Raw genomic sequence first — 57,671 nt, 5'->3', positions numbered from 1 at the left:
TATAGCTTCCAGCGGCAAGGCGCCGGCGCTGAAACGCAACCGATCGCCGTCACGGCCGACAAAGCGCGACTGCAGCAGGTTCATAGTGCCGATGAAACTGGCGACGAATTTGGTGGCGGGCCGGTCGTAGAGCGTGGCCGGCGGCGCAATCTGCTCGATGCGGCCCTTGTTCATGACGACGATACGATCGGAGATCGACAGCGCCTCGGTCTGGTCGTGGGTGACCAGGACGAAGGTGGTGCCGAGCCGCGACTGCAGCCGCTTCAATTCGACCTGCATCTGTTCGCGCAGATGAGCGTCGAGCGCCGACAGCGGCTCGTCCAGCAACAGCACACGCGGTTCGCAGACGATCGCACGGGCAAGCGCGACGCGCTGGCGCTGGCCTCCCGACAATTCGGACACGCGGGCGCCGAGCTTCTCGGCAAGGCCGACCATGTCGAGCGCTTCGCCGACACGCTTTGCCTGTTGGGTGCCCGAAAGCTTGCGCAGCGACAGACCGAAGCCGACATTTTCGGCAACGTTCATGTGCGGAAACAGCGCATAGTCCTGGAACACGGTGTTGACCGGCCGGTCGAAGGGCCGCAGCGAAGTGATGTCTCGGCCTTCGAGCAGCACCCGCCCGCTCGACGGGCTTTCGAAACCGGCGATCACCCGCAGGCTGGTGGTCTTGCCGCAACCCGAGGGCCCAAGCAGGGTCAGAAACTCACCGCGGGCGATGTCGAGGTCGACGGCGTCGAGCCCAACGATGCCGCCCGGAAACACCTTTGACACCGCATCCAGCCGAACGAGCGGATCAGGCGCCATCGCGAACCTCGGACGGCTTGGTCGTATTGACCCAGAGGATCTGGCAGCGCTCGGCGCCCGGATTGCGAAAGGCGTGCAGCAAGGTGCTCTTGAAGGCGAAGCTGTCGCCGGTCTTCAGCCCATAGGTGGTTGAATCGATCACAAGTTCGACTTCGCCCGACAGGACGAAACCGAATTCGTGGCCAGGATGGGCGTAGGCTTCGACGGTGCCGCCGCCGGCTTCCACCGTCACCAGCATGCCGGTGAGCGTGGCGGCCGGCGGCGACAGCAGCGCCTTGGCGATGCCTTCCGACTTCACCGGGATCTGCCGCCGGCTGTTGGCGCGCACGCAATAGAGATCGCTGCCAGCTTCGTTGCCGTCGGCGATCAGCGCCGACGGCTCGATATCGAGCGCGGCGGCGAGCGGCCAGATCACTTTGACCCGAAGCGAGGACAGGCCGCGCTCGATCTGGCTGAGCGCCCCGATCGAAACGCCGGCCTTGGTGGCAAGCTCGGCCAGCGAAAGATTGCGTTCCAGCCTGAGCGCCCGCACACGCCGGCCGACCCGCACGTCAGCGTCGTCCTTCGGCTTTTCAGCCGCTTGGTCCAGTATATCCATCTGTTTCCCGACCTCGTTTTCGGTATCCTAGAGCGGCGCCGCGCAGTCGAAACCGCGCGGCACCTCGGAAGCTCAGCCGCCCGCCTTGACCTTCTCGAACATCTTGGCGAGTTCGTCATTCTGTTTCATCGGCCCGGTGAAGACGGTGGTCTTCAGCATCACTTCCGGATCGGACGGCAGCTGCAGCTTCTCCAGTTCCTCCTTCGGCACCGCGGCGAAGGCCGAGCTGTTCGAGCTGCCGTAACCGTAGGCCTGGATCAGGTATTTTCCCGAATCCGTTTCCAATCGGCTGTTGATGAAGTCATATGCGAGGTCGACATTCTTGGCGTCCTTGAGCAAGACGAAGCCGCATGCCCAGGTCAGCATGCCTTCCCTGGGCTTCATGAACTCGACAGGCACGCCCTGCTTCTTCAGCGAGGTGGCCGACGCGTTCCAGGTCATGGCGGCGACTAGCTGGCCGCTGGCCAGCGCCTGTTCGACCGAGGTCATGTCAGTGGTGTAGTTCGAGAGCAGCGGTCGCTGCTCGCGCAGTTTTTCAGCCACCTTTTCCATCTGTTCCGGCGTCATGTCGAACGGATTGACGCCGGCGAGAAGCGCCGCCACCACCGGCGTGTCGTGGACGGCGTCGATTGTCGCCATGCGCCCGGCATATTGCTTGTCCCAGAGCAGGTTCCAGCTCGGTTCCGGGTTCTTCACCAGATCGGTGCGGTAGAGGATCGAAGTGTTGCCCCAGTCCCACGGCACCATCCAGACCTTGCCGTCGCCGGCCTGCAGGTCGGGCAGGTTCTTGAAGACTGGGAAGATCGAATCCCAGTTCTTGATGCGCTTGGTGTCGATCGGCTGCAGCAGGCCTTCCTTGTTCCAGCGCGCCACTTTGTCATAGCAGGGATGCGCGACATCCGGGCGGAAACCGGCCTTGACCTTGGTGAAGGCGTCATCGTCGTCGCCGAACATCGAGGCCTCGACGCCATCGGGATGTGCGGCGAGGAAGCTCTTGTTGAAGTCGGGAAGTTCGTAGCCCGACCAGGTGAAATACTGCAGCTTGTCGGCCGCAAGCGCGACGGTCGACGAAAGCGCCAGCGCGAAGGCTGCCAATCCGGCTTGGACTGTCTTGCGATTTATCGATTTCAGGTCGAATGCCATTGCAGTTCTCCTCTTTCGGTTTCTTCTGGTTTGGACAGGTCGGCGGGCACCGGCCGCTGAGCGGCGGCGAGCCCGCGATGGCGCAGGATTTCGGCAATTGCCGCGATGACGAAGGACACGGCGAGGATGGCCGTGCCCAGCGCCATGACGGTCGGCAGCGATTTCGGGAAACGCAGCTGGCTCCAGATGTAAAGCGGCAAGGTCGGCTCGGTGCCGGCGAGGAAAAAAGCGACGATGAACTCGTCGAAGGAGGTCAGGAAGGCCAGCATGAAGGCTGACACAATGGCGGGCAGGCTGAGCGGCAGCATGACCCGCCTGAACGTCGTCCAGTCGGACGCGCCGAGATCGAGTGCCGCCTCGTGGATGGTCTTGGGGATAGCGGCGAAGCGGCTTTTCATGATCACCACCGTCGTCGGCAGCGCCACCAATATGTGGCCGAGCACGATGGCCGTGCGTGACGGCCCGAAGCCAATGAGGTTGACCAGGATCAGCAGCGAGATGCCGACGATGACACCAGGGATCAGGATCGGCAGCCGCGCGATGGCGCTGATCGTGACGGCAAGCGGCGAGCGGCCGAAGAGGTCCATATAGGACACGGTGATGCCGCAGAGCGTCGCACCCGTGGCGGCAATTGCACCGATGACGAGGCTGTTGGCAAGCGCGCCGGACAGCGCCGAATTGCCGAACAGCGTCGCGTACCACTCAAACGTGAAGCCTTGCAGCGGAAACGCCGCCTGGATCGAATTGTTGAAGGAAAACAGCGGAATCAGCAGTATCGGCAAGTACAAGAACACCAGATAGGCAAGGACATAGGCGCTGAGCCAACCGCCGCCCTGTTTTGCATCGATACGCGCCGTGTTCATGTGCGGCTGCCGTATCTGCGGTCGGCGAAGCGCACCACCAACACCACGGCAAGAATGACCAGCATGACGGCGACGGCGAGTGCTGCGCCGAACGGCCAGTCATTGGCCTTGCCGAACTGGGCCTGGATCAGCGTGCCGATCATGGTGCTGGCAGGGCCGCCGACCAGCGCCGGGGTCACGTAGTCGCCGACCGTCGGCACGAAGACGACGAGAGCCGCCGCCAATACACCCGGCATCGAGTTCGGCAGCACGACGCGGCGGAAGCTGGTGAACGGCCTGGCTCCGAGATCGGAGGCAGCTTCGAGCAGCGATTTCGGGATGGTGTCCAGCGCCACATAGATGGGCAGGATGGCGAACGGCGCATAGGCGTGAGCCAGCGTTACGACGACGGCCGCCGGCGTGTTGAGAAACGCCAATGTCGGCTCGGACCAGATGCCGCTTTCGATCAGCGCCGAGTTCAGCACGCCATTATAGGCGAGCACGATCTTCCAGGCGAAGACGCGCAAAAGATAGCTGGTCCAGAACGGCAGCGTCACCAGAAACAGCAGCAGCCCGCGCCGCCGCCCTGCATGGAAGGCAAGGTAGTAGGCAACGGGATAGGCGGTGACGACCGTCGCCAGCGTCACCAGGCCGGCAATGGCCAGCGAGCGCAGCGTTACCGTCCAGTACAGCGGGTCGGATGCCACAGTGATGAAATTCGCAAAAGTGAAACCGGCACCCAGCAGCGAACCGTCATTGCCGCGAAGGGCGAGGAAAAGCACGAGGCCGAGGGCAAACAGGATCAGGAAGAAGGTGATCAGCCCGCCCGGCAGCAGCATGGCCAACCGGAAACCCGTCGAGGACCGGGACTCCGGCAGCGGCTGCCTTGCAACGATGGTCGACATCGGGGTTGCCCATCGATTTGAAATCGCCTGAGAATTTTTCATAATCATGAAACTGTCAAGCTGATTCCTGCATCGGCGAAAATTCAGCGCTCGAATGCATCCAGCATACGATACCAGGCGATCGTCGCGGCGACGCCGACCCGCCGAAAGGCATGCAACGGGACCGGCCGGATCGGAGAGACCGGGAACGGCAAGTGCCTGGCATCGCCGCTCGCCAGATAGCCCGCAATGCGCTCGCCAAGCGCGGTCATCAGGCCGACGCCACGGCCTTGGCAGCCGACCACGGCCATCAGGCCCTGCTCGGGCTCGTGGATATGCGGGAGGTGATCCGGCGTCATCGCCACTCGGCCAAACCAGCGCTTTTCGATAGCGACGCCGGATAGAGCCGGATAGAGCCGGAGCAGCGCGCGCTCGAGATGCGCCCAATCACCTTCGCTGGTCGGCAGCGCCATCCGGCCGCGCCCGCCGAGCACCAGCCGGCCGTCGGCGCTCTTGCGGTAATAAACGAGGATGCGGCGTGAGTCCGATACTGCTTGCCCCTGCGGTAGAATCCCGGCCGCCAGATCGGGTGGCAGCGCTGCTGTCGCGATCTGGAAGGAGTGCAGCGGAACGATCGTCTCGGCGAGACCGGGGAGCAGGTCGCTGGTATAGGCGTTCGTCGCCAGAATGACCGCCTTCGCCTGCAATTCGGCGCCGTCCTCCGTCGAGATGCGCCAAAGGCCGGCGTTCTTATCAAGGCGCACCACCTTCTGGTGTTCGGCGATCTTCACACCCGCGGCCGAGGCGATCCGTGCCAGTTCCGACGTGTAGGCAAGCGGATCAATCACGCCGGCGCGGCGGTCGAGCCAGCCGCCGAGATAGCCCTGCGCGCCAGTCAACGCGGCGATCTCGGCCTGGCTCAGAAGCCGGACATCGGCGCCACGGTTCCGCCACTGCCGGTCCCTGTTCGCCGCCGCCTTCAGCGCCGTCTCCGTGCGCGCTGCCTGGATCCAGCCGTTGCGGACGAACGGCACAGCCAGCTTCTCGTCGCGGATCAATTCGAAGACGGGGTCCGCCGTCGAGGCGGCAAAGTTGACGAGGATCTCGCCGCGTTCGGGGCCAAAATGCTCCAGCAGCCATTCCGGATCATATTTCAGGCCGGGGATGACCTGACCGCCATTCAGGCCCGATGCGCCTTGGCCGATCTCGCCGGCTTCCAGCACCTGCACAGCTAGGCCGAACCGGGCTGCATGCAAGGCGGTCGACAGACCGAGAATACCGCCACCCACAATGACGACATCGGCACGCTGGCCGCCGGGAAAAAGCGACCGGAACGCAGGGGCCGCCGGCGGCTTCCGCCAGATCGGATCGGAAAAGGGTGCGGTCAAGGATCACCTGGAATGCAGTTCGTCGGTGAAAATCCTAGTCACGATTTCATGATTTTGAAAGATTGTTTCCGCTTCGCAATTGGGACACGCCAAGCTCAATCACCGTCCAGCGGCGCGGAGATCGCCCGGACAGATTGACAAAACTTGCCTTGAGGGCGGGATAGACCTTTGGCGGGAATTTGTTGAAAGTGCCGCCGCCGGCCAGGCTCGCAGCAGAACAAGACAGGCAGAGGACCGCAGCCATGACGAACACCACTCTCCTGCCCAACGAGGGCCTCTTCATCGGCCGCGCCCGGACAAGCGAAACGTCGCATCCGCTGGTGGTCACGGTGCGCGACGGAGCGGTGTTCGACATCACGTCGAGCATGGCACCAACCGTGCGCGACGTCTGCGAGATGCCGGACCCAGCAGGGTACGTCCAGGTGGCCAGGGGCGAACCGATCGGATCGCTTGATGCGATCGCCGCCAACAGTTTCCAGGCCGCGCGCGATTCGCAAAAACCGTACCTGCTTTCTCCGGTCGACCTGCAGGCGGTCAAGGCGTCGGGCGTCACCTTCGTCGTCAGCCTGCTCGAACGGGTCATCGAGGAGCAGGCGCGCGGCTCGGCGGAACAAGCCGACGCCATTCGCGCCGACATTGCCGGGCTGATCGGCCACGATCTGTCGAAGCTCAAGCCCGGCTCGCCGGAAGCGACGGAGATCAAGGCAAAGCTCATCCAGCGCGGCGCCTGGTCGCAATATCTGGAAGTGGGCATCGGCCCCGATGCCGAGATCTTCACCAAATGCCAGCCGATGGCATCGGTCGGCTTCGGCGCCGATGTCGGCCTGCATCCGGTTTCCACTTGGAACAATCCGGAGCCGGAAATCGCCATGATCGCCGCCAGCAGCGGCAAGATCGTCGGCGCGACGCTCGGCAACGACGTCAATCTGCGCGACGTCGAAGGGCGCTCGGCGCTGTTGCTCGGCAAGGCCAAGGACAACAACGCCTCGGCCGCGCTCGGCCCGTTCATCCGCTTGTTCGACGCGACATTTTCCATCGATGACGTGAAGCAGGCCATCGTGCGCCTGAAGGTCGAGGGCGAGGACGGTTTCTCGCTGGAGGGCGCCAGCTCGATGGCCGAGATCAGCCGATCGCCGGAAGAGCTGGTCGCCGCCGCCATGGGTTCGCATCACCAATATCCGGACGGACTGGCGCTCTATCTCGGCACCATGTTCGTGCCGTCGAAGGATCGCGGCGAAAAGGGCAAGGGCTTCACGCACAAGGTCGGCGACATCGTCACCATCTCATCAGAGAAATTCGGCGCCTTGGTCAACCGGGTGCGGCTGTCACCCGACTGTCCCCACTGGACCTACGGCGCCAGCCATCTGATGCGCGACCTCGCCAGGGCCGATCTTATCTAGGTTCCCGCCCCGACTGCGACGGACAGATGTTCCGGCCTGGTGCTCGAATTGAGGATCTGCCTGCGTGGAAAATATCAGCCAAACTGATGCAATCTGATGGGACTGCTGATGGCGCCTTGTCGCGCGCCAATTACCACTGGCAAATGGAGGCTTGCCATATGTCGAAAAAGCGGATGCTCTGATGCATCCAGATCGGCGCTGGCAAGAAATACGATCAGGGTTTGCCATGATCGTCGCCGGAGGTGGAGGACGTTTTCAAAATGGGAGGAAATCAAATGCTGACAAGGCTACGACTATTTGTATTCGGCTTGATCGTGGCGCTGGCCATCCCAGCGGCGGCACAGGCCAAGACCTTCTACTGGATTTCGCATGGCGGCCCGGCCGATCCGGTCTGGACCTACTTCCTCGCCGGCGCCAAGCAATGGGCGACGGACACCGGTAACACCGTCAACACCTCGTTCCACAATGGCGACGTGTCGTCCCAGCAGGAGGCTGTTCGCGCGGCCATCGCCGCCAAGGCGGACGGCATCACCACCACCAGCCCCGACCCGGGCAGCCTTATCGAGCTCGCTAAGGAAGCACGGGCGGCAAACATCCCGATCATCAATTTCAACACGCCCGATCCGAAGGCGGACTTCAACGCCTATGTTGGCGGTGACAACGTCACCTTCGGCAAGAACTGGGCGCAGTATCTGGTCGACAAGGGCCTGGTGAAGAAGGGCGATTTCGTCTGGATGCCGGTCGAAATCCCAGGCGCCACCTATGGCGTCCAGGAAGAAGAAGGCATCAAGAGCGTCTTCGAGCCGCTCGGCATCACCTATGAAATCACCGAAGCGACACTCGACCAGGCCGAAGCGATCAACCGTATGGTGGACTACCTCACCGCCAACAGGGCCAAGGTCAAGGCGATCATCGGCCTCGGCGACCTGGTGACCGGCTCGATCAAGCGGGTGTTCGACCAGGCCGGCATCAAGCCGGGTGAAATCCCGGTCGTCGGCTGGGGCAACTCGCTCGACACCACCCAGGAGGTGCTGACCGGCTACGTCAATGCCGCACAATGGCAGGATCCGCAGGCGACCAGCTATGTGGCGCTTTCGATCGCCAACATGGCCGCCAGCGGCATTCCGCCCGGCTTCGACGTGATCACCGGCGCACTCTACGAAAAGGACACCGCACAGGTCTACGACGACATCCTGTCCGGAAAATAAAACCGCGATCGGGATGGTCGCGGCACGCCTGCCACGATCATCCCCATCATCCCGCTGAGCCTCGAACCGCCTCATGCGGCGCTGGGTTTGGCCAGTTCCAACCATGTCGCGGGTCCAACGTGGAAAACAGTTCCATCATCCAACGCTCGATCGCCAGGCCGGAATTCGGGCCCTTCGTGCTGCTTGTCGTCGAGCTCGCTGTGTTCTGGGGGTTCAACCACGACTTCCTGTCGCCGCAGAATATCAGCAACATACTAGCCTTCACGGTCGAGCTTGGCCTGATCGCGCTGGCGATGACGCTGTTGATGACTTCGGGCGAATTCGACCTCTCGGTCGGATCGCTGTTCGGTTTCTCGCCCGTCTTGATGTGGACGCTCTTCAACAGCGGCCTAACCTCGCTGGAAGCCGGCTTTGTCGTGGCCTTGCTGGTTGCCGCCTTCATCGGGCTGGTCAATGGCTGGTTCGTGACGCAACTCAAGATCCCGTCCTTCCTGGTAACGCTCGGCATGCTGCTGGTGGTGCGCGGCACCGCTCTGTTCGTCACCAGCGGATTTCCGCAACGCACCTGGAGCGCCGAAGGCAGCTGGCTCGCCGAGGCGCTGGTCGGCGATTTCTTCATCGGGCCGTTCCGCATCTACATGTCGCTGTTCTGGTTCATCGCAGCCGCGATCGCACTCGGTTACGTGCTGACACAGAGCCGGACCGGCAACTGGATCCAGGCGGCCGGCGGCAACCCCAATGCGGCAAGGGCGCGCGGCGTCAATGTCAGCGGCGTCAAGATCGGCCTGTTCATCCTGTCGTCGATCATGGCTTCGCTTGCGGGCGTCATCAGCTCGCTGCGCACCTCGGCGGCCAACCCGAACAGCGGCACCGGCTACGAGCTCGAAGTCATCGCCATGGTGGTGATCGGCGGCACGGCGCTGACCGGCGGACGCGGCACCATCATCGGAACCGTGCTCGGCATCCTGATCCTGCGCGTGATGCGCAATGGCATCGTGCTGATCGGCGTGCCAGGGCTTGCCTACAACATCTTCATCGGCGCGATCATCCTCGGCATGATGGCGCTCCACTCATGGCTGGAACGCCGGCATCAGGCGGGGACTTGAACCATGGCCGAACCGCTTGTCCGCATGGAAAACATCCGCAAGTCCTACGGGCGTGTGCAAGCGCTGGTAGACGCCAATTTCCATGTCAATGAAAGGGAGATCGTCGGTCTGCTCGGCGACAATGGCGCCGGCAAGTCGACGCTGATCAAGGTGCTGTCGGGTGCGGTCCCGCTGACCAGCGGCGACATCTTCATCCGCGGCAAGAAGGTGGACTTCCGCAGCACCAGCGACGCCATCGCCCACGGCATCGAGACGATCTACCAGGACTCCGCACTGGTCACGCAATTGTCGATCGCGCGCAACCTGTTCCTCGGGCGAGAGCCGATCAAGCCGCCGCGTTTCCTCAACCGTATGGACCAGGAGGCGATGAACGTGGTCGCCCGCGATCTGCTCAAGCAGGTCGGCATCTCGAAGAACATCCCGCCGACCACACCGATCGGCTCGCTCTCCGGCGGCGAGCGGCAGGCGGTGGCGATCGCGCGCGCCATGCATTTCGACAGCGACTTGATCATCCTCGACGAGCCGACCAACAATCTCGGCGTCGCCGAGACGCAAGGCGTGCTGAGCTTCGTGCGCAGCGCCCGCGATTCCGGCCATTCCTGCATCTTCATCGCCCACAACATCCATCACGTCTTCCAGGTGGTCGACCGCATCGTCGTCATGCGCCGCGGCAAGGTGGTGGCCGACGATATCGACCCGAAGAACACCAACGTCGCGGAAGTCGAACGGATCATCACCGGCATGTCCGACAAGGAGATCCGTGACGCCATCGTCCAGGGCAAGCAACCGCAGGGCTGAGTGGGCCATGCGGAAACCGGTTGGCCGTAAGTCTGGCACAGGATCGCATCGGCTCCTATGACTGCGACAATGAAAGCCACCGTTGCGGACATCGCCAGAAGCTGCGGGCTGTCGACCGCGACGGTCGACCGGGTGCTGAACAACCGGCCAGGCGCCAGCGCGGCCAACCGGCAGCGGGTAATGGAGGCGGCCAAGCAGCTTGGCTATTTGCCGGTCGTGGATCAGGTCACGCTGCCCTCGCGGCCGGCGCATCTCGAGTTCTTCCTGCCAATCGGCACCAATGCCTTCATGATGGATCTGGCAAATCATATCGAGGATTATGCGGCACGCCTGCCGCTTGTCGCCTCCTGCCGGATCCACAAGCTCGCCGGCATCTCGCCGAACGCGTTGCAGGCGGCGGTCGAAGACCTCTCGCTCAAGGCAAACGGCGTCGGCGTCATCGCGATCGATCACCCGAGAACGCGCAACATCCTGCGCGAGATCGTCGAGGCCGGCATCCGCCTCGTCACGCTGATGTCGGACGTTCCGGGCGCACCGCGATCGGCCTATGTCGGCATCGACAACCGTGTGGCCGGGCGCACCGCCGCGCTTTTGATGGGACGTTTCCTGGGCGGGCGCACGGGCCATCTGGCGATTGTCGTCGGCTCACGCTCCTATCGCGGGCATGAGGAACGCGAAATGGGCTTTCGCTCCGTGCTCAGCGAGGAGTTCCCTAATTTGACCGTGACCAGCGCCGTCGAGATCAACGACGAGCCTGATATCAGCTATACGGCAACGATGAAGGCGCTGCACAACGAGCCGGAACTGCTCGGCATCTATTGCGTCGGCGCCGGACGTTCGGGCGTGGCGAAAGCGCTGCTGGAAGCCAAGCCGCAGAAGAAGCCGGTATTCATTTGTCACGACCTGACAAGGGCGACACGCGGCTATCTCGTCGACGATCTTCTCGATGTCGTCATCGACCAGAATGCACGGCTGATCGCCGAGCAATCGGTCATTCGCCTCCTCGGTTCGATCGCTTCCTCGGCGCCTTATCTGACGCGGAAATTCATCGAACCACGCCTTATCTTCAAGGAGAACGTCCCGGTGCAGTGACGCCCCGCAAGGCCCCCGGTCACCTGCCGCGATGGTTAAAATTCGGTTGATACCGCAAATCTGCACATCTGCTATGCATGTTTCGTTCTTGCCGAATCATTGGGCAACCGCTAGTTTCGTAGGTGTCGGCCATCTACTCCTCCCAGATGCGATGCCGACGCTGAGTGCGGTACACCTCCTCCCGTGCCGTATTCGAAATCGAGCCCGCTGCCACCTCCTCCCGGCAGCGGGCTTTTTTTGTTCCGGCTCCGGATGTTGGGCAAAGGCTGAGGTCACGACGATCACCGGACACGATGATCGGCGTCGAATCACCAATACGGGCGATTGGTCACCGGCTTGTCGGGAGCTGTCACCAGGGTTGATGCCGCCGGCATACTCGCCCGCAAAGGTGTTGCAGCCGCGATCACCGGATCGGTCGGATCCCGCCACCCTTGTCACTCTCACCAATTCGTTATCGGTTCTATCCTGCCTCACCGACAAGCAACAGGTAGCGCCGGGAATGGTTCGGCGACAGACGGCAAAGGAGAAGCGCGATGACGGCACGTCCGAACGGACAAAGGAGCATTCGGCGGCACGGCTCACAATGAACACGCTACCGATCGTTTCGCCGCTCTCGAGACTATCTGGCCGCAGCGCCCCGGAAAGAGGTGATCAGGCCTTCCGCCATGCGGACAAATTGCGCGCTGGGGCCTTCGGCTCCGACGCTTTGAAGGCTGACGCGGGCGCCTTCAAGCAGCAGCGACAAGGTATCGGCGAGAAGCTCTGCCTGGCCGATGCCGGCATCCCGGCACAGGCCGACCAGACGGTCACGCTGGGCCTGCTTGAGCTCCTTGATCACCCGACGGGCCGGATGGTCGGTTTCGCTCAACTCGATGGCGGCGTTCGCCATGTCGCAGCCGCGACCGTCCATCATCAGGCAGTCGGCCGCCATCCGAACCCAGGCGTGCAGTTGCGCAAGCTTGTCGCCCGGATGCTCGGCCTCGAACTTTTGCCACATCGCGTTGGCGCTACATGCAGTCGCCCGCAGACACTCGATGACCAGATCGTCCTTAGACTCGAAATGACGGTAGAGCGTCATCTTATTGGTACCGGCCGCCTCAGTGATCGCGTCGACGCCGACGCCCTTGATGCCATGCTTGTGGAACATATCCCGTGCCGTCTCCAGGATGCGATCCCGGGGGCGGATGCGTTCCGCAGTGCCGTCTTCCATCAAAACCTCCTTGGTTTCCGGGGTTTCCGAAAAATCCCTCGGTACACCTCTTGACTAGGGTGTTACCGGTCTGTAACTTCTAGATGTTACTTACTGGTAACACCCCCATTGCCTCGTGTCAATCTCGCAGGCGCCTGTGAACAGCCTCCGCCGAAAGGCCCAGGCATGAAACTGCGCCCCAGGCGACTTTGGCCGCGAACAGGAAGACCACCGATCTGCGGCGTCCGCCGCAGATCGCCAAGCCAGGAGCCGCTACGATGTCGCAGCGCAAGGACTTGACAATCGACGAAGTTGTGAAGGATCCGATGATCCGGATGCTGATGAAGGCCGACCGTGTCGACCCGCGCTCTTTCGAGACGATGCTGCGTACCGTTGCGGATACGCAAGGGTACGGCCGCAAGTCGCTGCCTCGTTTCCTGGAAGACCCGGGACAAAGCCGCAGCCGGCGGCTGTCCAGAGTGGCCAAGGCCTTTGGTGAGGCGAGAGCATCGGGCGAGGCGCATGTGTCATGGTAAACTTCTTCATCCACCGACCAATCTTCGCATCGTCGATCGCCATCATCATGGTGCTTGCTGGGGCGATCTGTTATTTCCTGCTGCCTGTCTCGCAGTTTCCCGACATCACGCCGCCTCAGGTCGTGGTCAGCGCCAACTACCCGGGCGCCAGTGCGCAGGTCGTGGCCGACACCGTCACGACGCCGCTCGAACAGCAGATCAACGGCGTTCAAGGCATGACCTATATGTCGTCGTCGAGCTCCAATGACGGCTCGTCGACGATCACCGTCACCTTCGAGGTCGGCTACTCCCTGAGCACCGCCGCCGTCGACGTCCAGAACCGCGTGTCGCAGGCGGCGTCCTCGCTGCCGGCCATCGTCAATCAGGGCGGCGTGACGATCAAGAAGCAGAACCCGAACTTTGTCCTGATCGTCAACCTCACCTCGCCCGACGGCTCCGTCGATCCGGTCGCGCTCAGCAACCTCGCCTACCTGCAAGTGGTCGACCCGCTGAAGCGCCTGCCGGGCGTCGGCGACGTGCAGATCTTCGGCGAGCGGCGCTATTCGATGCGCGTATGGCTCGATCCCGACAAGCTCGCCAATCTCGGCATCACCGCCGTCGATGTCCAGAATGCCATCGCCGAGCAGAATGTTCAGGTCGCGGCCGGCAAGATCGGGCAGTCGCCGGCCCCGGCCGGCACCGCTTTCGAAATGCAGGTCAATGCAGTCGGCCGACTGAGTGATCCCAAAGAATTCGGCGATATCGTCGTGCGCGCCGATGCCGCGAACGGTTCGCTGGTGCGGCTGCGCGACGTCGCGCGCATCGAGCTCGGCGCCCTGCAATATTCGTCGTCGGCGTTCTTCGGCGAGGACCCGACCGTGGTGCTCGCGGTCTACCAGATGCCGGGATCGAACGCGCTCGATCTGCAGCAGCGCGTCAAGGACAAGATGCAGGAACTGTCGGCCCGCTTCCCGAAGGGCGTCAGCTACGCCATGCATTACGATACGACACGTTTCGTTTCTGCGTCGATGCACGACGTGCTGGTCACGCTCGGCGAAGCGCTGGTCCTGGTCGTCGCGGTGGTGTTCATCTTCCTGCAGAGCTGGCGCACCACGATCATCCCGACGATTGCGATTCCCGTGTCGCTGGTGGCCACGCTCGTCGTCATGTACATGTTCGGCTTCTCACTGAACATGCTCAGCCTGCTCGGCATGGTGCTGGCGATCGGCCTCGTCGTCGACGACGCGATCGTGGTCGTCGAGAATGTCGAGCGCCAGCTGGAGGCCGGCCTCAAACCGCTGGCTGCCACGCGCGCGGCGATGGCCGAGGTCACCGGCCCGATCATCGCCACGACTGCCGTGCTGATGGCTGTGTTCGTGCCGGTCGCCTTCATACCCGGCGTTTCCGGCCGGCTCTACAACCAGTTTGCCCTGACGGTGGCGATCTCCTTCGGCATCTCCGCCTTCGTCTCGCTGACGCTCACGCCGGCGCTCAGTGCGGCCTTCCTGCGCCACCGCCCGGCAACGCAGTTCGCGCCGTTCCGCTGGTTCAATACGGGCTTTGAACGGCTGTCGCATGCCTACGCCAACGGTGTGCGCATCCTCATCCGCCTGCGCTGGATCATGCTCGGGCTGTTCGCGGCCGGACTTGTCGCCACCTATTTCGTCTGGCAGCGCCTGCCCTCGACCTTCCTTCCGGTCGAGGACCAGGGCTATTTCTTCGTGGTCATCCAGTTGCCGGATGGCGCGTCGCTGGAGCGTACCGACGCGGTGGCCCGGAAGGTACGCGATGTCCTGCAGAACACGCCCGGCGTCGATATCGTCGGCTCGATCAGCGGCTTGAACTTCCTCACCAGTGCCGCCCAGTCGAACTCGGCGGTGGAATTCGCCATCCTCAAGCCATGGGACGAACGCGGCCCTAACCAGAGCGCCTCGAAGCTCGTCGCCGACGTGCGCTCGAAGCTCATGGAAATTCCCGAGGCCTTCGTGCTGAGCTTCGATCCGCCTTCGATCCCGGGCATCGGCACGACCGGCGGCTTTGAATTCCAGGTGCAGGATCTGACCGGTCGCGGCAGCGCTGCGCTCAACGACGCGACGCAAGCGGTGCTTGCCGAAGCGCGCAAACAGCCCGAGCTCAACCCGCAGCAATTGTTCTCATCGTTCTCGACCTCGACGCCGCAGTTCAACTACGACCTCGACCGCAACAAGGCGAAACTGCTCGGCCTCAGCCTGCCTGACGTGTTCAACACGCTGCAGATCTACCTCGGCTCGCTCTATGTGAACGACTTCAATCTGTTCGGCCGCACCTTCCGGGTGACGATCCAGGCCGACAAGGATGCGCGTGCGGGTGCTGCCGATATTTCGCGGCTCTATGTGCGCAATGCCTCCGGCGGCATGGTGCCGTTGAGCACGCTCGGCAAGCTGGTGCCTATCGTTGGCCCGGAAACCGTCCCGCATTACAACAACAATGCGTCGGCCCTGATCAACGGCGGCGCCGCACCCGGCTACTCCTCGGGCCAGGCGGTCGCCGCGATGGAACGTGCCGCTGCCACGGCACTGCCGAAGGATTTCGGCTACGAATGGACTGGGATTACCTATCAGGAGCTCAAGGCCGGATCGATCGCCTCGATTGTCTTCGGTCTCGCCATGGTCTTCGTCTTCCTGATCCTCGCCGCCCAATATGAGAGCTGGGCCATGCCCTTCATGGTTCTGCTCGCGGTGCCGCTTGCCCTGTTCGGTGCCTTTGTCGCCCTGTTGATGCGCGGCATGCAGATCGACGTCTATTCGCAGATCGGCTTCGTCATGCTGATCGGGCTGGCGGCGAAGAACGCCATTCTGATCGTGGAGTTTGCCCGGCGCCGGCGCGAGGAAGGTCTCAGCATCGTCGACGCCGCAATGGAAGCGGCGCGCCTGCGGCTGCGGCCCATCCTGATGACCGCCTTCGCGTTCATCCTCGGTGTGCTGCCGCTGATGTTCTCCAAAGGTGCCGGCGCAGCGAGCCGCCAGTCGATCGGCACCACCGTCTTTGGCGGCATGGTCGCGGCGACGATCCTATCGCTGGTTTTCGTGCCGGTCTTCTATGCGGTGATCGAGCAACTGCGCGAGCGCGGCAGCAAGAGCGAACCTGTTGCCGAACCGACTGAACCCACTGCCGAACCCGCTTTCGAGCGATTGGCCGAAGCGGCCGAATAGGATTGGAGAATTGATCATGCGTAAATGGAAAATTGCGTTGGGAGCGGCCGTTGCCGTGGGGGCGATCTCGGTGGCCAGCGTTCACTTGCTCGACATGGGCAATTTCGGCCTCAACGCCGGTACGGCAGGAGCAGCAACGCCCGAACCCGCGGCGCCCGAGCCCGCGGCGTTTGTCATGCCGGTGCCGGTGGTGAGCGTCGTCAAGAAGACGATCCCGATCTATCTCGACTATGCCGCCCGCACAGAGCCGATCCGCAGCATCACGCTGCAGGCGCGCGTACCGGGTTATCTGCAGGAGCAGGTCGCGCCCGACGGCAGCGATGTCAAGAAGGGCGACCTTCTCTACAAGATCGCTCCAGAGGATTTCCAGGCTGCCCTCGACCAGGCGAAGGCTCAAGTCCAGCGCGACGAAGCAACGCTCGACTATGCGCGTTCCAGCCTTGGTCGCGGCACTGAGCTCGCCAAGAGCGGATACATCGCCAAGGATGCGTTCGACCAGCGCACCAGCAGCTTGCGCGAGGCCCAGGCCTCGCTCGCCGTGAACCAGGCGGCTGTGCGGACCGCCGAGCTCAATCTGAGCTATTCCGAAATCAAGGCGCCGTTCGCCGGGCGCCTCGGCCGCAATCAGGCCTCGGTCGGAACGCTGGTCAGCGTCGCCGGCACTGTGCTCAACACGCTGGTGCAGCTCGACCCGATCTATGTCACCTTCAATCCCAGCGAAACGGATCTGGCGCAGATCGAGGAAGCCCGCGCGGCGGGGCCTATCGACGTCGACGTCCTGCTTCCCGGCGATACAGAACCGCGCCACAAAGGTCAGCTCACCTTCATCGACAACACGGTCGATCGTTCGACCGGCACCATCACCGCACGGGCGACGATCGGCAATGCCAAGTTCACGCTGCTGCCGGGCCAATATGTTCGCGTCAGGCTGCACATCAAGCAGCAACCCGATGCACTGATGGTGCCGCAGACGGCGTTGGGATCGAGCCAGCTCGGCAAATACCTCTACGTCGTCGGCAAGAACAATACGGTCGATCAGCGCATCGTTTCGCTCGGGCCGACCAATGGCGATCTGGTGGCCATCTCGAGCGGCGTATCGGAAGGCGACCAAGTGATAACAGGCAATCTGCAGAAGATCGGCCCGGGAATGCCTGTCTCGCCGCTGCCACAGAAACCGGCCACCTGATACCCCCCATCAGGCCCGGTCCAGCGGCGCCCCCGGCTATGCCGAGGGCGCCGTTTTGCTGAGCAGTTCGACAAGGCCGGCGACATCGGCGCGATCGGCCTGGCCGCAGGCATGAAGGCGCAATAGGGATGGCCGAGCCGAACCGACACTGCCCGGAGTCGGCTATTCAGAAATAGTAGTTGTTAGATTGTCGACAACCTGCTTCTCTGCTTCCGCACCTTGCGGAGTTGCCGAATGGGGAAGCTGGATTTTGCTCCGATCGCGGATACGACGAGACGCGCCGAGATCGTGGCGCTGCTCAGGCGCGCGATCCTGACCGGCCAGCTGGAACCCGGGCAGAAACTCAACGAACTCAGGATTGCCGAGCAGATGCGGGTGAGCCGCGCGCCGCTGCGCGAAGCGATGCGCGAGCTGGTGCAGGAAGGCCTCCTGACCAGCATCCCTTACGCCGGGACCTTCGTCGTTGATGTGACTGCCAAGGACATCGACGACGCCTATTCGCTCAACAAGGTGCTGGACGAGTTCGCCATCGAACTGACCTGGCCGTTGCGCGACCAGCGCTTCTTCGACGAGCTTGACCGGCGCCATGAGGCGGTAAAGCAGGCAACGCGCGACCGCGACACCACAAGGCAGATCGAAACGGCCCTGCAACTGCATGGGCTTATCCATGAGTGGGCCGACAATTCGGTTCTGCTCGAGACTTGGCAGCGGCTGACCAGCCGGCTGCAGATGTATTTTGCCCTCCACCAGCGGGCGCGCCAAGAACCGGTGCCTGCCGAAGACATCCACGAGACCTATGTGCAACTGTTGAAGGGCGCCGACATGCGCGCAGCCCAGCGCTACGCCCGCGAGCATATCGACCTCGATTTCGAAGAACTGCTTGCCTATGCGCGCAGCCTCGAACAGCGTGCTCCCAAAGGCGCTAATCCCGATCGCGCCGGCCTGACGCGCAACCGACCAGAAGGCAGCTGAGCCGACAGAAGCCGCCAATTGGCGGTTCGTCACGACATCACAGACAACGGACAGAGAAATTGCAGATCAAAACCATCAAGGCCTACCATGTCGTGCAGCCCTTCGTAGACGGGCCCTATCGCATGTCCAAGGGGCGTGTCGCCGACGCGTTCGACGCGGTGATCGTCGCCATCACCGCCGACAGCGGGCTGACCGGCTGGGGCGAGATGGCGCCGCTCGGCAATTTCTACTCGCCGGCATTCGCGGCCGGTACTCGCGCCGGTGTCATGGAAATTGCACCGCATCTGCTCGGCCACGACCCTCGTGCGTTGGCCAGTATCGGCAGGCTGTTGGACACGGTGTTCAAGGGCCATCCCTACATCAAGTCGGCGCTCGACATGGCATGCTCGGACCTCGCGGCACGCGCCGCCGACGTGCCGCTGGTGACGCTGCTCGGCGGGCGCGAGAGCGAGACGGCGGAACTCTACAAGGTCGTCACCCATGGCACGGTCGACGCGATGGCCGCGCTGGCCAAGCGCATCGTCAAGGACGGGTTTCACCGGCTTCAGGTCAAGGTCGGCGGCAATGTCCATGACGACATCGAGCGCGTCACCGCGGTCGCCGCTTCGGTGCCGAGGGGTACGGTGATCTTCTGCGACGCCAATGCCGGCTGGACGCCCTATCAGGCGCGCCAGTTCGCAGATGCGACCCGCGCCATCGACTATACGTTCGAGCAGCCTTGCACCACGATCGATGAATGCATGTCGGTGCGCCGCTCGCTCGACAAGCCGATGGTGCTCGACGAATCCGTCGCCTCGCTGGACGACATGCTCGACATCCACCGCAAGGGCGCGGCCGACGGGCTGACGCTGAAGATCTCGCGGCTCGGCGGCGTGACCAAGACGCGCCAGATCCGCGACCTCGCCGTCGATCTTGGCTTCATGATCACCGTCGAGGACACCGGCGGCGCCGAGATCGACACATCTGCCATGGCGCATCTGTCGCTGTCGACGCCGGAGGAGCGCCGGCTGCACGCCATCGCCTTCCACGAATGGGTGACGGTGCGCACCGCATCGAACATGCCGCCGATTTCGGGAAGCCGCATCGGCATTCCGGATGGGCCGGGCCTCGGCATCGACGTTGTTCCCGACCTGCTTGGCGCGCCCTTCTTCGAGGTCGGCAGCTGAGTTACCGCGTGCGCCGAGCATGCAGGCCAGCGCTATCTGTTGTGCGGCTTCGTCGTTAGCGATTCGCGCAGCGGCAGCTGAGCGGCCATGAAAGGGTTTTTCGCTGCACTCGCTCGCTTGCGAGCAGCGAGGTGACGGTCGTCGCCGCCTTGCATCCCTAGAGATCACCGCCTTCTTCTCTGCTCCCTAGTGGTCGAAATCTGACGCTTGGTTCCGGGGCCGTAAGCCCGCTCAGGGTGGAAACTTGCCGTATGCGCGCCTGTCGGAACGACGTGATTGCGGCAAGGAGCGGACGTCGCCCCGCCTATGCGGCTTGCTCACTCTAGCGTCGGGGCGGTCCGCAGACCGTTGAATCGAAATCGCTACGAAGCCCACGGGCAGACCTTAGCCTCCTGCGCTGAGCATTTCGATGATTGTTAAATCCAAAGAATCACCACAGGACGGTGGCCGTCGAGCGAGTTTTCAGCAGCCCATTTCCGCAGCCTATTAATGTGCAACTTGGGAAGCTGCCGACATCAATTCCTCGGGATTCAGCGCTCTGAAGGTGTTGAGGCCATCCTCCAGAACTTCAGTGAAGTTCCAGCGTACGATGCCCGCCCGGTCGATTAGGAACTGACCGACAAGCTGCGCCTGGCTGGAAGCCATCGCCTGCTGATCGACTTCCGTAATCTCATATCCTTCCTTCTTGTTAAGAAATTCATTCATTGCCATGACGTCCATAGGCTCGGGCAACTCGCCCGGGAGATGGAACGGTATCGCCATGACCGTGTCCATCCCGACCTCGCGCAAGCCGAAAGCACGGTGCGAGGCTCGCTCCGGGTCGGATGCGGCGAGAAGATCGGGTGCCGGGTGGTAACGGAAATAGAGCCGCGCCCGCTCGACCGGCGTATTGACCACCGCCAGGCATTCGACGCCTTTATCACGCAGGGCCGGCTTGAGTTGCGCCATCGCCGCGACATGGCGCCGGCAGAACGGACAGTGCAGGCCTCGGAACAAACCGACCAACAACGGGCTACGGCCTCGAAAATCATCGAGCGCGATCTTGCCTTCGCGTGAGATCGCATTGAGCACAACATTCGGTGCCCGGTCGCCCGGCTGCAGCGGGCGGTCAACACTACTCGTGGACATGGACAACCTCCTCGCCCCGGGTCAGTCAGGGAAAAGCAGCACACCCAGCGTTTCGGAGGCGATCAAGTGCTGGGGCGAAAGCTTCCTGTGCCAAGGCAATAGCTTTCGACCTCTGCCATATTGCCGAGGTCGAGATTACGCGCGTTGCAAGCCCATCATAACACGAAAAAGCATCTGCGGGTGCCGCCAAATGTGGTGAATTACCTTACGCGAGCGCACTCCCGAATGCTCTTGCGCTGAAGGTCAGGTTCCCGACCTCGATTGGAGGTTCAAGTCTGCAACGCCCAAGGTCGTCAACGGGTCGGCAGCGGTATTCCGTTTCGGGTACCAAGCGTCAGGTTTGACCACTAGCTGACCGCGCGGCCAAGTAGCATGCCCAAGGGCGCACAAATTGAAATCACAGAATATTGGGGGGACGGCTGCCGAATTGCCGGGTTGAAATATTTTTCGTTTGGAAATAGGAATGTTCAAAATGGTGACTTCGACGCTGCGGCGCGTCAGGAACTGGAGGAAACGACATGGCCCATCCGCAATTTGCAGCGGAACTTTTGCAGCGCGCTGAACAGCAGGGACCGATCACCATCGGGCTTGCCGGCGCCGGGCAGATGGGCACCGACATCGTCGTCCAGGTCGCGCTGATGCCGGGCATGCGGATCGGCGCCATTTCCGAAGTCAGGCCGCAGGCGGCGATCGATGCGGCGCTGCTCGCCGGCCACGATCGCTCGGACATCGTGCAAGCCGGCAATGCAGCAGCGATCGACCGCGCCATCGAGGCCGGCAAGATCGCGGTGACCGAAGATTTGCATGCGCTGGCGGCGGCAGGCCGCATCGACGTCATCATCGACGCGACAGGCAATCCCAACATCGGCACGCTGTTCGCGCTCGAAGTGATGAAGAACGGCAAGCATATCGTCATGCTCAACGTCGAGGCCGACATCACGATCGGCCGCTTCCTCAAGGAAGAGGCGCGCAAGGCCGGGGTCGTCTATACGGGTGCGGCCGGCGACGAGCCGGCCTGCACGCTGGAGATCATCGGCTTTGCCAGGAGCCTCGGCTTCAACATCATCGCCGCCGGCAAGGGCAAGAACAATCCGCTGAAGATCGACGCCATGCCGGCCGACTACGAGAGGGAGGCCAGTGAGCGCAACATGAATGCGCGCATGCTGGTCGAGTTCGTCGACGGCTCGAAGACGGCGATCGAGATGGTGGCGATAGCCAACGCCACCGGCCTGGTGCCCGACGTGCCCGGCATGCACGGCCCGACCGCGACGCTGGAGGAACTCGCCAGCGTGCTCTGCCCGCGCGAGGATGGCGGCGTGCTGCACCGCAAGGGGGTGGTCGATTATTCGATCGGCAAGGGCGTGGCGCCCGGGGTGTTCTGTATCATCGAGACAAGGCATCCGCGCGTGCTGGAGCGGATGGTCGACCTCAAGGTCGGCAAAGGTCCCTATTTCACGATCTTCCGTCCCTATCATCTGACCAGCCTGGAAGTGCCATTGTCGGCGGCGCGCGCCGTGGTCTACAAGCGCGCCGACATGGAGCCGCTCGACCATCCGGTCGCCGAGGCGGTGGCGGTTGCCAAGAGCGATCTTGGTCTTGGCCAGTCACTGGGCATGATCGGCGAGAACGACTATCGCGGCTTCGCCATGACCTGGGAAGACGCACGCGCCCGCGGCGCCCTGCCGCTCGGCCTCGCCGAGCGCGCCAAGGTGGTCAAGCCGATCAAGACCGGCGACTTCCTCACCTATGAAAATTGTGTACCCGACGATTCGATGGTGATAACCCAGATCCGCCGTCGTCTCGACCAATCGGACGGACGGTTCGTTACGAACGCCGCCTAATCCGCTGGATTTCCGCCTGATGGACGATGTCGTAATCGGGATCGATGCTTCGACCACGGCCGTGAAAGCGATTGCCTTCACGCGCGACGGCAAGGAGCTGTTCCAGGCGCGCGAAGCCTATCCGCTTTCAAACCCCAAGCCGGGCCACTTCGAGCAGGATTCCGAACATTGGTGGACCGCGCTGCTCAGTGCCTTGAAACAGGTCACTGACGCGGTTGGCGCTGCGCGAGTGGCGGCGATCTCCATCGCTCACCAGCGCGAGACCTTCACGCTGATCGATCACGCCGGCAAGCCGCTCATTCCGGCGATCCTGTGGCTGGATGAGCGCGCGCGCCCGCAAGTTATCAGGCTTTCGGCGGAGCTCGGCCGCGAGACGATCCGCGACTGGAGCGGCAAGCCGCCGGACCCGACGCCAGCACTCTATGCGATCGCCTGGCTTGCCGAACACCAGCCGCAAGCGCTCGACGACGCAGCCGCACTCGTCGACGTGCACGGCTTCTTCGTCCACCGGCTGACCGGACGTCTGGTTACCAGCACGGCAAGTGCGGATCCGCTCGGGCTGCTCGACGTCAAGAATGGCACCTGGCATCCTGACCTCGTTGCGGCCGCAGGACTGCGGCCGGATCAGTTGCCGGAACTGGTCGCGCCGGGCGCGATCTGCGGCGGACTTGTCGAAAGTGCGGCACAGCTGACCGGGCTGAAGGCCGGCACGCCCGTTGTCGCCGGTGCCGGCGACGGCCAGGCGATGGGTCTCGGCATGGGCGTCTATGGCGAAGGCAAAAGCTATCTTTCGCTCGGCTCGGGCATCGTCAGCGGCTGTTACTCCCATGGGATGACGACATCGGACGCGTTTCGAACGCTGGTCTCGCCGACCGGCTCGGGCTTCATGCTGGAGACCGTGCTGCGCTCGGGCATGCAACTGGTCGATTGGATCGTTCGCACCACCGGTTCGCCGTCGGCTGCAGCGCTTGAGAAGGCGGCGGTGGATGTCGCCGCCGGCAGCGAGGGTCTGCTCGTCATGCCGTATTGGGCGGGCGTCATGAGCCCGTACTGGGACGGCGCGGCGCGCGGCGCCATTGTCGGCCTGTCGTTGAACCATGAGCCGAGGCACCTTTTTCGAGCGGTTCTGGAAGGCGTCGCCTTCGAGCAGGCGATTGCCAGCGAGGCAATGGAAACTCAAGCCGGCGGCAAACCGGCGACGATAATAGCGGCCGGCGGCGGCACCAACTGCGCCCTGCTGATGCGTATCATGGCAAGCGTGCTCGAGCGGCCGCTCTCCGTCTCGCCCGTCAACGAAGCCGCAGCGCTCGGCGCGGCCATGCTGGCGGCTTCGGCCATCGGATGGTTTGCCTCCCCCGAAACGGCGGCCGAGGCGATGACCGCGCCGCCGACCAGGCATGTCGCCCCCGTCGACGGGCTGGTCTCCGGTTACCGCGCGCGCAAGGCGATCTACCGCGACCTCTATCAGGCGACGCGCGATATCCATGCCCGCCTTGAGGCGGTAAGCCAAGTCTAGCGGTTGAGCAGGCCCTTGGCGGCATCCTCGTCGGTGATCAGAACGGACACCTTGGTGTTGGCGAGCGCCGCCCGCATGATGGCGATTTTTTCCTGCCCTCCCGAGACCAGGATGATGGCCGGGATGTCCGACAGGTCCTGCAGCGGGTAGGCGCAGACCCGGCGGTTGACCTCATGGTCAACGAGCCGGCCGTCGGCGTCGATGAAATGGCATAAAATATCACCAACTGCGCCAGCCGCCTGCAATTCCTCGAGTTCGCTGGGCTTGATGAAGCCGTAATTGGCGATCGGACTGTCATTGGAAAACGATCCGACGCTGAGCACGGCGATGTTTGCCCGGCGCGCGCGGAAGACGACGTCCTGAACGCTGCGCTGGCTCATGAAAGCTTCGCGCTGCTCCGGCCTGTCGGCATAGACCGGCACCGGCAGCAGAAAGCACTCGGCGCCGATCTTTTCGGCGAATTCCCAGGCGCTCTCGGTCGGGTTGAGCGGCTGGGCGTGGGTGAGGCCGCCCAACATGGAGACCACCGTCGTCCTGGCGATCGGCCGCCGCGGCAATTCGTTGATGGCGAATTTCAGCGTGCGCCCCCAGCCCAGTGCGATGACATCGCCGGCATTCACATTGTCGGCCAGATAGGCGCCCGCGGCATGGCCGATCATCAGCGGCGTGTTGCTACGGTCGGCGGCCGACGGCACCACAACGGCCTGGCTGAGTCCGAAACGCTGCTTCAGAGCCTCTTCCAGCACCAGGCATTCGACGACGCTGTCGTGGATGCGGAACTGGACGACGCCCTCCTCACGCGCGGCGGACAGGATGCGATGCACCTTGATGCGGCCGATGCCGAGGATCTCCGAAATCCTCTCTTGCGTCAGCCCCTCGACATAATAGTGCCATGCGGCACGCGCCTTCAGCTCGGCATCCGGGAAGCGCGAGGTCTTGTCATTCTCCGTCATCGCCATCTTTTTGCCCTCCCGCGGTCGTCCGAATCCTTAAATGCCATTCAAATGGCGTATCCGACCAAGCGACACGAAATCGTTCTGCGTGCCCAGGATTCACGATTTAAGACATCGACAAGATATCGTCTACAACGCGAGATGAAAGCCAAAATGGTCAACATTTACTTTGTCTTGGCCGTCCTGCCCTGCTCAAGCAGCCGAAATGAAGTGGCAGGATGAGACCGGATGTGAAACGCGGCATTTCATGCCCTTTCGTAAGGCAAACCGGCTGGCGGCGCAAACCGGCGTGGAATGATGCGGCGGGCCTTGACAATTTTCCGATGAACAGTTTAGCTGAACAAAATTGCATATCAAAGATAAATTGTTCACAGGGAGGTGCCTGGTGAGCAAGCGTGAGCCGACGACGCATCGCCGGATCGCTGATGGAGGAGACAAGATGGCTCTGAGCAACGGTGCAAGCGAGTTGAAGGCCGGCCCAGATGCGCAGGCCGCGGCGGGCGCGAAGCTTTCGGCCCTGTTCGCCGGAACCTTGGGACCGCTGATCGGGCTGGTGCTGCTGTGCCTTGCGCTGTCGCTGACCACCGACACGTTCCTGACCGTCCGCAACATCCTCAACGTGCTCGACCAGGTCACCGTGCTCGGCATCATGGCGATCGGCATGACGCTGGTCATCCTGATCGGCGGCATCGACCTCTCCGTCGGCTCCGTGCTGGCGCTCGCCGCCATGGTGATGGGGTTCGTCGCCCATCCCGACCATCTCAATCTCGGCATGCCCGCCGGCATCGTCACAGCGCTTGTCGTTGCTGGATTTTGCGGGCTGGTTTCAGGCCTGCTCGTGACCGTCACCAAGCTGCCGCCCTTCATCGCCACGCTGGCCATGATGTCGGTGGCCCGCGGACTCGCCAACATGATCACCGACGGCTCGCAGATCATCGGCTTCCCCGACTGGTTCACCAGCCTGTCGATCATCCGCCATTTTGGCTTCCTGTCGGTCACCGTCGGCTTGATGATCGTTCTGGCGATCATCTTCGCAATCTTCCTCAACTACCGCGCGACCGGCCGCAGCCTCTACGCGATCGGCGGCAGCGCCGAAGTCGCCAGGCTGTCCGGCATACCGGTCAAATCGCTGACCAACTGGGTCTATGCGATCTGCGGCGTGCTGGCCGGGCTTGCCGGCATCGTGCTTGCGGCACGGCTCGATTCCGTCCAGCCGAGCTCCGGCTTCGGCTACGAACTGGACACGATCGCGGGGGTTGTGATCGGCGGCGCCAGCCTGTCGGGCGGCGTCGGCTCGATCGGCGGCACCGCCATCGGCGTGCTCATCATCGGTGTGCTGCGCAACGGGCTGAACCTGCTCGGCGTGTCGCCCTTCATCCAGCAGGTGGTGATCGGCGTGGTGATCGCGCTGGCGGTGGCCACGGATACGTGGCGGCGCAGAACGCAATGAAGAATTCGCCCGGGTGTCCGGGCGAAAACGGATCGGTTGATCCGAACTGGGAGTTGTTCGGCCAACGGCGCCGTGATGCGCCGGCAGAACAGATTGAACATCAACGGAGGAAACACATGCTGACCAAACGTTCATTGCTGCTTGCTGCCGCAGCCGTCATTCCGCTGCTCGGACTGTCCGAGATGGCGTCGGCCAAGGAGGCCAAGAAACTTGGCCTTGCCGTCGCCAACCTGCAGGCCGATTTCTTCAACCAGATCAAGCAGTCCGTCGAAGCCTATGGCAAGGAAAAGGGCATCGAAATCATCACCGTCGACGCCAAGGGCGATTCGGCGACCCAGGTCAGCCAGGTGCAGGACCTGATCACGCAGAACATCGATGCGCTGATCTACATCCCGGCCGGCGCCACCGCCGCCACCGTGCCGACCAAGACGGCCAAGGCTGCCGGCATCCCAGTCATCAATGTCGACCGCAATGCCGAGGGCGCGCCCGGCGACACCTTCATCGCCACCAACAGCGTCGCATCGGCCAAGGCGGTTTGCGACTACATCGCCAAGCAGGCCGGCGGCAAAGGCGAACTGATCATCATCCATGGCCAGAAAGGCACGACGCCCGAGGTCGACCGGTCGAAAGGCTGCGGCGAAGCGCTGAGCGCCTATCCCGACATCAAGGTGGTCGGCGAGCTGTGGAGCGAAGGCTGGCATCAGGACGAAGGCTTCAAGCTGACGCAGGACCTGCTGCAGTCGCATCCCGACGTGTCGATCGTCATCGGCCAGGCCGATGCGCTGGCGCTCGGTGCCGCGCAGGCGGTCAAGGTCGCCAATCCCGGCCACAAGGTCTGGGTTGCCGGCTTCGACGGCGACGTGGCGGCGCTGAAGGCTTTGAAGGGCGGCGTTTTCGACGTAACCGCGACGCAGCAGACACAAGGCATGGGCCGGCTTGCCGTCGACGCGGCGATCAAGCTGGTGGCCGGCGAAACCGTTCCCGCAGAACAGCTGCAGGACGCGACGCTGACCACCAAGGACAATGTCGACCAGTTCATCGCCAAGCATCCCTGATCCCAAAGAGTCCGGCATTTGATGAGCGGAACGATGTCCTTGGATCCCAGCCATACGCAGACCCCGCATCTTGGGCTCTTCGTCAGCGGCCTCTGCAAAAGCTACGGACCGGTCCAGGTCCTGGCCGATGCGAGCTTCGAGGTGCGGCCGGGAGAGGTCGTGGCGCTGCTTGGAGAAAATGGCGCGGGCAAGTCCACCGTTTCGAACATCATCGCCGGATCGACCAAACCCGATGCCGGCAGCATCACATGGCGGGGGAAGCCCTATTCCCCCGCCTCTCCCGCCGCCGCCATCGACGCCGGCGTCGGCATGATCCACCAGGAACTGAAGCTGCTGCCGGATCTGTCGGTCGCCGAGAACGTCTACGTCGGACGCCTGCCGATGCGCGGCGGACGCATCGACCGTGCAGCCATGAATGCGCGGGCATCGGCCCAACTGAAGCGCCTTGGCCTCGACGTTTCGCCGGAGCGCAAGGTGCGCACGCTGCGCATCGCCGCCCAGCAGCAGGTCGAGATCGCCAAGGCGTTGACACTCAATGCCGAGCTTCTGATCTTCGACGAACCGACAGCAGCACTTGGCAGCGAGGAAACGGAACTGCTGTTCCAGCAGATCCGCAAGCTCAAGGCGGAAGGCATGTCCTTCATTTATATCAGCCACCGGCTGGACGAGATCGCTGAGATCGCCGACCGCGTCGTCGTGATGCGCGACGGGCGCATCGTCGCCCGCCACGAGCGCGCCGACATTCCGGTGCGCACCGTGGTCGAACAGATGGTCGGCCGCAGCGTCGATCGGATGTTCCCGCCGCTCTCGGAACCGGGCAGCGAGACGTTGCTCGAAGTCCAGAACCTGTCCTCGCCGGAACGCAGTTTTCAGAATGTCAGCTTCTCGGTGCGGACCGGCGAAATCCTTGGCATCGCCGGGCTGATCGGCGCCGGCCGGACGGAACTGGTGCGCGCGATCGCCGGCGCCGATCCGATTTCATCCGGGTCGGTGCGCGTCGCCGGCAAACCGGTGCACCTCAATGGCCCGGCGGCGGCGATCAAGGCCGGCGTCGTGCTGGTGCCGGAAGACCGCAAGGCGCAAGGCGTGGTGCTCGACCAGACCATCGGCGAGAATCTGGCGATCGGCAATTTCGACCATGTCGCGCCGAATGGCTGGGTGTTTCCAAAGGCGGTGCAGAAATTCGCCGAGGCCGGCATAAGCCGGCTTGGGGTCAAGGGCCGGCCTAACCAGGCGATCAGCAAGCTTTCCGGCGGCAACCAGCAGAAGGTGATCATCGCCAAATGGATTTCACGGCCGCCCAAGGTGTTCATCCTGGACGAGCCCACACGCGGCATCGATGTCGGCGCCCGCGCCGCGATCTACGATGTCATCGCCGACCTCGCCCGCTCCGGCATGGCGGTGGTGGTGGTGAGTTCCGACCTCGAGGAAGTGCTCGGCCTGTCGCATCGCGTGCTGGTGCTGAGCCGTGGCCGCCAGCGCGGCATTCTCGATCGCAGCGAAGCAAGCAACGTCGCCGTCATGGAACTTGCCACAAGCTAGGACGTAACCAGCGATCGGGGAATCGGAACAAAGCGCAGCAGGTGGTATTCTCCCAAGCACCGGACCGCGCGGGGCGCCAGCAACAAGGTTGGCGCCCCTTCATTTCCGAAGGACGGCATTTCAGGAGCCGGCGGTTAGAGCAGAGGGACCGACGATGAAACTATTCGATCTTCATGGGGATGTTGCCCTCGTCACCGGCGCCGGCAGCGGCATCGGGCAAGCGATCGCCATCGGCCTGGCCGAGGCCGGCGCCGATATCGCCTGTTTCGGCCATGCCTCGAAGGGCGGGCTGGACGAGACCGCGCACAGAATTTCTGCCCTCGGCCGCAAGGCTCTGGTGCTGACCGGCACGGTGACTTCAGAGGCCGATTTGGCAGTGGCGATCGAGCGTACGGAGAAGGAGCTGGGCGCGCTGACCATCGCCGTCAACAATGCCGGCGTTGCCGCGGCCGAGCCGGCCGAGACGCTGTCGCTGGAGAAATGGCAGAAGCTTTACGACGTCAATGTCAACGGCGTGTTCCTGTCCTGCCAGGCCGAAGCGCGCGCAATGCTGACGCGGCGCAAAGGCTCGATCATTAACATCGCCTCGATGTCGGGCTCGATCGTCAATCGCGGCCTGACCCAGGCGCATTACAATTCGTCGAAGGCTGCCGTCATCCATATGTCGAAGAGCCTCGCCATGGAGTGGGCCGATCGCGGCCTGCGCGTCAACGTCGTCAGCCCCGGCTACACGCTGACGCCGATGAACAAGCGGCCGGAGGTCGCCGACCAGGTCAGGATCTTCGAGCGCGACACGCCGATGGGGCGCATGGCGGCGCCGGAAGAGATGGTCGGCCCGACCGTGTTCCTGGCCAGCCGCGCTTCGAGTTTCGTCACCGGCATCGACCTGATCGTCGATGGCGGCTTTGTCTGCTGGTAGGAGAACAGGAAAGTGCAGAAGCGGTTCGAGGGAAAGACGGCGGTCATCACCGGCGCCAGCGGCGGCATTGGCGCAGCCATGGCTAGGCGCTTTGCGGCGGAAGGTGCTGCGGTCGTCGTCAGCGCCATCGACGCGCGCGTCGACGAGGTCGCCGCCGGACTGAAGGCTGAAGGCGCCAAGGTCGCATCGCTGCGCATGGACGTGACCAAGAAGGACGAGGTCGCCGCCCTCTACGATCTGGCCGAAGGGCAGTTCGGCCGTGTCGACATCTCCGTGCAGAATGCCGGCGTCATCACCATCGCCAGGATCGAGGCGATGACCGAGGCCGAATGGGACAAGGTGATGGCGGTCAACACCAAGGGCGTATTCCTGTGCTGCCAGGAGGCGATCGCACGCATCCGCAAGCATGGCGACGGCGGCCGGTTGATCAACACCGCATCCGGCCAAGCTCGCCAGGGTTTTATTTACACGCCGCATTATGCGGCGTCTAAATTCGGCGTCGTCGGCATCACCCAGAGTCTTGCCAAGGAAGTGGCCAAGGAGAAGATCACCGTCAACGCGATCTGTCCCGGCATAATCGACACCGACATGTGGGCCTATAACGACGCGGCATGGGGCAGGCTGATGGGCGACTACAAGCCCGGCGAGCTGATGGCCGAATGGGTGAAGAACATCCCGATGGGCCGCGCCGGCAGCGGCGAGGACGTTTCCGGCCTGGTCAGCTTTCTGGCCAGCAACGACGCCGCCTACATCACCGGTCAGACCATCAATGTCGATGGCGGCCTGATCATGTCGTGAGGATGCTCCGACGGCATTCGAATTGCGCGCTGCAATTGTCTCTTCATCCTTTTCGAAGCCGGCACCGCCCCTCACCTGCCTGCCGGCATCCTTCCCCGTATAGCGACGGGGAGAGGGGCGCTGTCGTCGCCGGTTTCGCAAATCGCGGGCGCAGCAAGTAGAGCGCCGACGTTGCGGCAAGCCCCCTTCTCCCCGTCGCTATACGGGGAGAAGTGCCCGGCAGGGCGATGAGGGGCAGCGCCGACTTCGACAATCTGAAATGAATTCCGAATCTGAAGCGGTTGCCCTGACCAGATGGCATTAGTCGTTGCGCGACATAAGCGTTGGTATATATAATTTCATCTCATGAAAATGGCTTCGGTGATTGCCGACAGCCGACATCATGGGACCTTGATGGCTCGCAAGCTTGAGGGCGCCGAAAGACCGGCGACCGATCCGCGGATCACTGCTTCGGCAGCACGGCAGCCATGACGCGACCCGTCCCGAACGACATCTTATCAAATTGGGCATCATTCCGTCTGCGCCGGCAGTAATGTAGTGCCTATTGGCCTTGCGCAACGACCAGCTTTTCCAACACAATCAAAAAAGACGAGAAGAAGGGAACGAACGATAACTTCCACTAGAGCTTGACAGGAGAACAAGCATGTCACTGCGGCGTATGATTTCGAGACTATCAATGGGAGCCTTAACACTTGCCGCGGCAAGTGCATTCACGCCTTCGGCCCAGGCTGCGGCGCCAGAATCCACCGACCCGATCAAGATCGCGCTGTTCGACTGGACCAGCGTCAATCTGAACGCAAAGATCCTCGGCGGCATTCTCGAAAAACTTGGATACGCGGTCGAGTACCCGACCGCCGACTATCTCTCCAGCCTGACCACCGGCCTCACCAATGGCGATCTCTCTGTCGCGCTGGAATTCTGGGACACGACGGCCGGCGAAGCCATGAAGGCGTCGGATGCGACCGGCCAGACCGAACGCCTCGGCAAGCTCGGGCCCAAGGCCAAGGAAGAATGGTGGTATCCCGAATACATGAAAGAGAAATGCCCGGGCCTGCCGAACTGGGAAGCGCTGAAGGACCCGAAATGCGCCGAAGCCTTCTCGACCGCCGAAACGGCGCCGAACGGCCGCTATCTCGGCGGTCCCGTGACATGGGAGGGTTTTGACGACGAGCGTGCCGCGGCGCTGAAGCTGCCCTTCACCGTCATCCATGCCGGCACCGATGCGGCGATGTTCGCCGAACTGGAATCGGCCTACCAGCGCAAGGCGCCGATCATGCTGTGGGTCTATTCGCCGCATTGGGCGCCAGCCAAATATAAGGGCGAATGGGTCGAATTCCCCGACTATACGGCGGAGTGCTACAACGATCCGAAATGGGGCGTGAACCCCGAGGCAAAGTATGACTGCGGCAAGCCGCATGGCGAGATCTGGAAGTATTCCTGGGCCGGCATGAAGGACAAATGGCCGGTCGCCCACAAGGTGGCGAAGAACTACACGGTCGACACTGACGAGCTCAACAAGATGAGCGGCGAGATCGATCTCGAAGGCAAGACGCCGGAAGACGTCGCCGCCGCCTGGATCGCAGCCCACGAAGCCGACTGGAAAGCCTGGGCCGAGTGATCGTTCCAACTGGAAAACTGCGAGACCCGGCTCCTTGTGGCCGGGTCTCTATCCCATATTCCAGAAGGACGACTGCATGGCCGATACGACTGAACAGGTGCCGCAAGTGGCAGATGCCCGCCCGATAAAGCTCGCCTGCCACAACGTCTGGAAGCTGTTCGGCGCGAACGCGGCCAATTTCATCCGCCAGCGCGACGGCAAGGCCAGCATGGCGGACATCGCCGCGGCCGGGCTGGTCGGCGCGGTGCGCGCCGTCGACCTCGAAATCCGCCAAGGCGAGATCTTCATCATCATGGGCCTGTCCGGCTCCGGCAAATCGACGCTGGTGCGCTGCATGTCGCGGCTGGTCGAGCCGACGCATGGCAAGGTCGAGTTCGAGGGCAAGGATCTCCTGGAGATTTCCGATGCCGCGCTGATCGAATTGCGGCGCCACCGCATGGGCATGGTGTTCCAGAATTTCGCCCTGTTGCCGCATCTCAACGTGCTGGAGAACATCGCCTTTCCCTTGGGCATCCAGGGACAGGACCGGCCGACGCGCGAGAAGCGCGCGCGGGAAGTGATTGAGCTTGTCGGCCTGCGCGGCCGCGAGCATTTCTATCCGCGCGAGCTTTCCGGGGGCCAGCAGCAGCGGGTCGGCATCGCCCGCAGCCTCGCCACCAAACCGGAGATCTGGTTTCTCGACGAGCCGTTCTCGGCGCTCGATCCGCTGATCCGGCGCGAGATGCAGGACGAGCTGATGCGGCTGCAGATCATGCTGCACAAGACCATCGTCTTCATCACCCATGATTTCGACGAGGCCATCCGGCTGGCCGACCGCATCGCCATCATGAAGGACGGCGAAATCATCCAGATCGGCACGCCGGAAGAGCTGGTGGTCAATCCGGCAACCGACTATGTCGCCGAATTCACCCGCGACGTCGACCGCGCCAAGGTGATCTCGGCGCGAAGCCTGATGCGCGCCTGCGACGGCACCGAGCATGGCGGCATGGTCGCGCCGGATGCCAAGATATCAACTTTTTCGGCAAGCATCGTCTCGGCTGGCAAGCCGTTCGCTGTGGTCACCGGCAGCGGCAAGCCGATCGGCGAAGTCACGCCGCAAGCCGTGATCGATCTTCTGGCAGGCATCGAACGTCCCAGGGCCGGCGCATGACGGTGACGGCAAGCACCAGCGAAGCGAGATCGCGGCCGGTTCAGATCTGGCTGGTGGTCTGGGCCTGCGCCCTTGCCGCGGTGCTGGCCCTGTTCCTGCTGCAGGACAGGCTGCCCTGGGCGGTCAACTATCCGGCCGGCGCAATCGTTCCGATCGCCGACTGGGTCAGCGCGCTGATGGACCTGATAAAGTCGAACTTCTCCTGGCTGACGCGGTCGATCACCGCGGCGCTCAGCGTGCCGCTCGATTTTGCGCTCAATCTGCTTGCCAAGAATTTCAAGATCGGCCATGGCACGGATATGATCGTCCTGCCGCGCCTGTCCTGGGTTGGCGTGTGCATCGCTGCATTCCTGGCCGGACGCGCCGCCGGCGGCTGGAAGCTCGGCGCGCTGGTCGGCGGCTGTTTTCTCTACATCGCGCTGTTCGGCCAATGGACCAGCGCAATGCTGACGCTCGGGCTGATCTCCATCGCCGTGCCGTTCTGCATCGTCACCGGATTGTTCGTCGGCATCTGGGCGTGGCGCAAGCCTTGGGCGGAGAGGCTGTTGATCTCCCCTGCCCTCGATCTGATGCAGACCATCCCGACCTTCGCCTATCTGATCCCGATGCTTCTGCTGTTCGGCAACAGCCCGGTTTCGGCGATGATCGCGACGGCCATTTTCGCGACGCCGCCGATGGTGCGCGCGACGATGCTTGGACTGTCGCGGGTGCCATCCGAGATCGACGATTTCAGCGAGATGGCCGGCTGCACGGCGCGCCAAAAACTGTGGCGCGTGCTTTTGCCGTCGGCGCGTCCAGCGCTGATGGTCGGCGTCAACCAGGTCATCATGCTGGCGCTCAATATGGTGATTATCGCTTCGATGATCGGCGCCGGCGGCCTCGGTTACGACGTGCTTTTGGCGCTCAGGGCGCTAAAGGTCGGCGAGGCGATGGAAGCCGGCCTTGCCATCGTCGCGCTGGCAATCGCGCTCGACCGGCTGAGCCAGGCGATCGCGCGCAATCACGCGCAAGGTCATGTCTATCAGGAGGTGAGCCCGAGCTTCTGGCGCCGCTACCCCAACCTGACGCTGGCCATCGCCGTCCTTGCAGCCACAACGCTGCTTGGCCTGTTCGTGCCGGCCTTCGCCGCAGTGCCGAAGGCGATCACCTTCACCACCGCACCCATGTGGAAGACAGCAGTGAGCTGGATCACGATCAACTTCTTCGACACGATCGAGGCGTTCCGCGTGGCGCTGATCCTCAATGTGCTGAACCCGGTTCGCGCCTTCTGCGAGGGCTTCCCGTGGCTGGGTGCGGTGTTCCTGCTCGGCCTTGCCGGCTACCAGCTCGGCGGGCTGCGCCTAGCCGCTCTGGTCGCGGCGCTGACCGTCTTCTGCGCGATGAGCGGGCTCTGGGAAAAGACCATGGCGACGGTCTACCTGTGCGGCATCTCGGCCTTCATCGCTTGCCTGATCGGCATTCCGATCGGGCTGATGGCATCGCGCAGCGACCGTGTCGAGAAGATCGTCACCCCGATCATCGACACGCTGCAGGTGCTGCCGTCGTTCTGCTTCATCATCCCGGTGGTGATGCTGTTTCGCGTCGGCGACGTGACGGCGATGATCGCGACTGTCGCCTTCGCCGTGGTGCCGGCCATCCGCTACACCAATTATGGCCTGAGGCAGGTGTCGCCGGCACTGATCGAGGCGGCAAAGGTGTCGGGCTGCACCAAGCGCCAGACGTTCCTGCGCGTGCAGCTGCCGCTGGCATTGCCCGAGATCATGCTGGGCGTCAACCAGACGATCCTGATGGCGCTGGCGATGATCATCATCTGCGCCATGGTCGGCACCCGCGATCTCGGCCAGGAGGTGTTCATCGCGCTGTCCAAGGCCGACTCAGGCCGCGGCATCGTCGCCGGCCTGGCCATCGCCTTCATCGGCATCGTCGCCGACCGGCTGTTCAACGCCTGGACGGCGAAGGCACGGGCAAGGCTGGGATAGCTGGAAAATGGAGGATCGCGCGTCACGTTCGTCTTGCCCAAAATGCATCCCAAGCTGGCTTCATGCTGAAGCGCCCCACCGTGATTCTAGCCTTTCTCCTCATTCTATCCGTCGCTGCTCACGGTGCGGATGGCCTGGAGGAGCGGCTTGAAAAGCTCTTTGATGAGGCCGAGCGCCTGACGCCGCTGCGCACGGTTGTCATTGCGCATGAGGGCGCGGTGGTGGCGGAGCGTGGCTATCGCGGCCACTCTCCGGCACGTCCCGCCAACATAAAATCCGCCTCCAAGTCGATCATCTCCGCGCTCGTCGGCATCGCCATCGACAAGGGCGTGCTCCAAGGCACTGACCAGAAGATCGCTCCGCTTCTTCAGGCCGACCTGCCCGCCGGCGTGGATCCGCGGCTCCAGGAGGTTACGATCGGTCATCTGCTTTCCATGCAGGCAGGGCTGGGTCGGACCTCCGGCCCAAACTACGGGCGCTGGGTGGCAAGCGACAACTGGGTGCGGACAGCGCTCGCCATGCCCTTCGACGACGAACCGGGCGGTACCATGCTCTATTCCACCGGCTCGACCCATCTCCTTTCGGCGATCTTGACGCGGCGGACCGGCCGCTCAACGCTGGAACTGGCGCGCGAATGGCTGGGGCCGCAGGAGGGATTTTCCATCGCCGCCTGGGACCGCGACCCACAGGGCATCTTTCTCGGCGGCAACCAGATGGCCATGAGCCCGCGCTCGCTGCTCGCCTTTGGCGAGCTCTACCGCAGCGGCGGGATGAACCGCGGCGGACGGCAGCTCGTGCCGGCCGATTGGATTAAGCTCTCCTGGCAGCCACGCACCGCCTCCCGTTTCACCGGTGACGGTTATGGCTATGGTTGGTTCATCCGTCAGATCGCGGGCGAAGCGGTCTTCTACGGGTGGGGTATGGCGGGCAGATGGTCTATGTTGTGCCCGGGCGCGCGTTGACCGTGGTCATGACTTCAGATGAAAACGGCCCCTCCGGCCGCAGCGGCCACCGCGACGATCTCCATGCCCTGCTCGAGCGGATCATTGAGGCGGTGAAAGACGTGCGCGAGGCTCGCAGCAAGTAATGCATGTCGCGCAAAAGCGCGCAGCGGTTTTGCGATAACGACATGCATAAAAAAGAACTTAAGGCGCGTCGCATGAATCCTCCAAACGCAACGCGCTTTAGACCCTCTGCACAGAGGATTTGACGGGCTCGATGGGTTGCAAGCTGGGCAGGCCGTCAGCCCGATGCGGCGAGGAAGCCGCTACTCCGCCGCGACCCCTTTCACTTCCAGATAGGATTCCATAGAATCGTCCATCGCCTGCAGCCACGGCGTATGGTGCAATGGCGCCATCGTGCCGGTCATCAGCGAGCGGTAGGCGTGATCGCGGAAGCTCATGATGTCGGCAGCCTTGTGGTGCTCCCATTCCATGAAGGTCTGATTTGTCGCCTCGACGTCGAATTCCGGATAATCGGTCTGCTCCATCAGTTCCTTGGTGTAGTCGCCCTGGAACCAGATCATCTGCTCGGCGTCTTCCAGCGTTTCCTCGCGCGCCCGCCATCTCCTGCCATGTTCCGCCATCGCTTCTGCCGAGGGCAGTTCGATGCGGCCCATGATGACGTCGCGCGCGAACCAGGCCTGCGCGTCGAACATGTTGAAGGTGTAGAACTGGTCCTGCATGCCGATATAGAACAGCTGCGGGTTCTTCTCCCAGACGACGCCCTCATAGAGCCCGTCCGGCCACATGCGGTTGGCGGTCTTGAGCTTCAGATCTTCGGTGAGGAACGGGAATGAATGGAGATAGCCCGTGCACAGGATGATGGCGTCGACATCCCTGGTGCTGCCGTCCTTGAAATGCGCGGTCTTGCCGACGACCTTCTGCAGCAGCGGCACTTCCTTCCAGTTGGCAGGCCATTTGAAGCCCATCGGCTTCGAGCGGTAGCTGGAGGTGATCGATTTGGCACCGTATTTGTAGCATTGCGAGCCGATATCCTCGGCCGAATAGGAGCGGCCGATGATCAGGATGTCCTTATCCCTAAATTCCATGGCGTCGCGGAAATCATGGCTGTGCAGGATGCGGCCATTGAAGGTCGAAAAACCCTCGAAATAGGGCACGTTGGGCACGGAAAAATGCCCCGAGGCGACGACGACGTTGTCGAACTCCTCCGAATAGGTGACGTCGTTGGTGCGGTCATGCGCGGTGACGGTGAACTTTTTCGTCGCGTCGGAGAAGGTCACCATGCGCACCGGGCTGTTGAATCGCACCCATTGGCGCACGCCGGATTTTTCGACGCGGCCCTTGATATAGTCCCACAGCACCGCGCGCGGCGGGTAGGAGCCGATCGGACGGCCAAAGTGCTCCTCAAACGTGTAGTCGGCAAATTCGAGGCATTCCTTCGGCCCGTTCGACCAGAGGTAACGGTACATCGAGCCATGCACCGGGTCGCCATGCTCGTCGAGGCCGGTGCGCCAGGTGTAATTCCACAGGCCGCCCCAGTCGGACTGCTTTTCGAAGCAGACGATTTCCGGAATATCCGCACCCTTGTCGGCCGCCGACTTGAAGGCTCGAAGCTGGGCCATGCCGGAAGGTCCGGCTCCGATGACGGCAACACGACTTTTCATTGCGGGCCTCCCGGTCTCATTTCTCTAACGAAACAAATTTCACTGACAGGACAGTAATTGCCCCTTCGATGCTGTCAACAGGCCTTCTGCTAAAACCGCGTTTCACCAGATCGGATTTTCAGCAAACCGCCGACGGCGGAGAGCACGCCGTTCGAGTGGCTTGCTGTCACAGTTGCGCTCTGTATCCGCACCGAATATGTTTACCGTGAGTGAAATAAATCCTCAGCAACCGGGTGGCGATATGGCGAAGAAGGCTTCCAATTTCAGGAATGGGGCAGCCGCCAAGGCCAAGCCGTCGCCGAAGGGTGTGGCAACGATCCGGACGCCACTGACCCAGGACCCGCACGCCGTTCGCGACACCCGCGAAAAAGTCCTGGAGGTCGCAATCGGCCGCGAGGTGCGGGCGTTTCGCAAAAAACTCGGCATCACCGTCGCCGATCTTGCGGCTGCCACCGACATTTCGCTCGGCATGCTGTCGAAGATCGAAAATGGCATCACCTCGCCGTCACTGACCACTTTGCAGGCGCTGTCGCGGGCGCTCGGCGTTCCGGTCACCGCCTTCTTCCGCCGCTTCGAGGAAGAGCGCAGCGCCGTCTTCGTTAGGGCTGGCGAAGGCCTCGACGTCGAGCGGCGCGGCACGCGTGCCGGCCACCAGTACAATCTGCTCGGCCATGTCGGCTCCAACACCAGCGGCGTCGTCGTCGAGCCCTATCTGATCACGCTGACCGAGGATTCCGATGTGTTTCCGACCTTCCAGCACGAAGGCATGGAGTTCCTCTACATGCTCGAAGGCGAGGTCACCTACCGGCACGGCAACAATCTCTATCCGATGAAGCCCGGCGACAGCCTGTTCTTCGACGCCGATGCGCCGCACGGACCGGAAGTGCTGACGGTTCTGCCGATGCGCTATCTCTCGATCATCTGCTATCCGCAGAGCAGTGCGGGCTGAGACTCTAGCTTGGGTTCCTCGCCCCACGAAAGTGGGGGAGAGGTGGCTCGGCGAAGCCGAGACGGAGAGGGGGAGCCGCGCTCTACGAAGGCCCCCTCTCCGGCCGCTTCGCGGCCACCTCTCCCCCGCTTCGCGGGGACGAGGAACCCAAATCACAAGCGCAGAAAAACTCAATCCGGCCCAAAGCCCGGGCTCGTCGGGCTGCCGTCATCCAGCTTTGACAGCCATTCGACCAGCGTCGCGCGGTAGCGCGTCAGGCCTTTGTAATTGACGAGTTCCTCGGGAAGGTCGCGGATGACGCGGTGCAGGCGCCGCGCCCATTTCGGCTGCGTCGCCAGCTCGTCCATCTTAATCAGGTAGCAGCGGATCGGAAAGACGATGCCGTTCGAGCGCGGCAGCCGCCAGAAGCTCTGCAGCTCGACGCGCAGATGGACCTTGTCGCCGACATTTTCGGGCGTCACCGTCGCCCGGTCCGGACCCCATTTGTGATAATTTTCCGGGCTGGTGTCGAGGCGCGGATTGATCGTCATCGTCCAGTTCAGCCGCCGCGCCGGCTTGCCTTGCTGGATGTTGGTGAGGAACTTCAGCGCCCGGACGAATATGCCCTTTTCATGCGCCAGCGGCACCGGCGCGTGCCACTCGAAGAAGTTCATACCGATGTCGAAATCCAGCGACCAGTCGGCCTGGGTGGTGACCATGCCGGCATCCATCCACAGATTGCCGTCACGCTGGTCGAGGATGCAGAAATCGCCTTGTGATTGCCGCGTGATGTATTCCATCGGTCCATAGGGCAGCGTCGACACGTCACCGAAGGTGAAGCTGTCGTCGATGCCGAGCGGCCGGTTTATCCAGCGCCATCTGTCGCCGTCGCGCGTCAGCGTGAAATGCTCAGGATAGCCTAAAGCCTGCTGTTCCATCAGAAGTTCGAGCAGGTCCCATCCCGCCAGCGTCATGTGCGGCAGCGACTGACAGCGCAGCGGGTCCTCCGCCAGCACCAGCGCGCGGTCCTGCATCTCGGCGACATAGTGCTCATCGACGTCGATCAGGTTTTCGAGCACGCTGCCCTTCGGCCCCAAAACATGCGGCTCGATGTTGACCGCATACATGTAGCTGTCTTCGTGGAACGGGAACGGAAACCGCCTGATGTGCTCCGGGCTGTTCCTGAAGGTGAAGTCGTTACGGAACGTTTCGTTACTAAAGGTGATGCCCAGGCTCGCCTCCTATCTTTCCAGAACCAGCGACCTGCCCTCGAAGCGCGACACGCAAGGCATGATCTTCTTGCAGGATCGGTGTTCTTCCTCGCTCAGCCAGTGGTCGTTGTGGATGAAGTTGCCGTCATGCGCGATGACATTTGTTTCGCACTGGCCGCAGACGCCGCCACGGCAGAGATAGGGCGGATCGACGCCGGCCGCCTCGATTGCCTCGAGCAGGCTCTGCTGCTCGCCGACGCGGATCGTCTTGGCGCTGACCGCCAGCGTCACGTCGAACGGGGCGCCGGGCTGCGGCGCGGCGAAATGTTCAAAATGCACGGTTTCCGCCGGCCACCCCAAGGCAGCAGCGCGGTCGCGCACCCAGCCGATCATGCCCGACGGGCCGCAGACGTAGAGATGTGTGCCGAGCGGCTGCGACGACAGCAGCCAGTCGAGCTCGATGCGCTCGTCCCGGTCGTCGTGATAGAGCCTGACGCGGCGATCGTAGCGCTGTCTGAGTACATCGGCATAGGTGCCGAGCGAGGCGGTGCGGCAGGTGTAGTGCAGCTCGAAATTGCCGCCATCCGCCGCCAGCTGCGCGGTCTGCGCCATGAATGGGGTGATGCCGATGCCGCCGGCCAGCATCAGGTGCTTTCTGGCACGCAAGTCGAGCGAGAACAGATTGACGGGGTAGCTGATCACCATCTCCATGCCGGGCCTGACATGCCTGTGCATGAACAGCGAGCCACCGCGGCCGGCATCGTCGCGGCGCACCGAGATCGTGTATTCGCGCGTGTCGAGCGGCGAACCCATCAGCGAATAGGGATTGAGCCTCGTCCGCTCGCCGTCGCGCATCTCCACCACAACATGGGCGCCGCCGGAAAATGTCGGCAAAAGCTGCCCGTCGCGCCTGCGGAAATGGAAGCGAGTGACCAATTCGTTGACCGGAACGACATCGCTCACCACGACGTCGAGCTTGGTGGTGCCGGTGCTCATCGAAAGATCTCCTCCGTCGGAGGAATTTCGCTGCGGTCTTCCGCATTGATGCAGACGCCCTGGAATGCCGCGAGGCGTCTGGAATAGTGATCGCGTACCAGGAGAAGCAGGCCGCAATGCGAACAGGTCGCCGGCTGCGTCGTCACGTTCTCAGTGATGCCCTTGCAATGGACGCACTGGATGCGGCGCGCCAGCGAGCCGCGGTGCTCGGTCTGGATCGCGGTGTGGTCGATGCCGGCTTCGAGCGCCGCCTGCATGGCCTGGCCGATCAACCCTTCCGTGCCGGCGAGATAGAGGCGCAGGCCCATATGCGCGTTGGCCAGCGTTTGCTTCAGCCGCGGGAGGGCGCTGGCGGAGGAAGGCCCCTGGTAGAACTGCGCCGGCTTCAGCGCTTCGAGCGCGGCGACATGTCTGCCATCCTGGCCGGGTATGAAGATGATGTGGGCATCGGCAAAGAAACCATAGGGCGCCTTGGCGGCTAGGTCTGTTATGGCCAGCGCTCCTTCTGCATCCGCCACGAAAAGGTGGTGCTTGCCGGGCTGCGGGGACAGGGTTCCGTAGACCGGCCGGCTGATGATGCTTTTCGCTGCCATTCTCTCAGTATGCCTCAGCCTTTCGCCGTGCGCTTGGTCTTCTTCGGATCATCGAATGGAAGCGGCTCAGCCGTCGCGCTGATGGCGCCGCTCTGGTTGCGGATCTCGAGCCTGGTGCCCTGGACGGCGCAGTCGACATCGAGCCGGGCAATGCCCATCGATTTCTTGACCAGCGGCGAATACATGGCGCAGGTCACCACGCCAACCTTTTTGCCGTCGCGATAGACCGGCGCGCCCTCGTCGGCCGGCTCCTTGCCTTCGAGCAGCACGCCGAAGATCTTGAACCGCTCCTTGCCCTTGAGGCGGTAGTGCTCCTCGGCGCCGCGAAAGCCTGTCTTGCCGGGGCTGACGGTAAAGTCGAGGCCGAGTTCCCACAGCGTATCGCCGGGGCCTTCGTTCTCGAACGGATATTTCTGCGAATTGTCGTAGGGGTAGAACAAGAGGTAGCTCTCGACACGCAGCATGTCGAGCGTGGTGAACCGGCACGGGATGATGCCGGCGCTCTTGCCCTCATCGAGGATGGTATCCCAGATCGTGCCGGCATCCTGGCCACGGCAGAAAATCTCGTAGCCGCGTTCGCCGGTGTAGCCGGTGCGCGAGATCATCACCGGAAAACCGAACAGCCGGGTCTGCATGTGGTGGAAATAGTTGAGGTCGCGAATGCCGGGCACATGCTTTGCCAGAAAGTCGACTGATGTCGGACCCTGCAGCGAAAGGTCGTGCAGATTGTCGTCGAAGCGCAGCGAGACATCGCGGCCTATGGCGGCGCGCTGCAATTCCTCATGGCCGGTGCCCGAACCATGCACGACCATCCAGGCATTCGGGCCGGTGCGGTAGAGGATGCAGTCGTCGGTGAACTTGCCGGCCTCATTGAGCATGCAGGCATAGGCAGATTTGCCGGGATAGATCTTTTCCACGTCGCGCGTCGTCGCGAGGTCGATCAGATGCGAGGCATGCGGCCCGGTGATGTGGACCTTCTTCAGGCCCGACACATCCATCAGCCCGGCTTTGGTGCGGATGGCGACATACTCCTCGTCGGCGTCCTTGTCGTAGGTCCAGGCGGTGCCCATCCCGCTCCAGTCTTCGAGCTTCGAACCGAGCGCACGATGGCGATCCGCCAAGGTCGAAAATCTCCAGGATGCGGTCATGGACTTGCTTCTCCTCACACGATTGCCGGTGTTTCGCCGCTAAAGGGCACTGAAGCCCGGCGACGGTCCGCGCCATATTGACTCAAAACTCCAAAAGCGCGCAATACTAAGATGCAAAAAGTTTTACTCAGAGGCAAGGAACGCAATTGAACGGAGGGGACATGGAATGGAAGGGAATCTCAACGCTCTAACGACTATTTTCACGGAATTCTATTACTGGGTGACGATCGTCATGATGTTCCTGATCCATGTCGGGTTCTGCATGTACGAGGTCGGCGTGTCGCGCCGGCGCAATCATCTGAAAACGCTTATGAAGAACGCGATGGCGATCCCGCTCGTCACGATCACGTTCTATTTTTTCGGCTGGTGGATCTATTTCGGCTTCCCCAATGGGCCGGGCATCACCGGCGGACTTGTCACCGCACCATTTGCCGAACCATGGAATCCGCTGATGGGCACCCACCTCTCCGGTGTCAATCCAGGCGAGACGGGGGTCACCCCTACCGATGCCGCGCTGTGGCATCGCCTTAACGGCGTGTTCTGGGGCGCCTTCCTGCTGTTCTCCATCACGACGGCGTCGATCATCTCGGGTTCGATCATAGAACGCGTGCGCTCGGGTGCGTTCTGGATTGTCGCGGTGCTGGTCGGTTCGGTCCTGTGGATCCTCGATGCGTCCTGGGGCTGGCATCCGCAAGGCTGGATGGTGAAGCTCTGGGGCTATCATGATGCCTATGCGTCGGGCGTCGTGCACGCGATTGCGGGCGGAGCGGCGCTCGCCTTTCTCATCGTGCTGGGTCCGCGCATCGGCAAGTTCAGGGCCGACGGCACGGCGCGCGACATCCCACCCCACAATGTCTGGCTTGTCACGATCGGCCTGTTTCTGATCTTCACCGGCTTCTGGGGCTTCTATGCCGCGTGCAACATTCCACTGATCAGCCCGGCCACGATTGCCGGCCAGATCACCGGCGAGACCTGGACGGCGACCAACATCTATCTCGCGCCGACCACGCTCTCGGCGATCACCTTCAACTTCCTGATGTCGCTGTCGGGCGGTATGCTGGCCGGCTACATCGTCTCCAAAGGCGATCCCTTCTGGACATTCTCCATGGGGCTTTGCGGCGTTATCTCAACGTCGGCCGGCAACGACCTCTATCACCCGATCCAGGCACTGCTGATCGGCGCGATCGTCCCGACCATCTGCTACAAGCTGCACTATTTCGTCGAACGCCGCTTCAAGATCGACGATGCGGTCGGCGCCGTCGCCGTGCACGGTTATGGCGGATTCCTCGGGGTCGTGGTGGCGGGCTTCATGCTGTGGGGACAGCCGTCCTCGCCCTATGAGGGCTTCGCGCACATCAACCCGCTCGGCAATTTCGCTGGTGCGGTGCTGATGTTCGTGCTCGGCTTCGTCCCCACCTTTGTCGTCTGCAAGATCCTCAACAGCATGAACCTCCTGCGCGTACCGGCGAAGGTGGAACTCGAGGGCGTCGACTTTGCCCTCAACCATGCGTTTGAGGCGTCGGTCCGCGAAGTGGGAGCCGCCGAAAAAGCCATGATCAAATAGTCAACGGGCAAGGAGAACCGCAATGTCTACCAATGGAATGGAAAGCTGGGCCGTCGACCTCAAGGACGTCGGCGCGATCTACCCGTTTCAGGGTTCCGAAGTCGTGATGGTCATCATCGGCCTCGTCTTCTGGATTGGGTGGCACGTCCTTCAGACGCGCCACGAGAACGCTGAGATCGAGGCCGATATGGCTGCGGATCGCACGGGAGATGAGACGAGAAAGGCGATCGACCGCCATTAAGTCACCGCCGGATCGTCTGGCGCGCCATTTGCGCCAGACGACTTCTCCAGGATGAAAAAAACTTTCATACGAGTTGAACTCAACCAATGAAGCTGGTAGCACCGGAATCATACCTCACCTCGGGAGCCTGACATGTGCGGAATCGTCGGACTGTTTTTGAAGGACAAGTCACTCGAGCCCCAGCTTGGCTCGATGCTGTCGGAGATGCTGATCTCGCTCAGCGATCGCGGTCCCGACAGCGCCGGCATCGCTATCTATGGCGCGCCATCCGACAATGAGGCCAAGATCACCATCCAGTCGGCAAAGCCGGAGCACGATTTCCGCAACCTTGACGCCGAACTCGCCAGAGCGATCGGAACGCCGGTGAACGTCGCGGTGAAATCGACGCATGCGGTCGTCAGGACCACGCCCGACAAGATCGATGAAGTGCGCGAGACCATCCAGGCGCTGCGCCCCGACATCCGCATCATGGGCGCCGGCGACGTCGTCGAAATCTACAAGGAGGTCGGCTTGCCCGAAGCGGTCGTCGATCGCTTCGACGTGCGCAGCATGACCGGTACGCACGGCATCGGCCACACCCGCATGGCGACGGAATCGGCAGTGACGACGATGGGCGCGCATCCGTTCTCGACCGGCGCCGACCAGTGCCTGGTGCACAATGGCTCGCTGTCCAATCACAACAATGTCCGTCGCGAGCTGATCCGCGAAGGCATGAAATTCGAGACCGAGAACGACACGGAAGTCGCGGCCGCCTATCTCTCCTCGCAGATGGCGCATGGCAAGAATCTCGGCGAGGCGCTGGAAGGCACGCTGAGCGACCTCGACGGCTTCTTCACCTTCGTCGTCGGCACCAAGAACGGCTTCGGCGTGGTGCGCGATCCGATCGCCTGCAAGCCTGCCGTTATGGCCGAAACCGACCAGTATGTCGCCTTCGGCTCGGAATATCGCGCGCTCACCAAACTGCCCGGCATAGATAATGCGAGGGTCTGGGAACCCGAGCCCGCAACCGTCTATTTCTGGGAGCATTGAGCTCATGCCGGCAATCAACGTCTCCAAGGCGACCCGCGAGCAAGACCATGAGCAGAGTCGGGCGTCGAGGGTCTTCGACCTCAGCGAAATGCCGTTGCGCGAGCTCAACCAGGCGCTACACAATTTGACCCCCGGTTCGAACGAGACTGCCTGGGAAGTGCTCCATCCGAAAGGCAGCCATTCGGTCGCCGTCGGCGTCGACCAGCCGATCACGATCGATATTCGCGGCAGCGTCGGCTATTATTGCGGCGGCATGAACGACGGCAGCGCCATCACCGTGCATGGCTCGGCCGGACCGGGGGTTGGCGAAAACATGATGTCGGGCTCGATAACGGTCAAAGGCGATGCCAGCCAATATGCCGGCGCAACCGGCAGGGGCGGGCTGCTGGTCATCGAGGGCAATGCGTCGTCGCGCTGCGGCATTTCGATGAAGGGCATCGACATCGTCGTCCATGGCAATATCGGTCACATGTCGGCGTTCATGGCACAGTCCGGCAATCTGGTGGTGCTGGGCGATGCCGGCGATGCGCTCGGCGATTCCATCTACGAGGCGCGGCTCTTCGTGCGTGGCAAGGTCGGCAGCCTTGGCGCCGACTGCATCGCCAAGGAGATGCGGCCCGAGCATCTGGAATTGCTGCAGGGCCTGCTCGACCGCGCTGGGGTGACCGGCGTCAAAGCGGCGGAATTCAAGCGTTACGGCTCGGCGCGCACGCTTTACAACTTCAACATCGACAACGCCGACGCGTATTGAGGCAGAATGACCTATCGCAACCCGCCGACGACGCCGCGCAAATCCGCGACCTTCGACGACTACACGCTCTCCGAAATCCGCCGCGCCGCGGCGACCGGCATCTATGACATCCGTGGCGCCGGCGCCAAGCGCAAGCTGCCGCATTTCGACGACCTGCTGTTCCTCGGCGCCTCGATCTCGCGTTATCCGCTCGAAGGCTATCGCGAGCGCTGCGACACCAGTGTCGTGCTGGGCTCGCGCCATGCCAAGAAGCCGATCGAGCTGAAAATCCCGATCACGATCGCCGGCATGAGTTTCGGGTCGCTGTCCGGCCCGGCAAAAGAAGCTTTGGGCCGCGGCGCGACGCTGTCCGGTACCTCGACGACCACCGGCGACGGCGGCATGACCGAGGAAGAGCGCGGCCACTCGCAGACGCTGGTCTACCAGTATCTGCCGTCGCGCTACGGCATGAACCCGCGCGATTTGCGCCGGGCGGATGCGATCGAGATCGTCGTCGGCCAGGGCGCCAAGCCCGGCGGCGGCGGCATGCTGCTCGGCCAGAAGATCTCGGACCGGGTGGCCGAAATGCGGACGCTGCCGAAGGGCATCGACCAGCGCTCGGCCTCGCGCCATCCCGACTGGACCGGGCCTGACGATCTGGAAATCAAGATCCTGGAACTGCGTGAAATCACCGACTGGGAAAAGCCGATCTACGTAAAGATCGGCGGCGCGCGGCCCTATTACGATACAGCCCTTGCGGTGAAGTCAGGCGCGGATGTCGTCGTGATCGACGGCATGCAGGGCGGCACCGCCGCAACCCAAGAAGTGTTCATCGAGAATGTCGGCCAGCCGACGCTTGCCTGCATCAGGCCGGCGGTGCAGGCGCTGCAGGATCTCGGCATGCATCGCAAGGTGCAGCTGATCGTCTCCGGCGGCATCCGCAACGGCGCCGATGTCGCCAAGGCGCTGGCGCTCGGCGTCGACGCGGTGTCGATCGGCACGGCGGCACTTGTCGCGCTCGGCGACAACGACCCGCGCTGGGAGGCGGACTACAACGAGCTTGGCACTACCGCTGGCGCCTATGATGATTGGCATGAGGGACGCGACCCGGCCGGCATCACCACGCAGGATCCCGAACTGATGAAGCGGCTCGACCCGATCGCCGCCGGACGGCGATTGGCGAATTACCTGAAGGTGATGACGCTGGAGGCGCAGACCATTGCCCGTGCGTGCGGCAAGAACAGCCTGCACAATCTCGAGCCCGAGGATCTCGTCGCGCTGACGATTGAAGCCGCCGCCATGGCCGGCGTGCCGCTGGCCGGCACCAACTGGATACCGGGGAAGAACGGCTTCTGATACCAAACTACCAAATACCAATAAGCGAGGAACTATAATGGGGAACGATCTCGCCGCCTTCGCTAAAGGGAACGGCGTCAAATATTTCATGATTTCCTACACCGATTTGTTCGGTGGGCAGCGTGCCAAGCTGGTGCCGGCGCAAGCCATCGCCGACATGCAGAAGGACGGTGCCGGCTTTGCCGGCTTTGCCACATGGCTCGACCTGACGCCGGCGCATCCCGACATGCTGGCGGTGCCGGACCCGGATTCGGTTATCCAGCTGCCGTGGAAGCCGGAGGTCGCCTGGGTCGCTGCCAATTGCATCATGGACGACAAATCGGTCGCCCAGGCGCCGCGCAACACACTGAAGCGGCTGATTGCCGAGGCGGCCGGCGACGGCATGCATGTCAAGACCGGCGTCGAGGCCGAATTCTTCCTGATCTCGCCGGACGGCAAGACGATTTCCGACGAGTATGATACAGCATCAAAGCCCTGCTACGACCAGCAGGCGGTGATGCGCCGCTACGATGTCATCGCCGAGATCTGCGACCACATGCTGGCGCTCGGCTGGGGCGCCTATCAGAACGACCACGAGGACGCCAACGGCCAGTTCGAGATGAACTGGGCCTTCGACGATGCGCTGGCGACCGCCGACAAGCATTCCTTCTTCAAGTTCATGGTGAGGTCCGTTGCCGAAAAGCACGGGCTGCGTGCCACCTTCATGCCAAAACCATTCCCCGGCCTGACCGGCAATGGCTGTCACGCCCACATTTCGGTGTGGGACAAGGACGGCAAGACCAATGTCTTTGCCGATAATGCCATGGAGCTTGGCCTGTCGGCGAAGGGCAAGAATTTTCTCGGCGGCATCATGAAGCATGCCTCGGCACTTGCCGCGATCACCAACCCGACGGTCAATTCCTACAAGCGCATCAACGCGCCGCGCACCATTTCGGGCGCCACCTGGGCGCCGAACTCGGTGACCTGGACCGGCAACAACCGCACCCACATGGTGCGCGTGCCCGGCCCCGGCCGCTTCGAGCTGCGCCTGCCCGACGGCGCGGCAAACCCTTATCTGCTGCAGGCGGTCATCATCGCCGCCGGGCTGGACGGCATCCGCTCGAAGGCTGATCCCGGCAAGCGCTACGACATCGACATGTACCAGTTCGGCCATACGGTGGAGGGCGCGCCGAAGCTGCCGCTCAACCTGCTCGATGCATTGCGCGAGTTCGACAATGACAAATCGCTCAAGGCGGCGCTGGGTGAGGAATTCTCGTCGGCTTATCTAAAGCTCAAGCACCAGGAATGGAATTCCTATGCGTCCCACTTCACCCAGTGGGAGCGTGACCACACGCTCGACATCTGATCTGGAATTGTTGCACGCCCGGCGCGAAACAGGTTCATGAAATACTCGATCTTCTCCCTCGCCCGGGCGGCATTTTCCGGCCACAAAAACTGGCAGCGCACCTGGCGCGACGCCAGCCCGAAGGCCCACTACGACGTGGTGATCATCGGCGGCGGCGGTCACGGCCTGGCGACGGCATGGTTCCTCGCCAGCGAATACGGCATCAGGAATGTCGCCGTGCTCGAAAAAGGCTGGATCGGCTCCGGCAATGCCGGCCGCAACACCACCATCATCCGCTCCAATTACGGGCTGCCCGGCAATACCGGCTTCTACGAGCTGTCGATGAAGCTGTGGGAGCGCATGGAGCAGGACCTCAACTACAACACGATGGTCAGCCAGCGCGGCGTCATCAACCTCTATCATTCCGACGCGCAGCGTGATGCCTATGCGCGGCGTGGCAACACCATGCGCATCAATGGCATCGATGCCGAACTGCTCGACCTGGCGGCGGTCAAGAAGATGATGCCGTTCCTGAACTTCGACAATGCACGCTTTCCCGTGCAAGGCGGCCTGCTGCAGCGGCGCGGCGGCACGGCGCGCCACGACGCGGTGGTCTGGGGCTACGCCCATGCGGCGAGCGCGCTCGGCGTCGACATCATCCAGAACTGCGAAGTGACAGGTTTTGCGCGCGATGCCAACGGCAAGGTGACCGGCGTCGAGACTTCGCGCGGCACGATCGGCGCCGGCAAGGTCGGCATGGCCGTTGCCGGCAGTTCGTCGCGCGTCGCGGCGATGGCGGGCCTGCGCCTGCCGATCGAAAGCCATGTGCTGCAGGCCTTCGTCTCCGAGGCGATCAAGCCGCTGATCCCCAACGTCATGACCTTCGGCGCCGGCCACTTCTATGTCAGCCAGTCCGACAAGGGCGGGCTGGTCTTCGGCGGCGACATCGACGGCTATAATTCCTATGCCCAGCGCGGCAACATGCCGGTCATGGAAGACGTCTGCGAGGGCGGAATGGCGCTGATGCCGATGATCGGCCGCGTGCGCCTCTTGCGCCAGTGGGGCGGCATCATGGACATGTCGATGGACGGTTCGCCGATCATCGACAAGACGCCGGTGGACGGGCTCTATCTCAATGCCGGCTGGTGCTATGGCGGCTTCAAGGCAACGCCCGGCTCCGGACTTGTCTTTGCCCATCTTCTCGCCCGCGACGAACCGCACACGGAGGCGGAACGGTTCCGCCTCGACCGGTTCCGGCGGGGTGCTGTGATCGATGAAAAGGGCGTCGGCGCCCAACCGAACCTGCACTGAGGACGGCCCGGAAAACATGCGTATTGTCTGTCCCTTCTGCGGCGAACGCGAACTCGGCGAGTTCACCTATCTCGGCGACGCCAAGCCGGTGCGTCCGGCGGCCGGCGCCTCGGAAGACGACGTCTTTGACTACGTCTATCTGCGCGACAATGTCGCCGGTGCGATGAGCGAACATTGGTACCATGGCGGCGGCTGCCGGGCCTGGCTGAAGATCACCCGCAACACGCTGACGCACGAGATTTCCTCGGTCGAGCCGGCCGCGGGCGTCGGTGCGAGGCAGGTGGCAAAATGACCATTCTTAGCCAACTCAGCGCCGCCCCTCATCCGCCTGCCGGCACCTTCTCCCCGTATAGTGACGGGGAGAAGGGACATGGCTGCAACCTCGGCGCTCATGCTGCTACGCTGGAGATTGGCGAAACCCTCAGTGAAGGCGTCCTTCTCCCCGTCACTATACGGGGAGAAGTGCCCGCCAGGGCGATGAGGGGCAGCGCGGCGTTCTTACATGAAGGCCGGCAATCGTGATTTCCAGCCAACCCAATCGTCTCTCATCGGGCGGTCTCATTGACCGCTCGGCGTCGCTGAACTTTCGCTTCGACGGCAAAACCTTTGCCGGCTTCGAGGGCGACACGCTCGCCTCGGCGCTGATTGCCAATGGCGTCAAGCTGGTCGGCCGGTCGTTCAAATACCACCGGCCGCGCGGCATCCTGACCGCAGGCTCGGAAGAACCCAACGCGCTGGTCGAGCTGCGCACGGGCGCGCGTCGCGAGCCCAACACCAAGGCGACCACAGCCGAACTTTATGACGGTCTCGAAGCAGCCAGCCAGAACCGCTGGCCGTCGCTGCGCCACGATCTGATGGCGGTGAACCAGCTGTTCGCGCCGATCTTCGTTGCCGGCTTCTACTACAAGACCTTCATGTGGCCGGCAAAGTTTTGGGAAGCCATCTACGAGCCGGCAATCCGCCGCGCCGCCGGTCTCGGACGCGCGGCGGGCGTTGCCGATCCCGACCATTACGACAAGGCCTGGGCGTATTGCGACGTGCTGATCGCCGGTTCCGGCCCAGCCGGGCTGGCGGCAGCACTTGCCGCCGGTCGCAGCGGCGCCCGCGTCATCCTGTGTGAGGAAGATTTTGCGCTCGGCGGCCGGCTGCTTGCCGATGGCGGCACGATCGACGGTATGCCGGCGGCCGAATGGGTTTCCCGCACCCTGGGCGAGCTCGCGACGTTGCCCGACGTCCGCATCATGAACCGCACGACGCTGTTCGGTGTCTATGATGGCGGCACCTATGGCGCCATCGAACGGGTCAACGATCATCTGCCCTCGCCGCCGGAGCATCAGGTGCGCCAGCGTCTCTGGCGGATCGTGGCAAAGCGCTCAATCGTTGCCGCCGGCGCCATCGAACGGCCAATCGTCTTTGCCGGCAACGACACGCCCGGCGTGATGATGGCTTCGGCGATGCGGACCTATGTCACGCGCTATGCGGCGACCCCTGCGAAGCGGATCGCCCTGTTCACCAACAATGAGGATGGCTGGCGCACGGTCGAGACCGCGGTTGGCGCCGGATTGCAGATCGCGGCCGTCGTCGATGCTCGCCCAGACGTGTCCGCCGCGCATCGCGCGCTTGCCGCCAAAGCTGGCTTTCCCGTGCTGAACGGTTCGGTCGCCGGTGTCGAAGGCGGCAAGGACGGTGTCAGGAAAATCTCCGTGGCACTCGCCGGCGGTGCACGCGCCGAGGTCGAAGCCGACGGGCTTGCCGTTTCCGGCGGCTGGAACCCGGCGGTCGGGCTGACCTCCTACCATCGCGGCCGGCCGAAGTGGCAGGACGATATATCAGCCTTCGTGCCGGACGGTGCCCCTCCGGGCATGGTGGCCGCGGGTGCCGCCAACGGCGCCTTCGGCCTCGGCGCCTGCCTGAGCCAGGGGTTTGCCGCCGGTGTGGCAGGGGCACAAAGTGCCGGACACAGCGGCGACGCCGGCGCTCCGCCAGTCGCCGACGATGACGCCTTTTCGCTGACCCCGCTCTGGCATGTCGCCGGCAAAGGCAAAGCCTTTGTCGACTGCCAGCATGACGTCACCGCGTCGGATATCGAGCTGGCGCAGCGCGAAGGCTTTGAATCGGTCGAGCATCTCAAGCGCTATACGACGCTCGGCATGGCCACCGACCAGGGCAAGACCTCGAACGTCGCCGGCCTCGCCATCATGGCGGCGGTATCAGGCAAATCCATCCCCGAGACCGGCACGACGATCTATCGCCCGCCCTATGTGCCGGTCGCCATCGGCGCCTTCGCCGGCCATCATCGCGATGAGAACTTCCATGCGACAAGGCTGACGCCGTCGCATCACTGGGCAGCCGAACAGGGAGCGGTGTTCGTCGACACGGGCCTGTGGAAGCGCGCGCAATGGTATCCTCGCGCCGGCGAGAAGGACTGGCTGGAATCGGTCACCCGCGAGGTCAAGGCGGTGCGCTCTGGCGTCGGCTTCTGCGATGTCTCGACGCTCGGCAAGATCGACGTGCACGGACCGGATGCCGGCGCCTTCCTCGACCGCGTCTACATCAACGCCTTCTCCAATCTTGCTGTGGGAAAAGCGCGCTACGGGCTGATGCTGCGCGAAGACGGCATGGTCTATGACGACGGCACCACGTCGCGGCTGGCCGAGAACCACTATTTCCTGACCACCACCACCGCCAAGGCCGGGCCGGTGATGCAGCATCTCGAATTCTGCCGGCAGGTGCTGTTTCCACAACTCGACGTGCAGCTCACGTCCGTCTCCGACCAGTGGGCGCAATTCTCGATCGCCGGGCCGAAGACCCGGGACCTGCTTCGGGAAATCGTCGAGCCGGCGGAGGATCTGTCGAACGAGGGGTTTCCATTCATGGGCGCGCGGGAGGTATCCCTTCGCGGCGGCATCAAGGCACGGCTGTTCCGCATCTCGTTCTCCGGCGAGATGGCGTTCGAGATTTCCGTCCCCGCCCGCTACGGCGACGCGCTGGTCCGCAATCTGATGCTGCCCGGCAAACAATTCGGCGTGACGCCCTACGGCACCGAGGCGCTCGGCGTCATGCGCATCGAAAAGGGCCATGTCGCCGGGCCCGAACTGAACGGCACGACGACGGCCGCCGACCTCGGGCTTGGCAAGATGATGTCGACCAAGAAGGATTTTATCGGCCGCGTCATGGCCGGGCGCGAGGCGCTGGCGGCAGCGGATCGGCAGGTCGTGGTTGGCATCAAGCCGACCGACAAGACGCGCCGCCTGCGCTCCGGCGCACATGTCATTCCGAAGGGCGAGATACCGGGGTCCGCCAACGACCAGGGTTATGTCACCTCGGTCTGCTTCTCGCCGACACTCGACCAGTGGATCGGGCTGGCGCTTGTCGAGCGCGGCCGCGAGCGCATCGGCGAGATCGTCCATGCGCATGATCTGCTGCGTGGTGAAGACTATGATGTCGAGCTCTGCAATCCCGTCTTCTACGATCCGGATGGAGGGCGCCAGCGTGGCTGAATTTTCGTGGCTTCCCAGCAGCCCCTTGGAGCATGCGCTTGCCGTGGGCGCCTATGGCGCGCGCGACGTCGCGCCGGGCATTTCGTTCACTGAAGTTCGCAATTTCGACCTGATCCAGGTGATGGCGCGCCGCGGCAAAGGGGCAGAACTGGCAAGCGCCGCCAAGGCCCGTTTCGGCATGGCGGCTCCGGATGCGCCCAAGGCGGTCCAAGCCACGGACGCCTGGCTGATCTGGTCGGGACCGGACCAGTTCCTCGTCCTGTCGAAGGGCGGCAAGCACGCGATCGAGCCGCTAACCCAGGCGTTTTCGCAATCGGCTTCGCTGTCGGACCAGTCGCATGCGCGCGCCTGGATCAGCGTCTCGGGAGCCAAGGCGCGCACCATGCTGGCGAAATTGTCGTCCATCGATCTGCACCCGACGGCGTTCCCGATCGGCGCCGCGGCCGCGACGTCGATCGACCATACCAGCGTCAATCTCTGGCGCGGCGACGACCGGCCGGATGGGCAAGCGGTGTTCAATCTTCTGGTGTTTGCAACCTTCGCCGAAAGCTTGTGGCACACAATGCTCGACGCGGCCGCCGAATACGGCGTCGACATCAGGCATTCGGAGGAATTCGCGTAAAGTTTCATCCGCGTGTGTGCCGGCCCGCAGGAAGCCTCACCTTGCTAAATCCGGCCCTGCCGCCTATTCTTGCTGCTAAAATAATTTCACGTACAGGCAAACTTGTTTCTCTAAACTGGGGTCGAGATGAGCCAGTCGCCCTACCCCGCCGTCGCAGCCGGACCGCCCCGGCCGAGCCTTATCCTTAGGCCCGGCCAGATGGCGCTGCCGGCTGGCATGGAGCGCTACCCTGTGCGAGGCAATGGCGCGGTGCTCATCGAGATCGAGGCCGGCGACACCATCACCGTGCGCAATGTCGAAGGCGGCCAGGCCTGCGAGCTTTTGGCTTGGGGCAAGAACGGCGCGATTGATGCCGGCATTTTCGGCGAGAAATCGAACAGCAACGCCGCCGGCATCAAGGCGCTGCTGGCCGATGGCGACGACAGCCTCGCGTCCTTGCGACGAGGGCTGGAGCGACGGCAGGTGCAGCTCGACCAGCCAAAGGCGGTTCGCGTCTTCGGCGGCGCCACCCCTGCCGGCACCGAACAGGGTTTTACCGTCGCCCGCGACGGCTCGATGCTCATTGCCGCCCCGGGTGGTCCGATGCTAGTCGATGGCCATGACACGGCGACGCCGCTCAGCGTCATTGTCCGCCGCGCGACGATCCGTCCGATGGCGAAGTCGCAATTGGGCGATCCACTGGCCGATCCGGTGCTTGATCTGCGCGTCCAGTCGGCGACGGCGGAAGCCTATTTCGTCAAAGCCGGCGACTATCTGCAGATCATCGATGTCGACGGGCGCCAATGCACCGACTTCCAATGCTTTTCGGCGCGCAAGCTGGACAAGGGACGTGATCATCCGCTCGACGTGACGACGACCCGCACGCTGATGGGTTCGAGCTATCCGATGCCAGGTCTGCACTCGAAATATTACGACCAGGACATGGAGCCGCTGGTCGAGGTGGTGCAGGACACGTGCGGCCGGCATGACGCGTTCGCGCTCGCTTGCGCCGCCAAATATTACGACGACATCGGCTATCCCGGTCACCCCAACTGCTCGGAGAATTTCAACCGCGCGCTTGCCGACAAGGGAGTGAACCCCCGCGCCGGCTGGATGGCGATCAATTTCTTCTTCAACACGGCGATCGACGCGCATGGCGTCATGGTTTCCGACGAGCCATGGTCGCGGCCGGGCGACTATGTGCTGCTGCGCGCGCTTACCGACATCGTCTGCGTGTCGTCGGCCTGCCCCGACGACACGACGCCGGCCAATGGCTGGAACCTGACCGATATCCATGTGCGGACCTATTCCGGTCAGCACAAATTCTCGCGAGCGATCGCCAGACGCATGACGCCCGATTCGGAACCGAAAATGACCCGCGAGACCGCTTTTCATTCGAGCTTTGCCAAGCACACCCGCAACTTCGTCGAGTACAGGGGGTATTGGCTGGCTAATTCCTTCGCCAGGCAAGGGCCTATCGACGAATACTGGGCTTGCCGCCAGGATGCCGTGATCATGGACCTGTCGCCACTGCGCAAGTTCGAGGTCACCGGTCCGGATTCCGAAGCGCTGCTGCAATACACGCTGACCCGCGACGTCAAGAAGCTCGGCGTTGGCCAGGTTGTTTATTCCGCCATGTGCTACGAGCATGGCGGCATGATCGACGACGGCACGCTGCTCAGGCTCGGCAAGGACAATTTCCGCTGGGTCGGCGGCGACGATCTTTCCGGCGAATGGCTGCGCGAAACGGCGACGAAACTTGGCCTCAACGTGCTGGTGCGCTCGTCGACCGACCAGATGCACAATGTCGCCGTGCAAGGACCGAAGAGCCGCGACATCCTCAAGGAGATCATCTGGACCTCGCCGTTGCAGCCGTCGATCGAGGAGCTCGAATGGTTCCGTTTCGCCGTCGCCCGCATCGGCGGCGGCAACGGCATTCCGGTCGTCGTCTCGCGCACCGGCTACACCGGCGAACTCGGCTACGAGATCTGGTGCCATCCCCGCGACGCCGCGAAGGTGTTCGACGCGATCTGGGAGGCCGGCCAGCCGCACGGCTTGAAGCCGATGGGGCTGCAGGCGCTCGAAATGGTGCGCATCGAGGCCGGGCTGATATTTGCCGGCTATGAATTTTCCGACCAGACCGATCCGTTCGAGGCCGGCATCGGTTTCACCGTGCCGCTGAAGACCAAGACCGACGATTTCATCGGGCGCGAGGCGCTGATCCGGCGCAAGGAAAACCCGCAAAAGAAGCTGGTCGGCCTCGACATCGACGCCAATGTCGCGGTCGGCCATGGCGATTGCATCCATGTCGGCCGTGCCCAGATCGGCGAGGTTACCTCGAGCATGCGCTCGCCGGTGCTGAACAAGAACATCGCGCTGGCCAGGCTCGACGTCACCCATGCCGCGATCGGCACCGAGGTCGAGATCGGCAAGCTCGACGGCCACAGCAAGCGGCTGCCGGCGCGCGTCGTCGCCTTCGCCCATTACGACCCGCAAAAGAGCAGACCGCGCTCCTGACGATCGTTTCAGGCCCGTCACCGTTCCCGAACGTTTGCGCCGCCCCTCGTCTGCCTGCCGGCAAAGGCCGACGTGTTTCGCAAGCGAGGTGTGCATAGTTTCACAAATTGCTTGACGTGAAAGCGCGGCGGATCAATCTTCACTGTTAAGAAAAAAATACTACTGAGCGGAAAACGCTTGGGGTCGTTCAACGCTGTGCGTCGGTGACGCATCGCGTGGTGTCGGCGTCGCCGATGGGGAACATCAAAATGGGGAATTCACGTAAATGAGCACGATAGTCTCTGCCCTGGTGCCGCCTGCCGAAGGGAAGCTGCACCGGAATATCGATTGGCGCGGCGCCTTCTGGGTGGCAAGCGGCGTTCCAGCCCTTGTGCTGTTTTCGATCGGCGGCATTGCCGGCACGACCGGGAAGCTGGCCTTCCTGATCTGGACCATGTCCATGATCATGGGCTTCCTGCAATCCTTCACCTATGCGGAAATCGCCGGCCTGTTCCCGAACAAATCCGGCGGCGCCTCGATCTATGGCGCCACCGCCTGGCTGCGTTATTCCAAGTTCATCGCGCCG

At 63.0% G+C, this 57,671-nt stretch carries 48 protein-coding genes and 1 pseudogene (2 of these 49 cut by a window edge); 34 read left to right on the top strand and 15 right to left on the bottom strand.

What is annotated here, in order from left to right; all coding sequences use genetic code 11:
- The 7 genes from NKH36_RS20760 to NKH36_RS20730 all read right to left on the bottom strand — a co-directional run.
- Nucleotides 1-804: the 5' portion of an ABC transporter ATP-binding protein gene (locus NKH36_RS20760; protein WP_352963900.1), read on the bottom strand. It extends 282 nt beyond the left edge of the window; 804 of the gene's 1,086 nt are visible here — the first part of the coding sequence; its start codon is at nt 802-804; its stop codon lies beyond the left edge, outside the window.
- Nucleotides 794-1,402 carry a cupin domain-containing protein gene (locus tag NKH36_RS20755; protein WP_352963902.1) on the bottom strand — a complete coding sequence of 203 codons (609 nt, stop codon included), beginning with the start codon at nt 1,400-1,402 and terminating at the stop codon, nt 794-796. The genes NKH36_RS20760 and NKH36_RS20755 overlap by 11 nt, the downstream gene beginning before the upstream one ends.
- 72 nt (nt 1,403-1,474) lie before the next feature.
- The gene (locus tag NKH36_RS20750; protein WP_352963904.1) at nt 1,475-2,545 is read right to left on the bottom strand and encodes an ABC transporter substrate-binding protein; all 1,071 of its coding nucleotides are present in this window, start codon (nt 2,543-2,545) and stop codon (nt 1,475-1,477) included.
- Nucleotides 2,530-3,408, bottom strand: coding sequence for an ABC transporter permease (locus NKH36_RS20745; protein WP_352963906.1), 879 nt, complete (start codon nt 3,406-3,408; stop codon nt 2,530-2,532). The genes NKH36_RS20750 and NKH36_RS20745 overlap by 16 nt, the downstream gene beginning before the upstream one ends.
- Nucleotides 3,405-4,292, bottom strand: a complete 888-nt coding sequence (locus NKH36_RS20740; RefSeq protein WP_352963908.1) for an ABC transporter permease — start codon at nt 4,290-4,292, stop codon at nt 3,405-3,407. Before NKH36_RS20740 ends, NKH36_RS20745 begins: the two co-directional genes overlap by 4 nt.
- Nucleotides 4,293-4,375: 83 nt before the next feature.
- The gene (locus tag NKH36_RS20735) at nt 4,376-5,659 is read right to left on the bottom strand and encodes an NAD(P)/FAD-dependent oxidoreductase (RefSeq protein ID WP_352963911.1); all 1,284 of its coding nucleotides are present in this window, start codon (nt 5,657-5,659) and stop codon (nt 4,376-4,378) included.
- A 46-nt stretch (nt 5,660-5,705) separates the two neighbouring features.
- Nucleotides 5,706-5,903 carry a hypothetical protein gene (locus NKH36_RS20730; protein WP_352963913.1) on the bottom strand — a complete coding sequence of 66 codons (198 nt, stop codon included), beginning with the start codon at nt 5,901-5,903 and terminating at the stop codon, nt 5,706-5,708.
- Here NKH36_RS20730 and NKH36_RS20725 point away from each other — a divergent pair.
- The 5 genes from NKH36_RS20725 (at nt 5,902) to NKH36_RS20705 (ending at nt 11,263) form a co-directional block, all read left to right on the top strand.
- Complete coding sequence (locus tag NKH36_RS20725) at nt 5,902-7,059, top strand: fumarylacetoacetate hydrolase family protein (RefSeq protein ID WP_352963914.1); 1,158 nt, start codon at nt 5,902-5,904, stop codon at nt 7,057-7,059. The two genes, NKH36_RS20730 and NKH36_RS20725, sit on opposite strands and share 2 nt — an antisense overlap.
- A 275-nt stretch (nt 7,060-7,334) precedes the next feature.
- Nucleotides 7,335-8,267 carry a substrate-binding domain-containing protein gene (locus NKH36_RS20720; RefSeq protein WP_095491966.1) on the top strand — a complete coding sequence of 311 codons (933 nt, stop codon included), beginning with the start codon at nt 7,335-7,337 and terminating at the stop codon, nt 8,265-8,267.
- 119 nt (nt 8,268-8,386) lie between these two features.
- A complete protein-coding gene (locus NKH36_RS20715) occupies nt 8,387-9,373 on the top strand; it encodes an ABC transporter permease (protein ID WP_027152255.1) in 987 nt (328 codons plus the stop codon).
- A 3-nt stretch (nt 9,374-9,376) separates the two neighbouring features.
- Nucleotides 9,377-10,171: an ATP-binding cassette domain-containing protein gene (locus NKH36_RS20710; RefSeq protein ID WP_352963916.1), complete on the top strand. Its 795-nt coding sequence runs from the start codon at nt 9,377-9,379 to the stop codon at nt 10,169-10,171.
- A gap of 69 nt (nt 10,172-10,240) precedes the next feature.
- Nucleotides 10,241-11,263 (top strand): LacI family DNA-binding transcriptional regulator, encoded by a 1,023-nt coding sequence (locus tag NKH36_RS20705; RefSeq protein ID WP_352963918.1) that lies wholly within the window; start codon nt 10,241-10,243, stop codon nt 11,261-11,263.
- A gap of 619 nt (nt 11,264-11,882) precedes the next feature.
- On the opposite strand, the gene NKH36_RS20700 is transcribed toward NKH36_RS20705, so the two are convergent.
- Nucleotides 11,883-12,473, bottom strand: a complete 591-nt coding sequence (locus tag NKH36_RS20700; protein WP_095494999.1) for a TetR/AcrR family transcriptional regulator — start codon at nt 12,471-12,473, stop codon at nt 11,883-11,885.
- Nucleotides 12,474-12,730: 257 nt separating this feature from the next.
- Here NKH36_RS20700 and NKH36_RS20695 point away from each other — a divergent pair, with 257 nt between their 5' ends.
- The 5 genes from NKH36_RS20695 (at nt 12,731) to NKH36_RS20675 (ending at nt 19,482) form a co-directional block, all read left to right on the top strand.
- Nucleotides 12,731-12,988, top strand: coding sequence for a hypothetical protein (locus NKH36_RS20695; protein WP_352963920.1), 258 nt, complete (start codon nt 12,731-12,733; stop codon nt 12,986-12,988).
- Nucleotides 12,982-16,158 (top strand): efflux RND transporter permease subunit, encoded by a 3,177-nt coding sequence (locus NKH36_RS20690; RefSeq protein ID WP_352963922.1) that lies wholly within the window; start codon nt 12,982-12,984, stop codon nt 16,156-16,158. Before NKH36_RS20695 ends, NKH36_RS20690 begins: the two co-directional genes overlap by 7 nt.
- 16 nt (nt 16,159-16,174) lie before the next feature.
- A complete protein-coding gene (locus NKH36_RS20685; protein WP_352963924.1) occupies nt 16,175-17,344 on the top strand; it encodes an efflux RND transporter periplasmic adaptor subunit in 1,170 nt (389 codons plus the stop codon).
- A 234-nt stretch (nt 17,345-17,578) separates the two neighbouring features.
- Nucleotides 17,579-18,316 carry a GntR family transcriptional regulator gene (locus tag NKH36_RS20680; protein WP_352963926.1) on the top strand — a complete coding sequence of 246 codons (738 nt, stop codon included), beginning with the start codon at nt 17,579-17,581 and terminating at the stop codon, nt 18,314-18,316.
- 59 nt (nt 18,317-18,375) lie between these two features.
- Entirely contained in the window at nt 18,376-19,482 is a 1,107-nt protein-coding gene (locus NKH36_RS20675) for a mandelate racemase/muconate lactonizing enzyme family protein (protein ID WP_352963929.1), read from the top strand.
- Between the two features lie 486 nt (nt 19,483-19,968).
- Here NKH36_RS20675 and NKH36_RS20670 read toward each other — a convergent pair whose 3' ends face one another.
- Nucleotides 19,969-20,610: a peroxiredoxin-like family protein gene (locus NKH36_RS20670; protein WP_352963931.1), complete on the bottom strand. Its 642-nt coding sequence runs from the start codon at nt 20,608-20,610 to the stop codon at nt 19,969-19,971.
- Nucleotides 20,611-21,128: 518 nt separating this feature from the next.
- Here NKH36_RS20670 and NKH36_RS20665 point away from each other — a divergent pair.
- Together NKH36_RS20665 and NKH36_RS20660 are read left to right on the top strand one after the other, a co-directional pair.
- Complete coding sequence (locus tag NKH36_RS20665; RefSeq protein WP_352964232.1) at nt 21,129-22,451, top strand: NAD(P)H-dependent oxidoreductase; 1,323 nt, start codon at nt 21,129-21,131, stop codon at nt 22,449-22,451.
- 19 nt (nt 22,452-22,470) lie between these two features.
- The gene (locus tag NKH36_RS20660; RefSeq protein WP_352964229.1) at nt 22,471-23,967 is read left to right on the top strand and encodes a xylulokinase; all 1,497 of its coding nucleotides are present in this window, start codon (nt 22,471-22,473) and stop codon (nt 23,965-23,967) included.
- Here NKH36_RS20660 and NKH36_RS20655 read toward each other — a convergent pair.
- The gene (locus NKH36_RS20655; protein WP_352964226.1) at nt 23,964-24,926 is read right to left on the bottom strand and encodes a sugar-binding transcriptional regulator; all 963 of its coding nucleotides are present in this window, start codon (nt 24,924-24,926) and stop codon (nt 23,964-23,966) included. The two genes, NKH36_RS20660 and NKH36_RS20655, sit on opposite strands and share 4 nt — an antisense overlap.
- Nucleotides 24,927-25,359: 433 nt before the next feature.
- Between NKH36_RS20655 and NKH36_RS20650 the strand changes: the two genes are divergently transcribed.
- From NKH36_RS20650 to NKH36_RS20610, 9 genes and pseudogenes are all read left to right on the top strand, one after another.
- Entirely contained in the window at nt 25,360-26,370 is a 1,011-nt protein-coding gene (locus NKH36_RS20650; RefSeq protein WP_352964224.1) for an ABC transporter permease, read from the top strand.
- 116 nt (nt 26,371-26,486) lie between these two features.
- A complete protein-coding gene (locus NKH36_RS20645; RefSeq protein WP_352964222.1) occupies nt 26,487-27,425 on the top strand; it encodes a sugar ABC transporter substrate-binding protein in 939 nt (312 codons plus the stop codon).
- Nucleotides 27,426-27,458: 33 nt separating this feature from the next.
- Nucleotides 27,459-28,967, top strand: coding sequence for a sugar ABC transporter ATP-binding protein (locus NKH36_RS20640; protein WP_352964219.1), 1,509 nt, complete (start codon nt 27,459-27,461; stop codon nt 28,965-28,967).
- A gap of 154 nt (nt 28,968-29,121) precedes the next feature.
- Nucleotides 29,122-29,886 (top strand): SDR family oxidoreductase, encoded by a 765-nt coding sequence (locus tag NKH36_RS20635; RefSeq protein ID WP_352964217.1) that lies wholly within the window; start codon nt 29,122-29,124, stop codon nt 29,884-29,886.
- 12 nt (nt 29,887-29,898) lie between these two features.
- Nucleotides 29,899-30,684: an SDR family oxidoreductase gene (locus tag NKH36_RS20630; RefSeq protein ID WP_352964214.1), complete on the top strand. Its 786-nt coding sequence runs from the start codon at nt 29,899-29,901 to the stop codon at nt 30,682-30,684.
- Between the two features lie 643 nt (nt 30,685-31,327).
- Nucleotides 31,328-32,302 carry an ABC transporter substrate-binding protein gene (locus tag NKH36_RS20625; protein WP_352964211.1) on the top strand — a complete coding sequence of 325 codons (975 nt, stop codon included), beginning with the start codon at nt 31,328-31,330 and terminating at the stop codon, nt 32,300-32,302.
- A gap of 76 nt (nt 32,303-32,378) precedes the next feature.
- Nucleotides 32,379-33,452: a quaternary amine ABC transporter ATP-binding protein gene (locus NKH36_RS20620; protein ID WP_352964209.1), complete on the top strand. Its 1,074-nt coding sequence runs from the start codon at nt 32,379-32,381 to the stop codon at nt 33,450-33,452.
- On the top strand, nt 33,449-35,431 hold the full coding sequence (locus NKH36_RS20615) for an ABC transporter permease (RefSeq protein WP_352964206.1): 1,983 nt from the start codon (nt 33,449-33,451) through the stop codon (nt 35,429-35,431). The genes NKH36_RS20620 and NKH36_RS20615 overlap by 4 nt, the downstream gene beginning before the upstream one ends.
- A gap of 62 nt (nt 35,432-35,493) precedes the next feature.
- Nucleotides 35,494-36,518: pseudogene (locus tag NKH36_RS20610) on the top strand (serine hydrolase domain-containing protein).
- A 180-nt stretch (nt 36,519-36,698) separates the two neighbouring features.
- On the opposite strand, the gene NKH36_RS20605 reads toward NKH36_RS20610, so the two are convergent.
- Nucleotides 36,699-38,057: a trimethylamine monooxygenase gene (locus tag NKH36_RS20605; RefSeq protein WP_352964203.1), complete on the bottom strand. Its 1,359-nt coding sequence runs from the start codon at nt 38,055-38,057 to the stop codon at nt 36,699-36,701.
- A gap of 241 nt (nt 38,058-38,298) precedes the next feature.
- Between NKH36_RS20605 and NKH36_RS20600 the strand changes: the two genes are divergently transcribed.
- Nucleotides 38,299-39,006, top strand: coding sequence for a helix-turn-helix domain-containing protein (locus NKH36_RS20600; RefSeq protein ID WP_352964200.1), 708 nt, complete (start codon nt 38,299-38,301; stop codon nt 39,004-39,006).
- 170 nt (nt 39,007-39,176) lie between these two features.
- Here the strand turns inward: NKH36_RS20600 and NKH36_RS20595 are convergent, their stop codons facing one another.
- From NKH36_RS20595 to NKH36_RS20580, 4 genes are read right to left on the bottom strand one after another with little or no spacing between them, the layout of a single operon-like run.
- Nucleotides 39,177-40,217 carry a heme-dependent oxidative N-demethylase family protein gene (locus NKH36_RS20595; RefSeq protein ID WP_352964251.1) on the bottom strand — a complete coding sequence of 347 codons (1,041 nt, stop codon included), beginning with the start codon at nt 40,215-40,217 and terminating at the stop codon, nt 39,177-39,179.
- A 9-nt stretch (nt 40,218-40,226) separates the two neighbouring features.
- On the bottom strand, nt 40,227-41,192 hold the full coding sequence (locus NKH36_RS20590; protein WP_352964197.1) for a PDR/VanB family oxidoreductase: 966 nt from the start codon (nt 41,190-41,192) through the stop codon (nt 40,227-40,229).
- Nucleotides 41,189-41,785 (bottom strand): dimethylamine monooxygenase subunit DmmA family protein, encoded by a 597-nt coding sequence (locus tag NKH36_RS20585; protein ID WP_352964194.1) that lies wholly within the window; start codon nt 41,783-41,785, stop codon nt 41,189-41,191. Before NKH36_RS20585 ends, NKH36_RS20590 begins: the two co-directional genes overlap by 4 nt.
- A 14-nt stretch (nt 41,786-41,799) precedes the next feature.
- A complete protein-coding gene (locus tag NKH36_RS20580) occupies nt 41,800-42,933 on the bottom strand; it encodes an aminomethyl transferase family protein (RefSeq protein ID WP_352964191.1) in 1,134 nt (377 codons plus the stop codon).
- A gap of 166 nt (nt 42,934-43,099) precedes the next feature.
- Here NKH36_RS20580 and NKH36_RS20575 point away from each other — a divergent pair, with 166 nt between their 5' ends.
- From NKH36_RS20575 to NKH36_RS20520, 12 genes are all read left to right on the top strand, one after another.
- Nucleotides 43,100-44,497 carry an ammonium transporter gene (locus NKH36_RS20575; protein WP_352964189.1) on the top strand — a complete coding sequence of 466 codons (1,398 nt, stop codon included), beginning with the start codon at nt 43,100-43,102 and terminating at the stop codon, nt 44,495-44,497.
- A 22-nt stretch (nt 44,498-44,519) separates the two neighbouring features.
- The gene (locus NKH36_RS20570; RefSeq protein ID WP_127316094.1) at nt 44,520-44,738 is read left to right on the top strand and encodes a hypothetical protein; all 219 of its coding nucleotides are present in this window, start codon (nt 44,520-44,522) and stop codon (nt 44,736-44,738) included.
- Nucleotides 44,739-44,870: 132 nt separating this feature from the next.
- A complete protein-coding gene (locus NKH36_RS20565) occupies nt 44,871-45,767 on the top strand; it encodes a class II glutamine amidotransferase (RefSeq protein ID WP_352964186.1) in 897 nt (298 codons plus the stop codon).
- A 4-nt stretch (nt 45,768-45,771) separates the two neighbouring features.
- On the top strand, nt 45,772-46,518 hold the full coding sequence (locus tag NKH36_RS20560; RefSeq protein ID WP_352964183.1) for a GltB/FmdC/FwdC-like GXGXG domain-containing protein: 747 nt from the start codon (nt 45,772-45,774) through the stop codon (nt 46,516-46,518).
- A 6-nt stretch (nt 46,519-46,524) separates the two neighbouring features.
- Nucleotides 46,525-47,853 carry an FMN-binding glutamate synthase family protein gene (locus tag NKH36_RS20555; protein ID WP_352964181.1) on the top strand — a complete coding sequence of 443 codons (1,329 nt, stop codon included), beginning with the start codon at nt 46,525-46,527 and terminating at the stop codon, nt 47,851-47,853.
- 37 nt (nt 47,854-47,890) lie between these two features.
- Nucleotides 47,891-49,198, top strand: coding sequence for a type III glutamate--ammonia ligase (gene glnT, locus NKH36_RS20550; protein ID WP_352964179.1), 1,308 nt, complete (start codon nt 47,891-47,893; stop codon nt 49,196-49,198).
- A 36-nt stretch (nt 49,199-49,234) separates the two neighbouring features.
- Nucleotides 49,235-50,488, top strand: a complete 1,254-nt coding sequence (locus tag NKH36_RS20545; RefSeq protein WP_352964177.1) for a sarcosine oxidase subunit beta family protein — start codon at nt 49,235-49,237, stop codon at nt 50,486-50,488.
- A gap of 16 nt (nt 50,489-50,504) precedes the next feature.
- Nucleotides 50,505-50,780, top strand: coding sequence for a sarcosine oxidase subunit delta (locus NKH36_RS20540; protein ID WP_352964175.1), 276 nt, complete (start codon nt 50,505-50,507; stop codon nt 50,778-50,780).
- A gap of 229 nt (nt 50,781-51,009) precedes the next feature.
- Nucleotides 51,010-53,988, top strand: coding sequence for a sarcosine oxidase subunit alpha (locus tag NKH36_RS20535; RefSeq protein WP_352964248.1), 2,979 nt, complete (start codon nt 51,010-51,012; stop codon nt 53,986-53,988).
- Entirely contained in the window at nt 53,981-54,610 is a 630-nt protein-coding gene (locus tag NKH36_RS20530) for a sarcosine oxidase subunit gamma (RefSeq protein ID WP_352964172.1), read from the top strand. Before NKH36_RS20535 ends, NKH36_RS20530 begins: the two co-directional genes overlap by 8 nt.
- 126 nt (nt 54,611-54,736) lie before the next feature.
- Nucleotides 54,737-57,106 carry a trimethylamine N-oxide demethylase gene (locus NKH36_RS20525; RefSeq protein WP_352964169.1) on the top strand — a complete coding sequence of 790 codons (2,370 nt, stop codon included), beginning with the start codon at nt 54,737-54,739 and terminating at the stop codon, nt 57,104-57,106.
- A 265-nt stretch (nt 57,107-57,371) separates the two neighbouring features.
- Nucleotides 57,372-57,671, top strand: partial view of a trimethylamine N-oxide permease gene (locus NKH36_RS20520; RefSeq protein ID WP_352962304.1) — the 5' portion only. The gene runs 1,410 nt beyond the window's last position; the window shows 300 of its 1,710 coding nt (coding positions 1-300); its start codon is at nt 57,372-57,374; its stop codon lies off the right edge, out of view.

It is taken from the genome of Mesorhizobium sp. M1312 (assembly GCF_040318115.1).
Classification (GTDB): domain Bacteria; phylum Pseudomonadota; class Alphaproteobacteria; order Rhizobiales; family Rhizobiaceae; genus Mesorhizobium.
The sequence above is the reverse complement of the archived record's forward strand: the minus strand, read 5'-3'. Positions and strand labels throughout refer to the sequence as shown.

Bases quoted from the DNA above. Each gene is read 5' to 3' on its own strand.
- NKH36_RS20720 (WP_095491966.1), top strand. From the start codon at position 7,335: ATGCTGACAAGGCTACGACTATTTGTATTCGGCTTGATCGTGGCGCTG.
- NKH36_RS20645 (WP_352964222.1), top strand. From the start codon at position 26,487: ATGCTGACCAAACGTTCATTGCTGCTTGCTGCCGCAGCCGTCATTCCG.
- NKH36_RS20615 (WP_352964206.1), top strand. From the start codon at position 33,449: ATGACGGTGACGGCAAGCACCAGCGAAGCGAGATCGCGGCCGGTTCAG.
- NKH36_RS20700 (WP_095494999.1), bottom strand. From the start codon at position 12,473: ATGGAAGACGGCACTGCGGAACGCATCCGCCCCCGGGATCGCATCCTG.
- NKH36_RS20755 (WP_352963902.1), bottom strand. From the start codon at position 1,402: ATGGATATACTGGACCAAGCGGCTGAAAAGCCGAAGGACGACGCTGAC.
- NKH36_RS20730 (WP_352963913.1), bottom strand. From the start codon at position 5,903: ATGGCTGCGGTCCTCTGCCTGTCTTGTTCTGCTGCGAGCCTGGCCGGC.
- NKH36_RS20545 (WP_352964177.1), top strand. From the start codon at position 49,235: ATGAAATACTCGATCTTCTCCCTCGCCCGGGCGGCATTTTCCGGCCAC.
- NKH36_RS20655 (WP_352964226.1), bottom strand. From the start codon at position 24,926: ATGGCGATGACGGAGAATGACAAGACCTCGCGCTTCCCGGATGCCGAG.
- NKH36_RS20600 (WP_352964200.1), top strand. From the start codon at position 38,299: ATGGCGAAGAAGGCTTCCAATTTCAGGAATGGGGCAGCCGCCAAGGCC.
- NKH36_RS20525 (WP_352964169.1), top strand. From the start codon at position 54,737: ATGAGCCAGTCGCCCTACCCCGCCGTCGCAGCCGGACCGCCCCGGCCG.
- NKH36_RS20650 (WP_352964224.1), top strand. From the start codon at position 25,360: ATGGCTCTGAGCAACGGTGCAAGCGAGTTGAAGGCCGGCCCAGATGCG.
- NKH36_RS20570 (WP_127316094.1), top strand. From the start codon at position 44,520: ATGTCTACCAATGGAATGGAAAGCTGGGCCGTCGACCTCAAGGACGTC.
- NKH36_RS20705 (WP_352963918.1), top strand. From the start codon at position 10,241: ATGAAAGCCACCGTTGCGGACATCGCCAGAAGCTGCGGGCTGTCGACC.
- NKH36_RS20635 (WP_352964217.1), top strand. From the start codon at position 29,122: ATGAAACTATTCGATCTTCATGGGGATGTTGCCCTCGTCACCGGCGCC.
- NKH36_RS20625 (WP_352964211.1), top strand. From the start codon at position 31,328: ATGTCACTGCGGCGTATGATTTCGAGACTATCAATGGGAGCCTTAACA.
- NKH36_RS20665 (WP_352964232.1), top strand. From the start codon at position 21,129: ATGGCCCATCCGCAATTTGCAGCGGAACTTTTGCAGCGCGCTGAACAG.
- NKH36_RS20670 (WP_352963931.1), bottom strand. From the start codon at position 20,610: ATGTCCACGAGTAGTGTTGACCGCCCGCTGCAGCCGGGCGACCGGGCA.
- NKH36_RS20580 (WP_352964191.1), bottom strand. From the start codon at position 42,933: ATGACCGCATCCTGGAGATTTTCGACCTTGGCGGATCGCCATCGTGCG.
- glnT (WP_352964179.1), top strand. From the start codon at position 47,891: ATGGGGAACGATCTCGCCGCCTTCGCTAAAGGGAACGGCGTCAAATAT.
- NKH36_RS20680 (WP_352963926.1), top strand. From the start codon at position 17,579: ATGGGGAAGCTGGATTTTGCTCCGATCGCGGATACGACGAGACGCGCC.
- NKH36_RS20640 (WP_352964219.1), top strand. From the start codon at position 27,459: ATGTCCTTGGATCCCAGCCATACGCAGACCCCGCATCTTGGGCTCTTC.
- NKH36_RS20575 (WP_352964189.1), top strand. From the start codon at position 43,100: ATGGAAGGGAATCTCAACGCTCTAACGACTATTTTCACGGAATTCTAT.
- NKH36_RS20745 (WP_352963906.1), bottom strand. From the start codon at position 3,408: ATGAACACGGCGCGTATCGATGCAAAACAGGGCGGCGGTTGGCTCAGC.
- NKH36_RS20685 (WP_352963924.1), top strand. From the start codon at position 16,175: ATGCGTAAATGGAAAATTGCGTTGGGAGCGGCCGTTGCCGTGGGGGCG.
- NKH36_RS20695 (WP_352963920.1), top strand. From the start codon at position 12,731: ATGTCGCAGCGCAAGGACTTGACAATCGACGAAGTTGTGAAGGATCCG.
- NKH36_RS20620 (WP_352964209.1), top strand. From the start codon at position 32,379: ATGGCCGATACGACTGAACAGGTGCCGCAAGTGGCAGATGCCCGCCCG.
- NKH36_RS20660 (WP_352964229.1), top strand. From the start codon at position 22,471: ATGGACGATGTCGTAATCGGGATCGATGCTTCGACCACGGCCGTGAAA.
- NKH36_RS20560 (WP_352964183.1), top strand. From the start codon at position 45,772: ATGCCGGCAATCAACGTCTCCAAGGCGACCCGCGAGCAAGACCATGAG.
- NKH36_RS20750 (WP_352963904.1), bottom strand. From the start codon at position 2,545: ATGGCATTCGACCTGAAATCGATAAATCGCAAGACAGTCCAAGCCGGA.
- NKH36_RS20565 (WP_352964186.1), top strand. From the start codon at position 44,871: ATGTGCGGAATCGTCGGACTGTTTTTGAAGGACAAGTCACTCGAGCCC.
- NKH36_RS20740 (WP_352963908.1), bottom strand. From the start codon at position 4,292: ATGTCGACCATCGTTGCAAGGCAGCCGCTGCCGGAGTCCCGGTCCTCG.
- NKH36_RS20605 (WP_352964203.1), bottom strand. From the start codon at position 38,057: ATGAAAAGTCGTGTTGCCGTCATCGGAGCCGGACCTTCCGGCATGGCC.
- NKH36_RS20690 (WP_352963922.1), top strand. From the start codon at position 12,982: ATGGTAAACTTCTTCATCCACCGACCAATCTTCGCATCGTCGATCGCC.
- NKH36_RS20710 (WP_352963916.1), top strand. From the start codon at position 9,377: ATGGCCGAACCGCTTGTCCGCATGGAAAACATCCGCAAGTCCTACGGG.
- NKH36_RS20725 (WP_352963914.1), top strand. From the start codon at position 5,902: ATGACGAACACCACTCTCCTGCCCAACGAGGGCCTCTTCATCGGCCGC.
- NKH36_RS20540 (WP_352964175.1), top strand. From the start codon at position 50,505: ATGCGTATTGTCTGTCCCTTCTGCGGCGAACGCGAACTCGGCGAGTTC.
- NKH36_RS20585 (WP_352964194.1), bottom strand. From the start codon at position 41,785: ATGGCAGCGAAAAGCATCATCAGCCGGCCGGTCTACGGAACCCTGTCC.
- NKH36_RS20555 (WP_352964181.1), top strand. From the start codon at position 46,525: ATGACCTATCGCAACCCGCCGACGACGCCGCGCAAATCCGCGACCTTC.
- NKH36_RS20590 (WP_352964197.1), bottom strand. From the start codon at position 41,192: ATGAGCACCGGCACCACCAAGCTCGACGTCGTGGTGAGCGATGTCGTT.